Origin of the sequence: Pseudomonas sp. CFBP 13710 (assembly GCF_014842235.1) — a bacterium.
In the GTDB taxonomy this organism is placed as follows: Bacteria; Pseudomonadota; Gammaproteobacteria; order Pseudomonadales; family Pseudomonadaceae; genus Aquipseudomonas; species Aquipseudomonas baltica.
In genome coordinates this window covers 1-55,471 of sequence record NZ_JACYVJ010000015.1, presented here as the reverse complement: position 1 = coordinate 55,471, position 55,471 = coordinate 1, and the positions used below count along the sequence as shown (strand labels likewise).

Here is a 55,471-nt window from a genome sequence, read left to right as displayed (position 1 = left end):
CTGCAACGGTTGCTGAACGCCCTTGAAGTTTCTTGATGATCAGGAAGTGCGTGCCATGCCTGCTCCATTTTCTTTGCGCTCTGCAAAGCGTTTATCTGTGTCCCGTTCTATGTGGCCTGTATTGTCGATAGGCGTACTGGTATCCAGCCCGCTGTCCTTGGCACAGGCTGAAGCCGGCGAGCCCGGAAGCTCGACGCTCACCTTGGGCGCCGTAAGCGTTCAAGGCTCCGCCAGTGGCCCTTTGGCTACCCGCAGCGTACTCAGCTCGGTGGATATTTTGGGCGCGGAAATCCTCGAAAAGATGCCAGTCAATTACAGTTGGGAGCTGTTCCGCCGCGCTCCGGGGGTAATGCTGACTGAGTTCAACCAAGGCACCACGTCAGGCAAAATCTCCTTCCGAGGCTTCAACGGCGAAGGTGAAGTGAACGCAGTAAAATTGCTGATTGATGGCATCCCAAGCAACAGCAATGACGGCAATATGCCGTACATGGACATGATTTTCCCCATGGAGTTGGACAGCATTGAGGTGGTGCGCGGCACCAGCGATGCGCGCTATGGCCTGAACAATATTGCCGGCAACGTGAACATGCTGACTCGCACGGGGGGCGACTACAACAAGGCGCGGCTGCGCTATGGCAGCTTCAATACCCACGAGGCCCAACTTGCCAATGGCATTGAGGGCAGCAACTGGACGCAAAACTATTTCTTCGCCTATCAAAAATCTGATGGCTACAGAGATCACGCTGAAGCAGATAAGTTTTCGATGTCGGGCAAATGGTTCTATACGCCGGACGATGACAGTTACCGTATTGGACTGATCGCTCGTCACTACGAAACCGAGGCTCAGGAGCCAGGCTATCTGAGTGAAGATGATGCACGTCATCACCCGGAAATGACCAACAGCTTCAACGCGACGGACAAGGGTACTCGTCGTATGAATCAGGTCAGTCTGCATTTCGATACAGACTTGGCTGATACGCTTGCTTGGTCAGCGAAGACCTACGTCAACACCTTCGATGACAGGCGCTGGACACAATACTGGAGCACCAGCGCACAACAGGAACGCGACGCTTATGAGACGCAATATGGCGCCCTCACCTCCCTGACCTGGCGACCGGAAGTCAAATGGCTATACGACTTCGCGTTGGAAGGTGGCGCGGACGTACAGCAGCAGCAAAACAAAAGTGAGCGATATCGCACCAGAGACCGTAAGCGTCTAGCTACAACCCGCGACCAGCAGTTCGACTTCGACACCTACGGCGCTTATGCCCAAGCAGAGATAAAACCTTTCGAATCTCTGAAGATCGTACCCGCCTACCGGGTCGACAAGATCCAGGGCGATTTCACTAATGAAACGACCGGCACAAATTTCGACATCAACGACTACGGACTGATCAAGCAGCCGAAGATTAGCGTTGTCTATTCTCCGTGGGAAGTTGCCAGCTTCTACGCGAACTGGGGGCGTACCTTCCAGGTGGGCAGCGGGGCGGCGGCTTACAAGATTCCGCCCAGAGATACTGACCTAGCACCTTCGATCAACGAGGGATGGGAAACAGGCATCAAATTCACGCCGGTTGACTGGGTGGATGGACGCGTCGCCTATTGGCAGCAAAAGGCCTCTGGGGAAGTCAGTCGCCGGCTGAACGACCCGAGCGGCGAATCCGATAATGTCGGTGAAACACGTCGCTGGGGTTACGACTTACAGATGAACCTGTATCCGAATGAACGCACCAATATCTGGATGGGTTACTCCTGGCAGTATTCGAAAATACTCCAGCCAAGTGCCACGTTGCCTAACAGCAAAGGTCAGGAAATCGACCACATCCCGCATCACTTGTACAACGCTGGCATCAGCTATGACGCGACACCTGCATTACAGCTGACCGCGTGGATGAACGGTCAGACTAATTATTATCTGGAGCGGGAAAATACGAAGGGGACTTACGGCGGTTACGTGCTAATGAACCTTGGCGCAACCTACAAGGTGACTCAATCAGTGAGTGTTGACTTGCAGCTGAAGAATCTCACGAATCGATACTATGAATATGTCTGGTACGACCCGGATGGCGCGCAGGCATCCCTGCATTCGCCAGGTGATGGTCGTGCACTTTATACTGGAGTGACTGTGGAGTTCTAATAGGTAGTCGGCTGAGGCCTACTGGGCCTCAGCCGCCAATGTTTTAACGTGCCCTGCTTTCCATACCTGTTCATCGAAAGAGGAAATAACCTGATAAAACCCCAGCACCATTGGAAATTAGATCAATAAAATTCCACACTCGAATTTAATTATACGGGATCGCAAAGCAAGGAGGGCTATCAAATCTTGCAGGTGACTCGACACGAAATGAGCATGCATAGCATTTTGATCATGCCATAAACACTCTACTACCCAGCCATCTGATTCGGAACCTTTTTTTAACTCGCATGTTGCATTACCCACAGAATCGCTTTCTAACAATTCAAGAACGTGAGATATCCTGTTCTGAAAATCATCATCCATCTTAATCTCGAATCCCATAGCTGTTCTCATAAGACTCGGCATAAATTAAACCTCCCAGCTGAAAAGAATTTATAAATTTAGGTAAACTGCTAAATTAAATATAGACAAACCGAAATATTACTAAAACCTCAGTTACCATCGATCCAACCTGCATAACTCTCAAGAGGCTAAAATAAACGAAAATTGGTAAAAAAAATGCCAAAACGTTGCCGATTCCTGCCAAGATTCACAAATCCGCATAGTAGTCTCTAGACGAGGGTCGATCGCAGATGCCTGCCAAATGTATTCAGTTCGTTACCTATCCTGAAGTCAGCCTGCTTGACTTAGCCGGCCCTTTAGACGTTTTCATTGCTGCCAACCATTTTGCGCAAGCTGATCATGCACCATATTCATTATCCATTCTGTCGTTAGATCCAACTACGGAGATATTTCCTAGTTTCTCGTTCAGCGCCGAAGTCTTGGGCATAGATACACCAGCACCGCACACGCTGATCGTGCCGGGCGGGCCTGGAATTCACAACTTTTGTGAACATCCAGATTTCTTTAGAAGTTTTGTAGGGCATTGTGAAAAAGCATCTCGCTTAGTTTCAGTTTGCACAGGGGTCTTTGCACTGGCGACTGCCGGAAGATTAGACGGACGAAATGTCACAACACACTGGTCGGCCTACGATAGGCTGGAAATTGAATTCCCATCTATCAAGGTGAAGCGCGGGCCTATATTTATTAACGATGGAGATATATGGACATCTGCTGGCGTCACCTCAGGAATCGATTTAGCTCTTGCAATTATCGAGGCAGACCTGGGGTATGCTACTGCACTAGAGGTTGCACGACATCTGGTTGTCTTTCTGAAGCGTTCCGGCGATCAGAATCAGTTCAGTTCAACACTAACCCTACAGTCAAAGAGCAGCGATTTCTCCGACCTTCACGCATGGATCAACACTAATATTAGTGGCGATCTATCGGTATCTTCACTAGCAAACTTCATGAATATGAGTGAGCGAACATTTGCTCGAAAATATCGTGAGGACAGTGGGTTTACACCTAGCAAAATGGTCGAAAAAATCCGCTTGGAAGCCGTTTGTCATATGCTGCTAACGTCACGTACGCCACTCAAAACAATTGCCCGAAAATGCGGCCTATCTAATGAAGCGACCTTGATACGTAGTTTTATGAAAACCTATGCTGTGACGCCTGGCGAGTATCGCGAACGCTTTAGGTCTGGCGAGGAAGCACAAGAATGAGTGCTCAGAGCGTTTGCACCTACGAATGACTTTGAGCTTGTAACCCTGCTTGAGATCTAAGTAGAAAAAGTTTCTCAACCCTATCTTTTGTTTTACGCATCAGGCTGATAAGTGTCGATAAGTCACGTTCATTGATTGGATCGAACTGATCTCAAGGCCTGGCTATCAGGTTTATATCGCACCCTCTGCACCCAATGGCAAACCGCTTCAGGTGCAAGGCTTCATCAAAGCTTTTGAAAAGGCCGCACGTTTCAACGGTGAAGCGTTGCACCAGCTTCAGGAGTACGAAATACCGTTGGTGGGCCTCGATCACGCGATGACGTTGGTGTATCGCCAGGAGTATGCGAAGACACTTGGCAGCCACAAGGTTCCTACCGTACTCCTGCCGCAGGAGTGGCTCGCCAATACGCTTCCACAGTCGCAAATTGTGAAAGATGCCGAACCCTATCATTTCCTTCCCCACTGCACTGAAAAGACAAATGAGCCAAACAGCATCGTTCTTTGGCAGCGAGTCTATGAGCGCATGGGACTGAAGATGAGCGTTCAAGCCAGCGGATGCTGTGGCATGTCCGGCACCTATGGGCATGAGGCAAAGAACGCTGGCACTTCTGGCGTAATTTACAAACAGTCATGAAGACCGCTTGTGAAAAAGCTTAACGCTTGAGGCCGGTAATTGGCTGACGGATATTCTTGCCGAAGCCAAGTTAAGCGACAGGACGCAGTAACCATCTTGCATCCGCTGCAGGCGCTGCTCGCAGTGGTCAGAGATGATACTGCCTGACCACTCGAGATCTCTATTTCATGCAGGAGAGTGAGCCGACTCTTTGGCGATGAGCGTACTGCCGCTCGTCTTGCGGCCTGGGTTCATTTTGTGAGAAAACGCCCGTCGGTATTCAGACGGCGATGTCCCGAGATGAACAGCGAATTGTTGCCTCAGCGACAAAGGCGTTCCGAAACCTGCCTCGCCGGCAATACATTCGATCGGCAAATCGGTGGTTTCCAATAGCTCTTGTGCTCTGACGACGCGCTCTGCGTTCAACCATTTCGAGACGGTACTGCCAGTGGTGTCTCTGAATCGCCGGGTAAATGTACGCCTGCTCATTTTCGCCTTGTCCGCCAGCACGTCGAGCGTCAGATCTTTGGCCAGATTCTTCCGGGCCCACCCTAGTACATCAGATAAGTGCGTCTCGCTGGATAGCTGCGGCACCGGGTGCTCCACGTATTGCGCTTGGCCTCCCTGCCTGTGCGGCGGGGTCACCAGCATCTTCGCGGTGCGATTCGCGATATCAGCGCCAAGTCGCTGGCGTACCAGATGAAGGCAGCAATCGATTGCCGCCACAGTACCCGCCGAGGTCATGATGTTGCCATCACTGACATAGAGCACTTCGGGCCTGAAACGAACTTCAGGAAAACGGCGTGCGAACTCGTCGCGGGCTGCCCAGTGAGTGGTGGCTTCTTTACCGTCAAGCAGTCCCGCAGCCCCGAGCACAAACGCGCCCAGGCATAAGCCCACGATGAGTTTTTCCTGAGTGTTCGCGAGCTGCAAGGCTTTCACAAGTTCTGCAGACGCAGCGACCGATTGATCGCCCCACGCCGGAATGACAATCACGTCGGATACCTCCATCAGCTCCAGACCGTGACTGACCTTTAGGCCGATGCCTTGGTCGCTGCTGACCATACCTGGCGACTCTGTGAAGTAGCTGACCTCGTATTGAGGTTCGCCAGGAGCGGATTGAGCCGTCCCCAGCACCATTCCGGGCACGGAGAGATGGAACAGGCTCACGCCTTCGAAAGCCAGAACAGCAACCCTGATGGATTTCATCGGTAAGCCTCACATTCGTGAACACCGCTGATTACATGGCCCGATTATATCGAAATATGTCATTCAGGCCACTGGTACCCTGTATACCGTTGCATGAGAATGGGGTCATAACCTATTCAAAGGACTAAGCCCATGAATCTCAAAACACTTCCCATCGCCCTGAGCATTGCTTGCGCTGCGGCCACTCCGTTGGCATTCGCAGGTTCCGACGCTCACAGAACTCCCGATGCAGCTCATAAAGTCGGTTTGCAGCAAATCCGTAATGCAACGGTGAAAATCTCTTATGGCGACACAACTTTTATGATCGATCCGATGCTGTCCAAGAAAGGTACTTACCCAGGATTTGACAATACTTACCGCAGCAACCTGCGTAATCCCCTCGTCGATCTGACAGAGTCGCCCGAAGAAGTGATTTCTGGCGTAGACGCTGTCATCGTCACGCATACGCATCTCGATCACTGGGATGATGCCGCTCAAAAAGCGTTACCCAAAGACATCCCTCTGTTTGCACAGCATGAAGACGATGCGAAATTGATTCGCTCCCAAGGTTTCAAGAATGTGCGCGTGCTGACTGACGAAGCTGAATTCGGCGGCGTCAAAATCACCAAGACCGGTGGGCAGCACGGTACCGACGAGATGTATGCCGTTCCAGCTCTCGCGAAGCCTCTGGGCGAAGCAATGGGCGTAGTTTTTCAGGCGCCGGGCTACAAGACCTTCTACCTCGCCGGCGACACAATCTGGCGAAAAGAGGTTGATCAGACCATTGAGAAATATCATCCCGAAGTCATCGTACTGAATGCCGGGAAAGCAATGATGACCGGCTATAAGGGATCGATCATCATGGGCGAGGAAGACGTTTTACGCGCCTCAAAGGCTGCGAAGGACGCGAAAATTGTCGCAGTGCACATGGACGCAATTAACCACATGTCCCTGACTCGTGAAGAGCTACGCACATACGTCAAAAAGCAAGGTATCGAGAGCCGGGTCGATATTCCGGAAGATGGCGCTTCGCTGGAATTCTGACTCAAACCTTTTAGGTTCGGAATAAGGCAGGTGCTCAACCTGCCGATCTGAGCCTTCACTACCCAATCCCTATACTCGGATAATTTGACCGGAGAACGTTCATGAAACGTGGCCTTATAGTAGTCGATCTGCAAAACGAATACCTGCCCACCGGCAACCTGCCACTGATCGGCATTGAAGCGGCTGTCGCAAACGCTGTTCGAGTGATCAGCTACGCGCGCCGAACAGATGTTGCTGTTTTTCACATTCGGCACGAGTCCGGTGATGAAGACGCTCCGATTTTCGTCAAGGGCTCTAGCGGCGCAGGCATTCAACTTGCTGTTGCCCCTGTAGGTCACGAGCCTGTGATTGTAAAAAAACACATCAACGCCTTCCGTGAAACTGATCTTAAGCAGCAGCTGGAAGCTGCGGATATCCAGGAAATCGTGGTCATCGGTGCCATGAGCCATATGTGCATCGACGCGGTAGTGCGGGCGGCGGCAGACATGGGCTATCCCGTTACCGTTCTGCACGATGCCTGCGCTACCTTGGATCTCACATTCAACGGTGTAAACGTTCCCGCCGTCCAGGTGCATGCAACGATGATGGCAACTTTGGAGTTCGGCTACGCTACCGTCAAATCGGTGGACGAGTACCTGACGGCTTGACTGCGTGGCTACACGATTAAGCGGGGCCCTTGGGGCTCCTGTTTTCATCAACGCATCCATACTCAATTTCCAGGGCCCTTACTTGAGCGCTAGGCGTCCAGACCGATTTGTTTAAGCAATCCGGCCGTCTCATCTTCTAGGTATCGCGCCAGAGCTATCCTGCATGCCCTGCAATTTTGGGAAGATCAACTACACCCTTGAGAAATTGGGACTCACCGATCCTAGAGATAGGGAACCCGTTAGCCGCACTTGGGATGGGCTTGAGAGATTGCTCACCTATTCAACCGCGATTCAGTAGTGCTTTGGCCAACTCTTTGTTCGACCGACGTATTCCGGATTCGCACGGCCCTAGGACGCTGAGATGAGTGACAACCCTTAGATATTGCTCAACCCCAGGCGGGGCTAGATTGCGTGAAGCATTGCCCCTGTATCAAACTCCTAGATAATTTTCTGGGAGCTACCTAATGACAACCGCTAGCCACAATTTCACTACCCGACTTCTGATTGATGCTGGCGTCAGTACGGGCATGCGGGTATTGGATGTCGGATGCGGGACAGGTGACCTCGCTTTTCTGGCCGCAGGCCTAGTCGGCCCCTGTGGTGAAGTAATCGGAATAGACCAGGATGACAGACCTTTAAAGGTGGCCCAAAGCCGCGCGGGCGCGTATCAGCGACGGACACCAACTTTCATACAAGGCGAACTCCTTGCCCTTCCAAAATCACTAGGCTTTTTCGATGCCATCGTAGGACGACGGGTGTTGATGTACCAGGCTAACGCGATTGCGGTCATAGCCGCATTGAGTGCTCATCTTGCTCCCGGGGGAGTAATGGTTTTTCAGGAGCACGATACCACTATGGTTCCAGCGAGCTTGGATTCATTCGTCCTTCACAAGCGGGTTCAAGGCTGGATACGGGAAATGATCGCTCGTGAAGGAGCTGACCTGCATATCGGCTTTAACCTCCATAACATATTTACGAAAGCAGGGCTGGGAGTCGGCGGTCTTCGTGCTGAATGTATCGTTCAGACCCCAGACGTGTCCTACGAATTAGGGTGACATCGTCCAGGCCTGCTTGCCACGCATTCTCGATCTCGGAGTAGCATCTTCAGACGAGATTGGCATGAGCACGTTGCACCAGCGGTTGGACAAAGAGCGAACCCAGTCGGAGGGTATCTACATCGGTGATGTGATGTTCGGCGCTTGGGGTCGCATGCTTACCCAATGAAACGTCAGCGACTTGAGGTCAAGCCCGTGCTTGTAGCCTACTAAGCGAGCCAAGCATTCAAAGGCTTACGAGCCACGGGGCCGGCCGCAAAACGTGTTGTTTCACAGTGATCATGGCAACCAATACGGGAGCAGAGCTTTCCGCCAGAGGCGTGGCGATATCGCTCCAAACAAAGCATGAGCCGGCGTGGTAACTGCCACGACAATTCACCGATGGAGCGGCTATTACGTAGCTCGAGAACTGAATGGATACCGACTGTGAGCTACATGAGCGCTGCGCTGGCAAATCAGGATATCGGTCGGTATCTGATGCAGCAGTACAACTGACGGCGACCACACCAGTTCAATCAAGGGTCAGCGCCTGCGGTCGCTGAGGAAAAACTTAACGAAGTGTCCGGGATCAGTTGACCACTACACGATGCCGGTCAGTAAATTAAGGTGCCGGTAGCGATACCCAGTCATAGGGGCGTTACCGGCAATTTTCCAACTGGCCCTACGGCTCACAGGCCCTCGCCTCTTAGCGCTTTAGAATGGAGCGGCTGCAACTGTTCCAAGGCGTACAGTGAAGCGGCGATCTGCACCTCGAGTCGATCACCTTCAAAATGACGAGTGTCAGTAAAACTAGCATAGCGATCTTTCATCGCGAACAACCATGCAAAGCATATTGTCCCCGGCGCAATCCCCTCTATAGAATCGGGGCCAGCAACCCCAGTAGTGGCTATCGCCACGGTAGCGGGCCCACCCTTTAGCGCACCGTATGCCATTTCGCCCGCAACCTGCTCGCTCGTGAGGCCGTATTGATTGATCGTGTCGGCTTCGACGTGCAGGATCCGCTGTTTGGCTTCAGGAGAATAAACGACGTACCCGCTCTCCAGAAGCTGACCAGCGCCGGGCACGGAGGCCACTAAGGATATCATTTGGCCAGCTGTACAGGACTCTGCCGTGGACAGCAGCAACGAGTTCTGCCTGATGTATTCAGTGATCCTAACCAGCTCACTTTGATAATCGTCCATGAATCGCTCCACGGTATTAGCCTTTGGACTTTTTAGGGTCGGCGCTACGAGGATACGTGCGCTCCTCTTGGATGGTGCCATCTTCTTTATGGATCTTCAGCGAAGCGGTCTTTCCAGCAAGAAAATCAGTAGCTAATTTGACGATCTCTGCCTTCGTTTTCGCCGTCTTCGAAGCTCGAGTAGCGCCTTGTTTCTTCAGCTGCCAGCCGTCGGTGCTAGTGGTGACGTGGTAGTTTTCCATACCAATTCCCTCTGCGAATAGGACTCGTGTGTATCTGACAGTGAGCTCCTGAGTACCGACAAGTTCAGAATGGTTACTGCAGCGACCTACTCCGACGAATGCATTGGCGCAGAAGGAATTTTTCAATGCGACGGAAATCAGTTAGCCTACTCACGCTTTCAGGGGCGCTCCACATGAATAGCCATCTCTATATTATCGACTACATCATCCATGGCCAGCCCAGGAGCTTCGTGGTTCGCGCCGATAAGATGGATACTGTTGCCGCATGGCACTGGGCAAGCTGCGATGCCGGTTTTGGGTACATCCCGAAGAGTTCTCGCGACAAAACTAGAAAGACATCGAGGCCTGAGGCCGAGCGCCTTGGAATATCAGAAATGAAATGGCGCAGCGCGGAGCCCTCCGTTGCCTGAATCAGCTTAACTGATGCTAAAACGGCGAATTAGGCAATTCGGATAAAAGGCCGCGAATTGCTTGATCCAGAATGGCGCAGCAGATTGGCTAAACCTCTCGTCAACTGAACCACCAGGCTCAACATCCCGATTGAGGCGATCCGTACTATCGGCACAACGTAAATTTGATTACTACCGTGCAGATCTTGCCGTAGTGAGCCATAATCTATTTACTCTTAATCATCTCAGGAAATACGAATGTCTAAACTCGCTGAATTCCGCCGTCTCGAACGTCATCTTGCCGAACAACTCGCTGCACTGGAAGCCATGAAAGGCGACAAGGGGCTTGAGCAAGAAATCGAATTTGAGAGCAAATTGCGCGCTTTGCTGGGTGAATATAACAAAAGCCTAGGGGACATCATTGCGATCCTGGATCCCCAGAATGACTCCAAATCTACCCGTACTGCGCCTGCCCCGGCCAAGGCGAGCCGGAAAGCTCGTGCATTGAAGGTCTATAAAAACCCGCATAATGGCGAGGTGGTCGAAACCAAGGGCGGCAATCACAAGACCCTAAAAGAATGGAAGGCAGAGCACGGCTCGGACACAGTCGAGTCCTGGTTGTCCTGATCGCATCTTCTAGGCGCGTAGGCGTTGTCAGTGCACCTACGGGCTCAGCCCAGCTTCCGAATGCGGGTTGAGAACTCGGTGACCTGCTCGGAAGATAAGCATTCGAGGCTCCCGAAGTGTTGAAGGTGCTGAACCATGATCTCGCGGCTTCCCGGTTGGCCGCTGACAATACGTCTGCAGGTCTTCTCCAAAATCAACCTGGCGAGCTCTGGATTGTCGATTTTTGACGCGTCAAAAGCTAAGGCAACCGCGCTCGCCAGCTCTCCCAGATCCGGATTTGCTCTGTGCAAGGCGCGTAGGGCGTTTAGTTGCCTAGCTGTGATCGGTAGCGACATGAACCCTCCTGGATCAACGTGTAACGAGCACGCTTGCCGCGTCTTTTAGACATTCTCTACGGGCCTTACACATGAGCCAGTAAGGTTAGTTGATAGGTTTTCCGCGCGTCAACTTGATCGCGTCGCAATCCGCTTATCGAGGGCCTACTCAATGCCGTGTCTTACACGCGACCGTATCAACTGGTGCCCCTTGAATGCGCTTGGATGGCTATGACATACATTCACACATAGCCGTGACCGATAAACAGCGCCCATACCGCAAGGTTGTTGGAGCATACAGCACCTGCGTTACGATTTGAGATACTTCGCGGTAGGGTTGTAGCGTACACCTGCATCAGTCGTACCGATCCGCCATACAGTAGACGGTAGATCGCCGTTTGGAAGTGGCCGGGAACTTGCGCAGGCCGGTGCTCCTCTCCTGTAGGTGATCCCTCAGGAGTGATGAACCATGGAAAACTCAATTTTCTGGACGGCGTCCGCTGTGATCGTCTTGCTGTTAGACGTCTGGGTACTGACAAGCGTGTGGCGAAGCACCAAAAGCTCTGGTACGAAGCTAGGCTGGACGGTGTTGATCTTCATATTGCCGGTTGTTGGACTCGCTATCTGGGGCATCGCGGGGCCAAGAGGTGTTGCTATCCCCCCAACATCTGATAGCCATAGCAAAGGCTGAAGCCAATCATATCAAACCGGTAGAAATCGTTCATTGGAGATAACCATGTCAGACTCAAATTCGTATGATATAGCGGATGGCACCCAGTTCCCGCCTGAAAATACTGATCCTCTTAGCCCTGGCCGTACTGACTTGAATCCGAGTGATGAAGAAGGCATTGATGAGCTGCCTAACAACGAAGTTGATGCGCCAAGTGATGAGTCAACTAATCCCTACGAGAAGGGCGTACCTGATATCGATCCCGACAACGCTGAAATGGATGACCAACCAAACCCCCGATAACTTGATCAGCTCATTGAATGTCGTGCGATGGTCTGAATTCTAGACCATACTGGAAATGGATCGTTAGCCGAGCGGCAAGGAATGTCCCTAACCAGGGGCATTCCGCCGATTTACAAAGGTCTCGTGCTCAAGCTGTTACTCTAGAGCCTGCATTAACACAGTGGTGACGCTCAAAACTTGTAGTGGAGTGTCTGCTTGATGCTGGTTTCGGGGCTCCAGAGCGACTTGATTTTTGGGTAGGCGCTATCTCGCCTCAGCTTGCAAGGAATGGATCATTGAAGCGAATCATTACTGGTGATACCCTCAAAGATGTACATCATGAAGACCCATCTAAAATATTCGTGACGGTACGCGACCGACTGGATTTCTACCGGAACGAAATTCAATGTGAAACAACTGTTCTGTCTGACCGCAGCAATGCTTACCTAGGCGCGCAATCGTTTTTGGTCGTTGTCTACGCGTCAACTATGGCGAACCTGAATTCAGAGTGGGGCAAATTCTTCACCCTGGTGCTACCCGTTCTCTTAGCCTTGTTTGGAGTATTTCTTTCGATTCAGGCTTGGCCAGGACTGAAATCGTCTTACGACGTTATCGACCATTGGTACGCCAAGCAAACATTCATGTTGCGCAACGAACCGCTAGCAAGTCTTGACCGCGATGATGCTCCTCTCTTTCACTATAGAGAGACAATGCAAAACGGAAACAATAAAGCTCTTGCATTTTCAATGCGTACGCCATGGATATTCGGTAGTTTGTGGGTCTTACTAGGCAGTTTTACTCTTTATGTACACGTTGGAAGTCAGTAATCGCAAATCTGAATTACCTTGCAGTTATGCTAATGAGCGAACATAACTAAACGTGCTGCCCAGTTGGGTACTCAGCGCCACCCTAGGACTATTTTGAGTCCGCCCTAAGCCGTTCATAGGTCAAGCGCATGTCAGAAGCCCAACCGTCCACCACTGGCTTGACGTCTTCAAGCTTGAGTTGTGTTTGATCATTTTCTAACGGTTTACCTCTGCCTTTGCGTACCACCTCTGCCAGCACTTGGTTGCTATCGGTATCCAGAAAAGCCGCCTCCTTTGCGATTTCCACTGTCTGGTCGCGACCGCCCGCAGCGGTGTTTACTGCTGCGGCGACTAAAGCGATAGGGATTACCTCATAGGCTTGAGGCCTTCCAGGCGTGTCGAAACTGGTGTCTGATCACTACAGAGCCGCAGCAGACATGTTCGTGAAATGGGCGTTGAGCGATTCAAGACACTGCAACGTTGAAGTTGCCGAATGGTTCCCTTCCCCTGAGGCGAGAAGTCGGCTGCTTGAGGTACCGTATTTTTCGCAAGCCCAAGCTTTTGGAACTGAACAGGATGCAAAAAGTGGAAGCTTGGCTAAGCTAGCAATAGGTGATGACGTCAGGTTGGTCAGGAAAACAGCCGTTGTAATGCGTGCCAAATGAGAGCAATGGATATGCGCAAGAAGTCCCAGTCATGGTTTGTCCCGCTCCTGATTCTTTTTGCCGTCCTATGGGCAATGGGGAAGAAAGACACTCCTCCTGCCCCGTTACAGCCAAGCGCCCTGAGCACACCGAGTACGCTAGGGTCGATTTCGCCGACCCCGTCCTCAGCGCCGGCCCTTGTCTCTTCGACTGAGCACTTTGTGAGCGCTGATAATCTCAATGTCAGGGATCAACCAGGCGGAAAGGTCATCTCCAAACTGAAGCGCGGGGAAAAAGTTCAGGTCTTCGAGACGAGGAATGAATGGGCACGCATCAGCATTGATGGTCAGTCTTCGAAATGGCTTTCAGCAAAAAGCCTGTGCAGCGGATCGGGCTGTTACGTCGTTTCGAAACCCAAACCAGTGGCTCAGCCAGCACAGCCTGCTCGCCAACAAAGCGCTGGGTACGGGTCGTCTTGTCCTTGCTCATCGGGCAACGTGTGCATCGGGCCTCGCGGAGGTCGTTACTGCATTACCACCGGCGGTAACAAACGATACGGCGTCTGATCTGAATGTGGATGCGTTTGATCGTATAGCCGGTGATCTGCCCTCTACCGTCAGGACTGTCCGCAACAATTACACCGCGCAGTAGTCCAAAGCGGCACATATGCCAGCGTTCAGAGGATGCACTGATGAAGGTGTTCATAAGCTCCGTTGTAAGAGGATTCGAGCAGTTCAGAGTCGCAGCCAAAGACGCCGTGGAAACACTAGACATGAAACCGGTCATGAGCGAGCACTTCGGAGCGCGAACCTACTCGTCGGAGCACGCTTGCCTAACAGAGGTCGACCAGTGTGACGTATACATCCTCATCTTAGGCGCTAATTACGGCTATGAACCCCAGCCGGGTATCTCGGTTACGCAGCAAGAATTCCGCCAGGCAGTGAATAAGCGAAAACCGGTTCTGGTCTTCATCCAGCAGACTGACTTTGACGCGAAGCAGGCCGTGTTCGTCAACGAGGTATCTGACTACAAACAAGGTTTTTTCAGAGCCTCATTCTCAGATCCCCAAGAGCTGTTGAAAGCTATCGTCCAAGGCCTAAGCAGGATGGAGAAATCCAAAACTCACTTCCCGAGAAAGCATTTCACGAGCGCATCACAGAGGCATCAAGCTTTCGCTCCTACGGCGGGCACTCATACGCGCCGCAGCTTGAGTTTGCTTTTTTGCCCCAACCTTTAGAGCAACATGCTGTGCATGGAGCTGCCTCACGCCGCGATGAAATTTTCCAAAGCTTTCATAACCTAGGCTTGGCGAAATTCAAGCAAGGCTACGAAGAGTGGGACGACAGATCGTTCACAGGTTTGAAATCTGGAGATACGTCCTGGCGCGTTTTCGACGACGGGCTCGTCCTCTTGGAAACTGATGCAAGCATGCCAGTGGAGGGGCGTACTCCGGGTCTCTATTTCGTGTCACCGACCAACCTGTCAAAGCTGATTGTGTCGTGCTTCGAGGTAGCCGCGTTCTGCAGTGGTTGGTATCGAATTAGGTTGAAGAATTTAGATATGGCGAAGATAGAAGAGCCGCCAGCAACGGCGCCTAGCAGCTACTCCATGCCTATGCGCCGTGAAAAGGTAGTTAGTGAGTCGCGACTTTTCATCCCTGCTACACGACCCATGGTGGAGCTATGGACACAGGAGAGCATCGTGAGAATGGCCAGAAGCTTGGCTTATTGATAAATGCCCCATGAGGGAAGAAACCCGCCCACCTCGTACCTCGGCCACCATGATCCAAGGTAGTTCGGTCAATCGTCAGCGTGCCACAGACGCCCAACGGTGCTTCTGGGTAATCCCAACTGCCTGCAGATCTCTGCCTGAGAAAGACCTTCTGCCTTGAGTTTGCGTACTGCCTCGAGCCTTTCTGCGGCTGCGATTCTCTGTGATGTGGTGAGCTTTTGCGGCTCGGCAGGCAGAGGTTCATCGAGAATTCCTAGCCGCATGAGTTCTATCATCGCTTCATTCAAGACGGAGCGTGCTGTCTTTCCCTCATCGGCTGCGGCCACCAGTGTGAGCAGCGCTAGAGGCTTTAGGCCCAGCGCCTGAGCCAGATCAGCACTCAGATCGATAGTCGGTGTCGCCGTCGCAGCCTCTAAGCGGCTTATGTAAGCTTGGTCAGCTTGATGCTGAAGGTCTGCTTGCAATAAGCCATTTCGAATCCTCAGCCACTGTAGCGTCGCCGCATAAGCCTTCCGCAGGGACATCCAACCTACCTCTCCCAAAAAAGAGACGGTATGACGCGTTTGCTAGATCCCACACAAATGCATATAATCATATCGATGGGATTTCTGGCTTGTTGCCCGGTATTTTGCGTGTTCGCAGAGCCTGGATTTTTGGGTTCGCACCATGAGGATCATCAATTTATGGGTAATTCTTCGGAGCATGAGTTGCTCCGCGAGGGTGAGATATCGTCCTTTGGAACGGAGCTGCCTCAAACCGAAATAGAGGCATTGGTGGCGGATCAATTCGGCCGGAAGCCGTACTGTTTGGTTGAGGACTGGCTGATCTTTCATGTGGACGAGCCTCCTGAATCGCTCGACAGGGTGCGTGCCATAGGCCTGCAGCCAATGTTCCTTTATTCCCATTGCGTCGCCTACGACAACCAAGGGCGGTTTCCTCCTGGCGGGTGGGTGCGGTCGACCTTGTGCAAATCGTTCGACGGCGCTTGCCTGTTCGAGACGCGCAACACGGTTTACGTGCTGATGGGTAAGGGACGGGAGATGACTGCTTCATTGAAGACAATATTCGACTTACGTTAATCGCGGGGGCTAGACGTGCCTGCTTCACACGAGAGACACGATGTTCCGGATTCACATGCAAGACCAGGCTGGCCCTGTTGGGATGTTTGGAGAAAGCCGGCGCACTTTCACGCGGTGTCATGATCTCTCGCAACGCATTGGTATCACGTCAGTATCAAGCGCTGGCATGAGGGGCGATTCCGGGCTTATGAGGAGATGGTCAGCGATGAGCCTCGACTCGTAGAGTTGTTGATAGCCCAGGATGACAGCCTAGCGGTAGAAGACGTTCAGGTCGTCACACCAGCCTGGATGAATAAAGGATCGAGTTGGAAAATGGAAAAACTGACATCTCTGCCGATGGGCTTCAACCAGGTTGAGGTGCCGATCTGCGTGCTCGAGGTCGAAGGCGGTCAGGTGTACGTGAATACGCATCAGCATGACCTTGATATTAGCTCCCTGACCGAGGTGAAGGAGTTCTACCGGCGCAGTGCTGCGACCACTGATTTGGCTTCAACAGCGGAGGCTATGTAGCCATGGCCGAGATCAACACTGTTGCGGTCGACTTGCACGTTAAACGCTACTCGGACTTTGACCTGCTTCGCCTCGCCAGAGCAGCGAGACAGGATTACGACGGGCTGGTTACTGCGTTTCTGGTGGGTGTCCACATTCATGCCTGCAGCGCCGTCGGTGTTGTCTTCAGTCACATTTCCCCAGGGCCATACCAACGATTTGCGGATGGTCGTCTGATTCGAACATCGGATATTCAATCTGCGACGAAGCAAGGCAGGTTTTGGGTAATCAACACAGTCAACTCGAAGTACGTTATTGCGACGTTCAGGCGTGATGTGGGACGGCGTAGCCTGCATGAGTTCATCCGTATAGCCGAAGACAGGTATTTGCCAACGCCTGATCGCCTTCAGTAGCCCTTCGTTGTCCCCCGTCTCGGGCCGGCTGTCGTAAACCAAGTCCCGCTTTAGCGGGTCTTGGCCCTAGCGGGCTTCCATCCTCACGCCTGCGGCCATCCCCGGCCTGCGCGCTCAGCTTGCGGTTTGATCGCAAATCACTTGGCCGGGCCTCTACCCCTACATTGAACCTCGAACAGTATAAAGATGCCGCCAGAAGTCCTGCCCGAGATCGACATTGGAGAGTTTTGTCAGCGCTATCCGCAGCTGTTTTCTGATCCTAGCGTCGATGTGATTTACTGCGGGCAATCCGAATAAAACCTGGTGGCACCCTGCTGATCCTACCCAGCAACGGCGCAGGCGATGACTGCTCCCGCTTCGCCAACAAAATGAGCTGTTTATCCACAGGTCGTAATGCAAAGCTTGGCTATTAGTCAGATCACCACCAAACCGCTATCGATTGAACAAGATTTGGATTTGTGCAGAAGACTGGGCTGCGGGCTAGAAATTGCAGAGAGCAAGCTGTCGACTGACTACAGTAAGGCGAAAGACCAGCTTGCGCACATTAAAGAATCAGGCATCCGTATCACCTCCATACAACCAAGAAAAGTCCCTGCTTCAGGCTGCATTGCTTCGGCGGCCGTCGACACATTCTTCTACATCACTGATCTCTGCACCACCCACCGCACGCATGCGAGATTCCGAATGTTATCGAATCATGCTACGTCAGTATCTACAGTGACTGATTAATCGCCACCCTTCATTCGCCTCGCGATCAGATATACCCCTAGGCCAATTAAAGCCGTAGACGCACCAATGTATCCAGTACTCGTCCACCCCAAACCAGCAGTGATAGCCATGCCGCCAAACCATGGCCCTAGTGCGTTCGCCAGATTGAACGCTGCGTGGTTCGATGCCGCTGCCAGGCTAGGCGCCTCATGGGCGATGTCCATCAACCGAATCTGCAGCGGAGCAGCCAATGCCAGCATAGTACCTACCAGGCCTATACCAATCGCCACACCCCACAGCGAACCTGCAGCAAAGGGAAAAAACAACAACACTGCTATCGACCACACCAGCAACACTCCTACCGCACGAAATTGCAAGCGATCGAAAAGCTTGCCGCCGACGATGTTCCCAATAATACCGCCTACACCAAATGCCGCCAGGCCGAGCGGAATCCACTCCGGTGATGCATGCGTTACCTCAAGCATCGTCGGGGCCAAATAGCTAAACACGCAGAACATGCCCGCAAACCCAATGGACGCAATGGCAAGGGCCATCCATACCTGAGGATGCTTGAAAGCGCGCATTTCCTTGATTGGATCGCTACGCAATTCATCACGACGGTTAGGCACAAAGCGCCACACTAGGGCAAGAGAGGTGATCGCGATCAGCCCCACAAGCGCGAATGCAGAGCGCCAACCGAAAAATTGCCCTAACAGCGTCGCAATAGGGTTACCTAACAGCATCGCTAAGGTAAGCCCCATCATCACTCGTGCCACGGCGGCGGCTCGCTTGTTTGCAGGCACCATGCTTGATGCTACTACTGCGGCAATACCGAAAAAGGCGCCGTGAGGAAGACCGCTAATGAAACGAAACACCATCAGGGTCTCGTAGCTCGACGTGAACGCAGTCGCTAGATTGCCTATGGCATACAGGGCCATCAGCAGGATCAAGAGGTGTTTGCGCAGCAACTTGGCTCCGAGGATGGCCAGTAGCGGGGCACCTACCATAACGCCCAAGGCGTAGGCACTGATGGCATGCCCAACCTGCGGCTCACTTAAGTGAAGGTTGGTTGCGATGTCAGGCATCAGTCCCATGATGGCGAACTCACCTGTTCCAATGGCAAAGCAGCCAACCGCCATGGCTGCTTCCGTTTTGGAAGCGGAGCGGGAGGGTAGGACAATATCGGGGGCTAGCGGAATGGACATGAACGTCGCCTGTTCTAAAGGTGGTAAAGGAAAGAATGGGTAGCACTGACGCACCAAGGTCTCAGACACGTTCCCACCAGATTAACCTTGCAATCAACCAGCCAGATAGGCCAGCCGATGCTCACCAATGCCTGTGCACTGGGTCATGGCAGATAACGAGTTGATCTGATGATGAGCACGAACTCGCAGGCCGAGTAATCGCAGGTATGCGACACCGAAATTCCGGCCTCTACCCTGACGAATAACCCCAAAATCAACGAGGAGCGGGTGCCGGGAAGGCCGGCCGCATTAGCGAGGGATGTTCGTAAGCATATGGAATGTACTGACGCAAAGGGGAAACAATGCGTTGCATAAACTGAACAATGAGATTGGTACTATATGCTTACTCCATGAGAATCCAGATATGCGAAATCGTCCACTTTTGATATTAATGTTGATGCTCAGTGCTCTTGACCTTGCCAGTACCGGTGCATTTTATTTTTCACTTTCAGAAATAAAATCATTCTACGGAGTTAGCGAGCTCGAGCTCAACATGTTGATATTTCCGCCTACTATTATAGCGATCATACTTATTTCGCAAAACTGTCGCTTTATAGACTCGTTAGGTAGAAGGAAATTCCTGAGGTTTTTTCTAAGCGTCTACGTCTTAGGATGTGCGATTGGATTGGTCGGAGAAAATTTCATGTGGCTTCTTACCGCGCGCTGCATCATGGCGATAGGGGCAGCCGCTTTTGTAACCACTGCTCGAAGTCTTACATTCGAATTACATTCGTCAGACGAGAGAATGAGAGGGGTCAACTACTACGCTAGCGGTTTGGCCTTGGGGATGGCCTTGGGCCCCTTCATCGCCTCAAGCGTACCGTTTGGCCGTCTCATGCAGGCAGGCTTTGTAGTTTTCGGTCTTACAGCGTTAGCTTGTTTAGTCATAAATGAATTAACCATTGAACCTTCAAATGATTTCCACGCCCCTGCTCAGAGCCAGTATCAGAGCCAGCGCTCAATGGCAGCAATGCTGAGTCCGATAGTAATGCTCCTGATAATGCTAACATTCGCGCCATCCTTATACCGTGAAATGGGTACAGCGACGACATTAGTCTTAATTGGAGCAACTTGGTCGATCTACACTGGAGGAATTATATTATCAAGTTCAAAAACTCATAAATTCAGTATCTATAGTTTTTGGCGGAAAAGCAGGGCATTCCGGTTAGGAATTACTGCATTTAGTCTCTGCTTTCTGGTTATAGGATTCAACAGTTTCTATATATTCAATATCCTCAAAGATAGCAGTCAAATTACATGGGGTACGCTAGGCTCAGCCTATTCGACAGGATTTCTTTCGAGCCTGATCGCTTGGTTGGTCATGTATCACCTTCTTCCTAGAACGCAGGGCTCAAAGCCCTTCTGGATGACAGGAGTTGCTCTTTTTGGGCTGTATCTGGTTATCTTGGTTTGTATCACGAATGGTTACGGCGGAGTTAAGGCCTTTGCGCTCGGTGCTGCGGTGCTAGGCGTTGCTAGCATGTTCGTGCTGGCGTCGACGTCCATGCTGACTTTCCGAGATCTCCAGCAAAATCGCCATGAGTTCGGGCATGCGTTGCAGATTAAAAACGTGCTGAGCCAATTTTTCACGCTGATTGGTGTAATCGCAAGCCAGATCGTATTCTTGCACTGACAACCTGAATTATCGCGGCTGAAGATATCGAGGCAATGGACGATGAACCTGAACGATCTGTACTACTTTTTTTTAGTCGTCAAGCATGGCGGATTTTCAGCAGCCGAACGGTCTTCAGGGTTGACAAAATCTGCACTGAGCAGAAGGATTACCCAACTGGAAGAAAGACTACAAGTTCGATTAATCAATCGAAACACTCGAAACTTCTCACCTACCCCTGCTGGGCTGACGCTTTACGAGCGTACCCAGTTGCTTGTGCAAGAGGGTGAAGCTGCGTATGCATGCATGGCTACCCTCACCGATCATCCATCCGGACAGCTTCGGGTGCTGGCTCCAACTTTATTGGCGCAACTTAACCTCGCAATATTGCTACCTGGCTTCCTGAAAGCTTACCCAGAAATAAAAATCGTTGTGGAAGCTAGCGATCAAAGCCTGGAAATAATCGAAAACGGTTTTGATGTCGCATTTAGAAACAACAAGGACATTGATCCAAGCTCGGGGCTCATCGCAAGAACCATAGCTGAAATTGAGCTCATAGTGGTATGCAGTTCTGACAGCCCTGATATTGGAGAATTAAAAGCCCCATCAGATCTCAAAAAACGCCGCCTAACCAGTTCAGTGCTTGACCGCCTTGAAGGTGCAGTTGAATGGACTTTTATTAAAGACGGCGAAAGTCGAACAATCAAATTTCAACCATCACTGTTTTGCCTAAATCCAGCAGTACAACTGGAGGCGATCAAAAATGGAAGTCTTATCGGCCTGATCCCCAGCGTTCTTGCCGAAGCTGATATAAAAAACGGAAGCGTGTTGCGGATTCTACATGAGTGGCAAACGGAGACTTATAAAATTTACGCAGTTTACCCATCTCGTAAAAATATGAATCCCGCCCTGCGCGCCTTCCTAGATTATATGTACCTACATCTCCCAAGGCAGATCGCCGGAATTTAATTCGAGGAACAATTATGTCAAGCGTTCGCCAATTGGCCGAAGATCTATTAAATAGCAAAATTGAAATTGTTGATCTGTCACACACATTAAAGTCTGAGTTCCCGACCCTTACACTTCCTCCGCAATTTGGTCAGACATGGGCGTTCAAAAAAGAGGAAATTTCGCGCTACGATGAGCGCGGGCCAGGTTGGTACTGGAATAACTTTTCCTGCGGCGAACACACCGGAACTCATTTTGATGCGCCTATCCACTGGTACACAGGGGCCGATGCTCCAGAAAACTCAGTTGACCGTATTGACCCAAAGCGATTTATGGCTCCGGCTGTGGTAGTAGATGCTTCTCACGAAGTGACTAAGAACCATGACTGGATTCTCGAGCCCGAATTCATACTTGAATGGGAAAACGCACACGGTAGGATCACCTCTGGATCATGGTTCCTTTTTAGAACGGGCTGGTCGGAGAAAATCGATAACCCTCTCGAATTCGCGAACTTAATCGACGGCTCGCCGCACACCCCTGGCCCTAGCCAGCGCACGGTGGAATGGTTGATCGAAGAGCGTAATATCGTCGGCTTCGGCGTCGAGACCATTAACATCGACGCAGGGCAATCCGGTAGCTGGGAAGTCCCATACCCTTGCCACAACCGGATGCTAGGCGACGGTCGATTCGGTCTGCAATGCCTGAACAATCTGGAGAAGCTGCCACCAACGGGGGCTGTCATCGTCTCGGCACCCTTAAAAATCGAGGATGGCTCAGGTAGCCCGCTACGTGTATTGGCCATCTTCGACCGATAGTGAGTCTAATCCCCAACGCCTCATTCTAGGCGTTGGGGGCGGCCCTTACTCGTAGTAAAAACGTAGCCCGACTTGAAGAACGCTCTGTTCTCTCGCATCGGAAACACCATAAGCGCCAGAGATGTACGCATTCTGCCCAGTGCCCCCGGTGACCTGATAGACACCCGATACATAGCCCAGTAAATATCGATTCAGGTTATAGAAATAGGTAATACCCATCTGGTTCGCGCTTGAATCCCCAAGTTTGGCATTACCATCCATGTAAGCGTAGTTCGCGTATACGCCTGATTTATCATCGAATGGAACCAATAGGCCAAGCAGATAAGAATCAATCCCTGCGTCGCTATAGGTGTTGTTTGTCTTGGTGTATAACCCATCTAAAACAACATTTCCGAACTCATAAGCAAAACCGGCGCCGTAGTTCTCGATACCGTCTTTTCCGTCATTAATAGATTTATGCTCGGCGTTGGCGTAAGCCGCTGTCAATCTTAAAGGCCCTTTAGAATACGCAGCACTGTAACTTGTCGTGCGGCCGAAATTGTTGGAGCTATCTTTGTCGCCCTCTGCATACATGGCGCCTAACACCACACCATTGAAACTAGGGGTTTTATATTTTATAGCGTTACCCGTTGGGAAGCCGCCTGCAATCCGGTTGTAGTCGATAGAACCGAAAGGTAGCCCTAAATTGAAAGGCCCGGCGTGAACTTGAAAAAGAGAAACATAACCCAGGTTTTTACCCCAGCGCTCTGCGGAAAGCGTTTCAAACATAAAATCCCACTGCTTACCGACAAAGACATCCCCATAAGGTGTCTTTACCCCACCATACGCCTGCCTACTGAAAATGCCATGACCGGTGATACGCAAGTCCTGCAGCGAGTAGCCGGACTCAAGTTTGAAAACTCCCTTATAGCCATCGGCGATGCTGCCCTCCCCCTTGAGTCCGAAGAAATTCGGCGAAAGCCGTCCCTCCTGATAATGGTACTCCTGCTCTCCTCCAATGTTATTATGGGTATTCCAACCCACGTCAGTCAGTATATATGGCTTAAGGAAATCCTCAGCACCAGCAATTACCGGTAAGCAAAGGAGGGAAGCCAAAGCAATAGCGCTCTTCATCATCAGCCTCTTTGTATTTATGAGTTACGGCAGATTTGAGTAGGTGTTTCGAAAAGGTGGTCTATGCCACCGTTTGCCGTTCCAATTCTGTGAGCGCTTCGTACTCGACGACTATCCAAAACAGATAAATTTTTTATCCGCTTCGTGGCCTAAGTTTGCAGTTCAGTTGAGAACTGTACGACTTTCATTAAGCTCATCCGCCGACAGCAACCAAAATAAACAGAGCAATATGGACGAAACGCGTTTTGCATATACATTTTACGCAAAGAATATCCACCTAGTGCAATAATTTTTGTTTAGAACCTCGCCCTGCTTGTAAAGTTTAACCGATCAATAGTCAATTGCGAACAAACATCAAAAGCAGCGAGCCTGATCATGAGAGCATTCAACGGCGTACCGCAGCTGGATATTGATATCTTTAGGAACGACGAGTCGGGCGCTCACGCTTGGATGACGAGTATTTGCGGCCCACATGATTTGAACGTCGCCCGACCTGGCCACGTTGACTTTCGACATGTGGGACGCGTGCTCAATACAGCTACCATTGGCTACATAGAGTATGGGACGGATGCCCAGATCGACGTGTATGAACTATCAAACTTCGATAATTTTTGCATCAGCCTGCCGATTGTAGGCTCACAGGAATTGATACTCCAAGGAAAAAGCATTCTCTCTGATCAAAATACCGGATGTATCATCGCTCCATTTCAGGCTCAGCGTCTTTCAATGGACAAGCCTTGCAAAAAAATCCAGCTTACCCTTCCATCAGCGCTCTTACACGAAAAGCTTGAACATCTCCTAAGACGCCGAGTAGCCAGCCGCCTTGAATTCTCACCCTCAATTGATGCGGCGAGCGGAGCATCGGGAAACTGGTGGGGACTTATCAAGTACTACCTTGACGAAAGCCCACTTGGTTTGAGTGCATTTGGAAAAATGCATCTAGCTGCTGAAATCGAGTCAATTATTGTAAAGAGCCTCTTATTCAGTCAGCCCAGCAACTACACCGACGAACTCACAGAGACAAGTGAAAAAACAATACCTCCACATATAAAAAAGGCGAGATGCTTCATAGAGCTTAATGCAAAGTACGAGCTCTCACTAGAGGACATAGAAACAGCTGCGGGAGTCTCACGCTACAAGCTATTGAATGACTTCAGGAAGTGCCTAAACACATCGCCCATGGCCTATTTGAAAAAATACAGACTTATGAAAATAAGGGAGGCACTACTTAGTGATCGATGTTCCACAAACGTTTCGACAGTCGCAATGAACTGGGGCTGCTCGCACCTCGGAAGATTTTCAACGGAGTACCGAGCCCTATTTGGAGAAAGCCCGAGCGTAACCTCACGCCGCTTCGACTCTAAAGCACATGAATAAAACATAATCAAGCGGTACCTTTTCGCAAGAACTGGATAGATCTTGCTCCTTATCTGGATTGGATTTTAGAGCATCCTGAGCGAACTTGTAGTTTCCGACAGGGCGTCAGTAACAGCTATTGATGAACACCGTTTGCCAACAATAACCGGAGAGCATATGGCCACCTTCAGCAAGTCAACAGACGATCACTCATTAGAGTCTGTGCCTCACAGTGAACGCCAGAACTGGCTTCAGTTAACCTGGAATACCACCGGAATCGTCACGACTCTCATCCAAATATTTCTCGGTGCACTGGTGACATTTGTTGCCGGCATCTGGATTGGTATAATTGCAGGCCTAGTAGTAACCGTGGTAGGCGCACTCTTGGGGTGGGGAGTTGGACATGTTGCCTACAAGACAGGGCTTGCCAGCTCTATGCTATCGCGTCAACACGGTTTTGGCCGAAAAGGTTCTGCATTGGTAGCGCTTACGTTCGGCTTTATGATAATTGGGTTCATCGCGCTTGAAAACGCCTTGCTTTACAAAGGTTTATTATTCTGGCTTGGCCTTGAAGATACCTTACTGCTGCAGGTAGCAGTTTATGGCGGGATGTCGGTTGTATGGATCCTACTTACAGCCTTTGGTTTCCAAGTGGTAGCTCGGTTTTCGTCCATCACGCTGGTTGCATTTCTAGCGCTACTGGTCTACATGATGTTCGACGTAATCCATTCGTCAGGTCAGAGCTGGGAAACAGTGTTGTCCTTCGGGGCGCAATTTCCTCCTGAGGCCTTGGCAGCTATGGGTGCGGACACCGATATGGGCAAATTCGTCTTCTGCATTAATGTGCTGATCGGCTCAGCAGGTGCTTTGGCACTTATTGATGGCGACCTGGGTCGATATGCAAAGTCCAGCAAGGACATTTTGGTCGCGGCCATTTTTGGCAACGTGTTCATGGACATCGTGATGCTCATTTTTGGAGCGGTCATTATGTATGCCGGTACAGAACGACTGGTAGAATACTATGTGGCCCGAGGCATGAACCACGAGACGGCATTGCAGGCGGTACTTCAAAGCCCGGACAGCGTTGCCGCTGCGTTTGTCATTTTTGCTGGTAGCCTTGGTGCGGTCATGCTTTTTCTTGCCCAGGGTAAAGCTCAGGTGCTCAACACGTACAGCGCTTCGTTGTCTCTTACAGGATTGGCAGACGTAGCGTTCGGATGGCGCCCTGGTCGCATCTTATTTGTCATCCTAGCCAATGTGCTGGCGTGCGTTATGTTGGCGGGATCTATCCTGGAGTGGGTCAACAGTTTCATCACCATCCTAGGAGTACTCACAACCTGTTTCGCCGGCATCATCATAGCGGACTATCTTATCGTGGCCCGCCTCGGATCGAATCGTTCAACACCCGAAGTAAACTGGGCTGGTGTAGTAACGGTTGGCATTGGCTTCGTACTGGCTCACTACGTACTCAAAGCATGGGTTCCCATTGAATTCGCTACATCATTGATAGCATCCTTCGTTCTTTATCCAACGCTTCGATTAGTTAGTCGAAAAAAATCACTTGCAGCGGCAACCTGATAATCAAACAAAGGCCAGCACGCTGGCCTTTTTTTCTTCATTCGATCACCAAAATTTCCATGTATAGGTAGTCGCTAGCCTATTTTCATCAAAGTCAGAGCCATATCGGCTTTTGATCTGGATGTTCCTCATCTCAAACCCCAACCCCTTAAGAGCTCCTCGTTGTACAACATAGCTCACTACAAAGTTTCGCTCGCTTTCCAACCCGCGTGACAAATCTTCTCCGCGATCAATTTCGGTACCTCGCATATATCGGGTCATAAATTTCAGCCCGGGAATCCCAGATTTCGTAAAATCATAATCATAGCGAGCCTGCCACGAACGCTCTTCTGCTTGGTAGAATGCAATCGTCGACCAGTTCACCAAATGAAGCTGTGGCGCATAGCCGAGAAGGGGGAAAGGATCCGACCCATCCATCTCTTGATAGGCGATGGTGAACGCATGCCCGCTCTTGCGTAAGGACGTCATCAAACCCAGCGATTTGTTGTCGTAGTCTCCATTCAATTGCTGGCCATCACCCGTATTTTTGTAATACCTGACGTCGTTCTTCAACGAGTAACCATCACCAAGGTCTGCGATGTACGTCAGCCCTAGATAGTTCTGGTTGTAGATATCCTCCAGCTGCGCGTAGAAATAGCTGACACTGAGCGCAGGGCTAAACGTGTACGTACCGCCGGCGAAATTCAAACCGTCACTGCCCCGATCAGGGGTTCCCAAAAGGTAGAGTTTTTCACGGTTAGAGGATTCTCGGGATGCGAACGTCCAGAAACGTCCAGCATTCAAGGTCAATCCATCCCACTCTTTGGACTCCACGGTCGCGCCCTGGTAGGTCGTCACGAGTTGGCGTGAATCGTCCAGATACGCGACAGGCAGCGTCGGTCGATGCTCGCCAATCTTGACCTCTGTCTTAGAGGCTCGCAGCTTAACGGCTGCGCCCGACCGCCCGTATTCTTTTGCCTGCTCTTTACGACTCCGGTCGTACGGGATGATGGAGTCCGGGCCTCTTCCTCCGCCTCCGTCGAGGCGGTAAGCAAACTGACTGGAGGTTTCCAGCGCAAACTGCACCGGCCCGGAGGTGTAGCCTGATTTGAACTGAAGGTCGAACCCTTGGCTCCAATTACCAACCCTGGACTTTGGTGCATCCGATTTTTTAAAATCACGGTCGAAATAAAAATTTCTCAACCCCAGGCTCAAGCTCGACTCTTCAAAAAAATCTGCTTGCGCCTGACAGGCGATAAGTCCAACAGAAATGCCAATCAACGGAAAACGTTTACTCGCACACATTTTTCGACCTCTGGTTCTTGTTTTTCGATACTTTGAAATCGGGATGGGAACGGAGACACCTGAAAGCCGTGGATTCATTTTCCACATTGCAAAAAACACGAATCGCGACAACTTAGAACGCTTGCACCCAGGATTTTAAAGTGCGAAGGCAGCACAGGGCAGCCCGCGCATCGCGACAAAAAGCAATAACAAAAAAAACATGCAATTTCAGGATAGTTAACGCGCTAATTGGATATCAGCATTGTTCCACGAAAGGCGACTATTGCTTGATGGTCAGGCGCGACTCGCTTTAAGCGACCTACCCAAACACAGGAGCCAAAAAATCATGAATACCGGCAAAACCACGCTCGCCACACTGGCAGAAAAACTCGCTACCGGTCAGCTAAAGATCATCGATCTCACCCATACCCTTTCGCCCGATTTTCCAGCGCTGCAACTGCCCTCTCAGTTCGGGCAAGTTCAGCCGTTTAAAATTGAGCGCATTTCGATGTATGACGAAGCGGGCCCAGCGTGGTACTGGAACAACTTCACCTGCGGCGAGCACACCGGCACGCACTTCGATGCCCCTGCGCATTGGATCTCAGGCCGTGAACACCCGGCTAATACGGTGGATCTGATCCCACCCTCCAATTTCATCGCACCTGCCGTCGTGATTGATGCGAGTCCGCAGGTTGCGGCTCATGAAGACTGGGTTCTCACCGTTGAGTTTCTTAAAAGCTGGGAAGCCGAGTACGGTCGCATCCCCAAAGGTGCCTGGGTTTTCCTACGCACGGACTGGTCGAAGCGGCTTCCTGACGCACAGGCGTACCTGAATATCCGTGAAGACGGTGCTCATACACCAGGCCCTTCGCAAGAGGCCATCGAGTGGCTGATTGATAAGCGTGATGTTCATGGCTTTGGCGTGGAAACTATCAACACCGATGCGGGCCAGTCGTATTCGTGGCCTATTCCTTATCCTTGTCATACGCTGATGCATGGGGCCAACAAATACGGCCTGCAGTGCTTGAACAATCTTGATCAGCTCCCCCCGGTTGGCGCACTCATCTTCTCTGCCCCTCTAAAGATCCAAGCTGGATCTGGCAGCCCGCTTCGCGTTCTAGCCTTGGTGGAGTAACGAGATGACCGTTCCAAACAGCTCCCAGATCCTCTTTGTGGGAAGCGGAATCAACTCCATGATAGGAGCTGCTCTGCTTGCCGTCCGTGGAAAGCAAGTGACGGTGCTGGAGCGCAATGACCGTTTAGGTGGTTGCATACGGACTGAAGAACTGTTCCCTGGCTTCACTCACGAAGTCCTCTCCTCGTGGCACTCTCTGCTCGCCGGCAGCCCAGCCTACGCAGAGTTAGAGCCCGAGCTCCGTAAGCGCGGGGTCGAGCTACTGTCCAGCAAATACTCAACTGGATGGGTTCATCCAAATGGCGAAGGGATCGCGCTGACGCGAGACTTGGACGACGCATGTGCGCGTTTGGAAAAGGTCGCTCCGGGTGATGGAATGGCGTTCAAAAAAACCGTATCTCAAGTCATGGGGGATGATGCCGGCCTTATCTTTACACTACTTGGTAAAGATCCGTATGGATTAAGCATGCTCCGCCCTCTCTTCCAAGCGTGGCGTAAACGTGGCGTGGATGGATTGTTGACCTTTGCTACCGAGTCTTTAGAAAATTTTCGTCGTTGGTCTGAACGCACGTTCACCTCCAATGAAGTACGTACCCTAATCGCACCTTGGACGCTGCACTCCGGGTTAGGCCCTGACGATGCTTGTTCCGCTCTCATCGGTAAGCTGACGTTCGCTTCGGTGGTTACTGCAGGAATGCCTGTGATCAAAGGTGGTGGCAGCCGTTTGGTTGACGCCTTGGCAAGTATCATCGAAGACAAGGGTGGTGCCGTACGAACCGATAGCGATGTGGTACAGGTGAACACCGAAGGTCAAGGTGCAAAAGAACGCGCAACCGGCGTCATGCTTTCCGACGGATCGAGGTTCCTAGCCTCAGAGGCTGTAGTTTGCAATGTGACCCCCGAAATGCTGTATGGCAAGCTCATCCAATACAGTCCTAAAGCTGTACGCGATCATGCCAATGGGTACCGCTATGGGCGTGGTTGCATGCAGATCCATTTCGCGCTGAGCGCAAAGCCTGGTTGGCTTACCGAGGAGCTGGGCGAAGTACCTCTAGTACACTTGACGGAAAGCATGGAACAGACCTGCCTGTCCGTTACTGAGGCAAACAATGGAATGCTTCCATCGAAACCCACGTTGGGTATTGGGCAGCCTGTAGTGGTTGATAAATCGCGTGCACCAGATGGTTCGTGGATTCTATGGATTCAAATGCAAGAGCTGCCCACTACTCTTAAAGGTGATGCTGCTGGCGAAATTGCTACACCCAAAGATGGCAAGTGGAACGAACAAGTGAGAGAGGCCTTCGCCGACCGCGCGCAGAAGCGTCTTGAGCAAGTAATGCCCGGGCTCTCTTCAATCATCGTAGGCAGGAAGACCTACTCCCCTGCTGACCTTGAAAGACTTAACTGCAACCTTGTTGGTGGTGACCCTTACTCAGGCATCTGTTCGCCCGATCAGTTCTTCTGGCTGCGTCCGTTTGCTGCAACCCATGGCGCAAGGAGCAACAGAACTACGATCAAAAATGTCTATCACATCGGAGCTACTACGCATCCTGGGCCTGGATTAGGAGCAGGCTCAGGCATTCTTGTGGCTGACAAGCTTTCACGTCGCTGAATACCTCCTATTTGAAATCAGGGAGGGGGCGCGAGCCATCTCCTCGACTGCTAATGGTTCAGTAACATTTTCTCGCTGCAGAAAAGCTCTTCTATGTCTCCAGTCACCGTGAGCATCAAGACATGCCCTGTAAGTTGATAAGCACGTGGTATCGTGCTTTCACCATCCACTTTCTGCATGAATTTCCTCTCCACTCGTGCGCGGCCTCTCTGCCTGCGCTAAGTTTACGCTTCACTCCAGTGAGAGAAAAACATGGCCTCCTCTACCTATAGCTATTCAGTCGCCGATGGACATGGCCTTCCTCATGATCCGCTACCGGCTATCCTCGGCCCTCGGCCGATTGGTTGGATCTCGACAGTCAATCAGCATGGCCGCGCAAACCTCGCGCCTTATAGCTTTTTTAATATCATCAATTACCGCCCACCGATCCTGATATTCTCCAGCGTCGGAAAAAAAGATAGCGTACGCAATGCGCAGGATACAGGCCATTTCGTTTACAACCTGGCCACCCGCCCGCTGGCCGAGTTGGTAAACGACAGTAGCACTGAAATCCCAGGTATTGATGAGTTCGAAGCGACCGGCTTGACCCCAGTGCCTTCGATCCATGTGGCATCGCCCCGTGTGGCTGAAAGTCCCGTTTCGCTGGAATGTGAGGTTACCTCTGTTCAGCAGCTTAGCGGTCTGAACGGTAGGTTACTGGACACTTGGATGGTAATGGGAGAGGTCGTGGGGGTTCACATCAATTCGGCATTTCTGAAGGATGGGGTTTACGATACTGCGTCTGCTCGCCCTATCCTGCGAGGTGGGGGGCCTACAGACTACTTTGAGATTTTAAAGTCTGGCCTCTTTCATATGACCAGGCCTAAGTGAAACGCCCTTGCAAAAGGGCGTTTTACATCTTCGGCTGATGACGCGCAATCAGCTCATGCAGAACTTCTTTCAGCGCGGAAATTTTCTCATCCTCGAAAGAAGCTAAGATTTCAACCTCGTGCTTTTCAGCCAGCTCAATCAATCCGGCCACAAGGCGCCGCCCCGCGCGTGTTACTCGTACCAGGGTAAAACGGCGATCATCGAGGCTGGTTGACCGATCGACATAGCCTTGCGCCTCAAGACGCAGCAGCAGTCGAGTTACGGTGGGCTGTTTGCTCACCGTCACCTGCGCCAGAGCGGAAATGGACATAGCCCCATGGCTGGCTAAGGTAGATAGCACACGCCATTCGAGTACAGAGAGCCCGTGCTCCTCCACGACGGCATGAAATTGCGTAGAAACCAGATGCCATGCCTGACCGAGGAGCGCGGGAAGGTAGTTATCGACGAAATCCTTGGTTTTGGTCATGCAAAAGATGGCCTGTAGCACAAAGTGATTCCGTTGATTCTAGCGTTTACGAATGAGCGAGGAAAACCCTGTTCGCGACATCAGTACCGCCCTGACAACAGCGAACCGAAACCAGGCACCGTCGTATCAAGGCTCAATTGCTTGAGCATCATGTAGGTGGTAGCCACAGATGACGACAGCACTGGCAAGCCCACCCGATCCTCGATCGCCTGGATCGATTGAAGCGACGGCATTTGCACGCAGGCCGACGCCACGATAGCGTCCACACCCGTAGTTTTAAGCTTCTTGGTGATCTCGATTGGCGCTCGCGAGTCCTGACGACCCACCTCCAGATTGTCTGGGATTTCCAGCGAGATGCTATCGACGACCTCGATACCCTCGCTTTCGATGTATTCAATCACAAGACGTGTCAGAGGCTTCATGTATGGAGCCAGCAACGAGATCTTCTTGGCACCGATAGCATGCAACCCATCCACCAAAGCCCCCGCACTTGTCACGACAGGCGCGGGCCCACCGTTTTCGACCGTTCGCTGATGGAGCCGACTTTCGGAAACACGATGGTAACCGTTGCCCATGCTCATGATGGCCACCAAGCATGCATACCCGAGAACATCTACGCGGGCGTCGGAAAGCTCTAGCGCGCAACGGTCGCTGTCACCATCCATCGCTGCCAACTCCTCTTTGGTTACATTCTTCATTCGCATTCGACTGGAGTGGAACGTAAACCGCTCAGAAGCCAGAGTCTCACGTACTCTGAGAATGGCCGGGATTTCCGTCTCCATGGTTGTATTCGAGGATGGGACGATCTGGCCAATGCGATAAATCCGGCTATCACTCATGAGGCATTCTCCTGGATTTGTTCGGATGCACCATTAGACGTACTGAAGACTTCGGCGGGTTCATCATCAAAGCGCACAGCCTGCTGAGGACTGCGATTCACTTTCAGATCGAAGATATCGAAGCGGTTGTAATGCCCTGCGATGTCGTGCATCTGTCGGGGTTGAATACAACGAGACAAATCAATATCGGCATAGACGATGCCCTCTTCGTCGATTAATGGTTCGCCGATAACACGCCCATCAGGGCCAAGAAAACCAGAGAACGCGCTGTTCTTGCGCGTTAGTAGCTCTCTAGCCCGAGGAAAGTCTTTCTCTAGGGCTTCGATGATCTCTTCAGAGACGGTCGAACATGATACCGCCGTGAACAACTTGCCCTCGAAGCAATGGGCTGCAGCGCGAACCTTGATAGCGTCGGCCATATCGTAGTCTGATGGAGCTACCGGTAGAGAAATGTAGCTTGCGACATGGATTAATTCTCCCTGGGCGATCAATGAAAAGCGCGCCAAGGTGTTGGTGTTTTCACCACAAGCGAGAGATCCCAGCGGGCCGACACTTGTTTCGTGAACTCGTAAGGCGGAAGCATCACCCGGAGCCCAGGTCAGCTTCTCCGCCCAAGTCGGCACCAGTTTGCGATGACGACCCAAAATCTTACCATCCTCACTGATGGTCACCAGGGTGTTGTACAGCGTGCCTATGCCATTACGGTTGCGCTCGTTCACGCCAATGACCACGTTAATCTTGTGGCGCGCCGCAGCTTGAGCAATCTTGTTGATTTCCGGGCCAGGAATTTCGATGGCCGAACGTACAAGTCGCTCAAACCAAGAGCTACCTTCGATTGGGTTACCGATCCAGCTCCAGTAGGGATATCCGGAGATGAACACCTCAGGAAAAGCAACAAGCTTAGCGCCGTTTCCTGCTGCTTCTTGGATCAGCGAAATGGTTTTCTCCACCGTCGCATCGGTATTCAAGAAGACGGGGGAAGTCTGAACAGCCGCCGCTTTAAAGCGAGGTAATTCGAGCATGAAATAGTTCCTTTTAGAGAGTCTTATGCCTGCTGCTTACCCAAACGAGGCTCGTCACCCACTGCTACTATTGGGTTCCTGAGCTCACCGATCTTCTCGACGTAGGCTTCAACAACGTCACCAGGCCACAACCACTCTTGAGGCGTACGGCCAGCCCCAACGCCTGCTGGGGTGCCGCTGGCGATGATGTCGCCTGGCTCCAGCGTGATGCCGGCGCTGATGTCAGCAATGAGGGTGGGGATGTTGAACAGCAAATGACGGGTATTGGACTCCTGTTTGATGACGCCATTGACCTTAAGGCTGAGATTCAGATTATGTGGATCTGGGAGCTCGTCAGCAGTGACGATGATTGGCCCGAAGGGAGCATAGGTATCTTGGCCTTTGGAGTAAATCCACTGCCCAGCACGACGGTTATCGCGTGCACTGATGTCGTTGATGACGCTATAGCCGAACACGTAACTCAACGCTTCGGATCCACTCACACCTTTAGCGCGCTGCCCAATGATCACCGCCAGCTCAACTTCCCAGTCCATCTGGCGAGTAATTGTTTCATTGTGCTCAATGGCATCGCCAGGGCCGATCACAGTGGTTGGTGGTTTTGAGAAAATAACTGGCTGCTTCGGAAGATCTTTGGATGTGTCCAAAGTGCGGCTTGACTCTTCTACATGCTCAACATAGTTCAGTCCGATACCAAAAATGTTTTTGCGAGGGCGCGGGATCGGCGCCAACATCTTCACATTGCTCGCTGGAACAGCGACGCCTAAAGGCCATTTGCCTTCAAAGCTCTTCAGTAAAGCGGTGGTAGCTGTGACTGCCTGCGGGCCCAGGTCGATGAAGTCAAGCATGTTGTCAGGAATGACGTTGCCCGAGTGTTTACCCAGAGCATTGAGATCGACGACAAGGCCGTCAACCATGGCCCCAAGGCGGGCAGCAGCGTTGACATTGCTACGGAAAGTTACCAAGCGCATAAGAACTCCAAATTCTTGTTTATTGTTTGCAGGGGTTTATTGGGCAGCGATGGGCTGATGACCATCGTTATCCGCAAGGGCCTCTTCGCGATAGAGCCCAAGTTTTTCCATTACGGGCAGGTCGCTGAAGCAGAACAGGCAGGTGTCATCGGTGCTTTCGTTGACGTGCTCATGCCATGCCCAGGAAGGAACACAGAAGATGTCTCGTTCTTGCCAGTCGAGGCGTTTACCGTTGATGATGGAGTAGCCCTTACCTTTGGCTACCTGATACAAAAAGCTGCCGGTATGCCGGTGTGCCTTACCAACAAAGCCTGGGCGAAGAAGCTGCATGCTCGCGCCGATGGTGGACAAAACATGCCCGCCACTAACGGGGTTGGTGTAGTGCATAAGCGCACCGTCAAAAGGGTTGTCTTCTTTGGCGGCCGCATAGCGGCGAAGCGCTTCGTAGGTAGGCTCCCACTGGTACTTAAACAGCGGGGAATAAGGCTTGTTCCAGCCAATGTCTTGGGGGCGAAGGCCAGCGGCGCCCCACAAACTCACAGAGTCATCGACAGGAAAACCCACCGCTTGCTGCAGATCAGGATGCACAGCGTAAAAGCCCGCTTCGAGGGCATTGACCAGCGGGATATCCAAGCCATCCTGCCAAATGCACGGCAGGCCATCAGACTCTACGCCGTGCTCATGCCAGGTACCATTTGGCGTCAGAACGAAGTCGTTCGCCCCGAGCGTCATTTTGTGTCCATCAACAATGGTGTATGCACCACGACCTTCCATGATGAAGCGCAGCGCAGAAGATGAGTGTGCGTGGGCAGAGGCCAGCTCGCCGGGGTGCATCACTTGCAGACCCGAGTACAACCAGCCTACCGCTGCTGAAACTTCCGTGCGCCCCGGATTATTCAAGTAAATAACGCGTCGGCCAGCTTTTTCTGGCGTGACCAGATCCACGGAACGTAGAACAACCTCCCGCAAATCCTTGTATCGCCATACAACCGGTACCGAATCGGATTTGGGCTGCCACGGCTCGATCTTGTTGGCGACAGTCCAGAGCGCGCCCACTTGCAGGTCATTAAGTTGGCGGTAGTAGGCAAGTAGCTCCGGCGTATCTTCAACGTCGGCGCGCCCAAGCTTGCTCTCGCGGTATTGATCATAGGACTTAGTCATCGTCTACTCCTCAGGACATCAATGTCTTTCAGGTCTACTTACGGGTATTGAAGCTGCGCTCGAGGGCATCCTTTCCCCAAAGATAGGCTGGGGGCCACTGGTCTGAATTCCATCCCAATCTAGCTACTTCACGAAGGAGCCAGGTCGGCTCCGCAAGGTACGGCCTGGAAATAGCGCACAAATCAGCACGACCGGAAGCGATGATCCCATTCACCTGGTCTGCATCGCTGATGGCACCTACGGCGATGGTCGGGATACCCGCCTCATTCCGCACCCTATCTGCGAATGGTGTCTGGAACATGCGCCCGTAGACTGGACGTTGATTAGCAACAACTTCACCGCTTGATACATCAATGACGTCCACACCTACTGCCTTTAAAGCGCGTGCGATATCGACGGCTTCATCAACCGTGGTACCACCTTCTGCCCAGTCGGTTGCAGAAATGCGAACTGAAAGCGGAAGATGCGCAGGCCAGGTGTTGCGAACAGCTGCGACAACCTCGAGCGGAAAGCGCATGCGATTCTCAAGCGAGCCTCCGTATTCGTCGGTACGTAGGTTGGTAAGAGGCGAAATGAAATTGGAAAGAAGGAAGCCATGCCCGGCCTGAATCTCTAACCAATCAAAACCGGCGCGCGTAGCGCGTTCCGCTGCCTGAGCAAAGGCCACTCGAATCTCGGCAAGATCAGCCTGAGTAGCAGCCTTGGGTGTCTGAGTGACGCTTTCGATATAAGGTATCGCGCTAGGAGCAATGAGAGGCCAGTTACCGTCTTTGAGAGGCTGATCAGGCTTTTCCCATCCTTTTTGGGTCGACCCTCGGCGCCCGCTGTGGCTGAGTTGAATGCCTACTTTGGACTGACTGCTATCATGCACGAAAGCTGTGATCCGTTTCCACGCGGCAACTTGGTCTTCATTCCACAACCCGGTGTCGCCCGTGCTCACCCGACCATTGGGGCTTATAGCGGTCGACTCGGCCATAACTAAGCCAGCGCCGCCAAGGGCCCGACTGCCAAGGTGCACCAGATGGAAATCACCGGCAACGCCTTCGGTAGCGCTATACAGCATGGTAGGCGAAACTACGACGCGATTTACCAACGTCAAATCGCGGATGGTGAAAGGCGTCAAAATAGGAGGACATGGCTTAACACCCTGCCCCACGTCGATACCGACGCGTTCTGCCAGCCAGGCTTCATAACCTCCTAGCCATTTCGAATCTCGCAATCGCAGGTTTTCATGCGAAATACGTTGTGAACGCGTCAGTAAGGAATAGGCGAACTGCTGAGGTTGCAACCCTTCATAGCGCGCCACGTTCTCGAACCACTCAGTGGAATTGCGAGCCGCGTTCTGGATCTTCAGAACTTCAATGCCACGCACCTCTTCGTAGTGGGCAAGGCGTTCACACAACTCACCGGGCTCCTTGAGGGTGTTACAAAGCTCAATCGCATCTTCAAGAGCAAGCTTAGTGCCGGAGCCAATGGAAAAGTGAGCGGTATGGGCTGCATCCCCCATAAGGACAACCGGAACGTCTTGGCCGTCCTGACCATATGGCTGAGTCCACTGAACCCAGCGGCTGCACATCACACGCGGGAAACGAATCCAAATCGCGGAACCACGCAGATGAGCTGCGTTAGAGATCAGCGGCTCACCCTGCAGCCACGGTGCGAAAATCTTCTCACAGTATGCGATACCTTCTTCCTGTGACATCTGGTCAATGCCAGCCGCCTGCCAAGCCTCGTCGGTTGTCTCGACAATGAATGTGCTGAGGCCATCTTCGAACTGGTAAGCATGGGCTTGGAACCATCCGTACTGAGTCTCAACGAAGATGAATGTAAAGGCATCAAAAACTTTGCGTGTACCTAACCATACAAAACGGCAGTTCCGTTGATCAATATCAGGCTTGAACGTATCCTTGTAACGGGTACGGGTTGGGCTATTAAGGCCGTCCGATGCGATCACCAGATCTGCCCCATATTTGCGGGCGATTTCTTGGTCGTCCTCTACGAACGTCTCGAACACCAATTCGACACCTACCTCCTCGCAACGCGCTTGGAGGATATTCAGGAGTTTTTTACGACCGATCCCGATGAACCCGTGACCTCCGCTACGCACCATTTCATTTTTGAAATGTATATCGATGTCGTCCCAACGGTTAAACGCGCTAGAAATGGTCTTGGCCGAGACAGGATCTGCTTCCCGAAGATTTTCCAAAGTAGCGTCAGAGAAAACTACCCCCCAACCAAAAGTGTCATAGGGGCGATTGCGCTCAATAATGACGACATGATTGTTAGGATCATGCAGCTTCATTAGCAGACCGAAATACAGGCCAGCTGGCCCACCGCCAATACATACGATTTTCACGATGCGATCCTCTTTTATTCTTGAATAGGTGATGAAACCAACGCCTGGCGTATCACGTCAGGAACTTCAATGGCTTTGTGGGTTACCAGCGAGGTAGTAACCAGAACCTGAGTGACACTGACGCGAACCTCACCATCAGGAGAAACGCATTGAAGTAGCAACGTGATGGACTTAGAACCCAGACGCAAAACCTCCAGAGTCAGGACGACTTGATCACCCATTTTACTAACGGATTTGAAGTCTGCTTCAATTCGAACCGAGGGCATTCCGAATTTTAGTTTACCAATATAACCAGCGAACCCGACTCCAGGAAGCAAGTCATCAACCCATGCTTCTAAGAGGTTATTGAACATGACGAAGTACTGGGGATAGAAAACGATACCAGCCGGATCACATTCAGCAAAACGAATCTTGTGCGACTTTTCAAACTTATTCGAAGCCATATAATTTATCCTTCAACAGTAAGCGCATGCTGCATGAGAGATTCTTTTAATTTCAATCCGTGTTCATCAGCGAGCGCTGCGTTTCTAAGCTCACGCAGCGTTGGTGCGCTAAGGACATTTTTGTGGCGATCTACAACTGCCATTAACACTTCGAAATTTTTGAGTCCACGACTGTGTGTATCGCTGTATCCCTTTACCAGGCGTTGGCATTGGACGACTTCCAACGCCACTACTGGATCAATCGCGGCGAGGTTTCTGACACGCTCTAGCCACGCTTCGATGCGGGCATCTTCCAACTCGTAGCGAAGAGTCGATCGTCGCCAGCGACGCCATTTGGCCAGTCCATGCAGCAGCAAGAATCCGCTCAAGGCACTCGTCTTCACAGTGCGGCCACTTTGAGTCATCCGTCCAACCAGACGGTTCACTATGTGCGGCTTCGCCAGCCAGCGTCCAAAACCTGCAGGTAGCGTTTCGCAGATCTCATCCAGCCTAGGGTGCATGTACTCCTGAATGTGCAGAACCTGGTCGGCCTTGCTGCGAACCTCTCCACGCACTCGGTCGAAACGGGTGCCACGGCTTTTCAAATCCGCAACACGGATCGTGTCTTCAAATGACATCCAAAGAGCTAGATGGCGAGCCAGTTCGCGAAGCATCCCGCGATCGGTACCGCCTGGTGCCTGAGCGATTCGTTCGAGGCGATCCATGTAGAGCGCGGCATAGGCTGGATCTTGGTAGTCGATTAGGCGCTTCACGCCTTCATAGGCGACCTCTGACACGTCTTCGGGCATAAGGCACACACGATCAATGATCGTGACCACATCCCGATGGAGACTGTCCGGCCTAGCCTGCTGCCAATTAGGAGCGACTTTGGTCGCAGTTGCGGCTTGGTCACTCGCACCCTCTCGTACCAAAGTAAAGCCGAGATCAAAAGCTTTGAGGCTTGGTTTGACACCTACCCCACCTAGTTCGATAGTTTCCTCAAATTGCTTACGGTTGAATGGCAGTACACCTGCACCGCTCAATGCTCCGAACAAAACCGCAGAGATAACGCTGCCCGTTTTCTCTGCCGCCTTTTCCATGTCGAAGCAAATGAACTCTCGAGCGGCACTCCGGGCCTGATCCAGAAGAGCAGGACTTGAAACACGACCATCCCCCATGGCAGATTTTTCAGCGATGGAGTAAACCCGGTGAGTGGATGTGATCAAGGTTGTACGGTCGGTAGTCACAAACCCCCTTTGTACAGCGCGACCTGCCTCCATCAGCTCTGACGCTAGAACGATATCGACGTCACCAGGGAGCGGAGCTTGCGCCAGTACAGGTACACGGCGACTTTCCACGTTCGCACCTGGAAAAAGCTCTACATAGTAGATAGTCGCCCCCGTCCGTTGAGCAACGCCAGGCACTGAAGTGGTTTGAGCGAAGTAGCCATTATGCTCGCCCAAATTAACGATCCAGTCGGCTAATACACCGCCCCCCTCACCACCCATGGCAAGAATGGCAATTTTGATTGGCTCATCAGTCATCGCGATTATCCCAGCAGTGTTTATTTTCTTTTATCAAACAAGATTGAATTGTCACTTGTGATTACCCGACCGTTGGGGAAGAAAAGCCACAGCAACGGCTGCTAACGCCGCAATCACAGCGAAAGTGATGAAGTTCCACTGAACATCCAGTCCACTTCCAGCCACATAACCACCCAATATCGGGCCGGACATGGCGCCCAATCGGGAAAAACTCAGCCCCCAACCGGTTGCAGCTGCACGGACATTAGATGGGTAGTAACTGGCAAGATGGCCAGTTAGGATCAAAGAGGCTGAGATGGTTCCAACTCCTGCTACAGCAACCAACGCATAGTTGATAAACATCGAGTGCTGCCACATAAGCGCGAAGATCGCTAAAGCACCCAGCAGATAAAAAACCGTCACCATGATTCGCACACCAAAACGATCCGCTGCTTTACCCAAGAACATTCCACCAATTGCAGAAGCGAGACTGAAAACAATTAGCAGACTTAGACTTGAGCCAAGGTCATAACCGTTGCGACGCATGATCGATGGCAGCCAAGTGTTGAGTGCATAGATCAAAAGAAGCCCGCAGAACAACGCCAACCAGAAACAAACGGTCGCTCTGAGATGACGCGCAGAGAAAACCTCAGCAAGTACCTGTCGCCATCCAGCACCGAGGTTTGAGCTTCGCTCCTGTCGCTGAGGCATCGAAACGCCAAGCTTTTTTGCCAGTTGCTCAGCTTGTTCCTGACGCCCGCGACTAACCAGGTTTTCAAGGGACTCTGGAAGCGCACGGGCCATTGGCAAGATCGCAATCAATGGAATGAGACCGAGCCCAACAACAGTTCTCCAACCGTGATCCTGTATCAGCCACATCGCCACAGATGCCGCTGTAAGTATGCCGATCGAGTATCCCGAGTACATGATTCCGTAGTTTAGGCTGCGTCGGTGCTGGGCCGAGTACTCGATAGTCAACGCTGCAGCTACAGGAATGACGCCACCTAAGCCCAACCCACCAATGAACCGGAAAGCGCCGAACCACTCTGGAGTCGGCGCCCAAGCCGCTCCGCCCATCGTGAGCGAGAAGAGCGTCACGCACATCAGCAGCATGCGTTTACGTCCGACCAGCTCGCTAAGCGTACCAATCAAGAAGGCACCAAAGAACATTCCAAGTAGCGCGTAGCTACTTAAAGCCCCCAACTCTAGCGGAGTCAGGTTCCAGGCCTTTTCTTCAGCCATAGACGGAAGAATGGCCCCCATGACGCCTACGTCGTAGCCTTCAAAAAGGATGGCGAGCCAGCACACGAATAGTACCCTTGCGGTTACCTTGGCTGGCGGATCTGCAGTCGTCGCGACGACTTCACCGCCTTTCGCGGCTGCGGTATTCATAGCGCATACCTCGCTCGACGTTTGGCTTCCCCGCGCTGAAACCAACCGATGATACCGCTAGTGATTTTCTGACCTAAACGATCCATCAAGGTAGGGTTGCTGACGATCTGAGCCCGATAGAACGATGGGCACAGCACAGCCGCATGAGCTACCTCCCCGCAGGTGCCACAACCCACACAGCTGTCCATGACCATTGCCACTGGATCTTGACGGAGCGGATCCGGGTTATCCCGGATAGAAAGTGAAGGACAACCAGACAAACGAATGCAGGAATGGTCGCCGGTACAAGTATCTGGATCGATACCGAAGCGTTCCCTGACTACACGCTTACCTTCACTCAACGCCTTACGAGTGATTTTTTTCTCGCGGCGCTGGAGGTTAAGCATGCACTCGCTTTGGGCAATGAGGACTTTTGGCCCAGGTTCAGTAGTCGTCAGCGCCTCACGAAGCGTTGCGGTCATCGCTTTAAGGTCATAGGTACGCTTGATAGTGCGCACCCACTTCACCCCGACCCCTCTAACCGCCTGCTCGATCTCATGACCCGTGCTACGGGTCGGATTATCCGCACGCGAGGAAAGCACATCCTGACCTCCGGTAGCCGAGCTGTAGTTGTTGTCGACGATAATGGTGAGGTTGTCACTCTTATTGAATACCGAGTTGGCGATTCCGCTAGTAAGACCGTTGTGCCAGAAACCGCCATCGCCCATCACCGCAATGGCGCGCTTCTTCGCAACAGCACTGCCAGGCGCTACCGTGAATGCAGCCGCAGCGGCGCCGCCCAAACCGTAACCCATGGTGGTATTGCCCAGGTTGAACGGGGGGAGAATTGAGAACAGGTGGCAGCCAATGTCAGCGCTATAGTGGTGAGGGCCAAGCTCGCGCTCGATCAGCTTGACTGCTGTGAAGATCGGACGTTCTGGACATCCTGTGCACAGCCCTGGGGGTCGGGCATGCACGGTCTCTTCCAGGGTAAGCAAATCTGCCTTTGCCGGGACGAAGGAACCAGTCATATCAGTGATAGCCAACTCCGCCAAAGGTATCCGCTCGCCTTTCCACTCGTCATTGGCAACGCTTTGCCCTTTCTCCTCCGCTCCAGTCAAAGGATCGAAGCGGATTGGCGCAGGCTGCTTCTTTACGATCTGAGCAGGGTCTTTAAGGAAACCAACGCTTGTCAGAAAGCTACGCAGCCCTTTGAGCACCGTCGCAGTGTTGTAGTCCCCAGCCAATGGCAAGACGTTTTTGCCATGGATCTCGGTATGAAGGCCACGCTGATGGAAGATCGCTGCGATGTTCTGTTCAACGAAATTGGGTTGCCCTTCCTCTACTACTAACACGGCCCGCTTATGCTGCGCGAATCGCTGCAGTTCATCGTCTACCAAAGGGTACGCAACGTTCATTACGTACAAAGGAATCTTGGAGTCGCCATAGGCATTCGCCAGCCCTAACTTCTGGAGGCTCCGTATAACGGTGTTATAGAGTCCGCCCTGCAAAGCGATACCAATATCTGCCGCGCCATCCGAGAAGAACTCGTTCAATTGCCTTTGTTTGATGAATTCAATAGCCGCAGGCCAACGCTTTTCGATCTTCTCCCGCTCATGCAGAAAGCTCGCCGGAGGTAGGACGATACGACTCAAGTCGCGAGTGGGATTTTCAAGTGCATCCTTTACAGTAAAGGCCGGTGGACGATTGTCAGAGGTAACAAACTGACCATGCAAGTGGCATGACCGAATGCGCATTTGCAGCATTACAGGAGTATTGCTCGCCTCTGAGAGTTCAAAACCATCCTTGACAGACTGAACGATGCTAGGGAGATTTGGGCGGGGATCTAATAGCCACATCTGTGACTTCATCGCAAATGCATGGCTACGCTCCTGCATGATCGAAGAGCCTTCGCCGTAATCTTCCCCAACAATAATTAACGCACCGCCCGTTACCCCACCTGAGGCGAGGTTCGCTAACGCGTCCGAAGCAACGTTGGTACCGACTGTAGCTTTGAACGTAATGGCACCACGTAGCGGGTAGTTGACCGATGCAGCGAGGGATGCTGCAGCGGTAGCCTCACTGGCACTGTTTTCGAAGCGGATACCATACTCTGCCAGGATATCCTGGGCATCTGAGAGTACGTCCATCAGATGAGAAATTGGAGAACCTTGGTAGCCACCAACGTAAGCGACTCCCGACTCTAATAGAGCCTTGGTAACTGCAAGGATGCCTTCGCCACTGAACACCTCACCAGCACCCATCCTCAGCGTTTTCACTTCTTCGACAAACGATCTTTCGGCCATCGTGCTTCCTCTCAGGTTCACCCTGTCAAGCGCGTTCTTATTAGCCGTTACTTTTCTCCCCGGAAGGGCACCTAGTCAATCCATGATTTATCATGCATTTTCACAAAAAGCATGGAGAGGATAGTTGCTGCACAGGATCGAAAAAACAACAGCAAGGTGCCCAAAAATAGCGCAGAGCGTGTGAATTCGGTGCACTGAATCTCCAGTAGATAGCTAATTTTCCTGAAACGGAATCCGGGCGGCGGCGATGCCTGCACGGGCATAAGGTGATATCACAGGATACTGAAAACCTAGGCATGGCCTATCATATGCTGAACCGCGCGGGATTTTTTCCTCCTAATGCGCGCTATACCAGGCACCTTTTTTGAATCAAAGCTGCAGGCCAGAGAGGCTCTACTCGAATGGCTCCTGAGTGAGCAACTGCAGAGGCGATATACGGTAGATTGATTTTTTCATGACCTCATGAGACTAATGGCCTACTAAGTGCATGATCAATCATACAACGCCGTCTAATTTCGAAGCGTCGGTGCTAGGGTGATCAGGGCTTCGAATAACAAAAAAAGCTGGATACCAGCCACCTCCGAGGAGGGCCTTACCGTGCAGAGTTATTTTTCTCCCCCGACTAAATCTGGCAGGAGCCTGCTACCTTTGGGCTCTGTAGAGCAGCTCCTGAGCACGCCTGATAAATTGCTATTCGCCTCTTCAAGCCTGGAAGAGGCTAGGTCGATGGTCAGCCGGGTCATGAAGCCGCATCGGATTATCCAGATGGACAGATCGGAGAAACTAGATGCGAAAATGCATCACCTTGCGCTAGGTGAGATTTCTATCAGTCGCCTGAGGTACGGCGCGAAAGTGGAGATCGACTGCGACCCCCTAGACGGATGCTTCCTTATTCAGATGCCGATGGGCGGCACGGCGAATATCACCGTTGGCAATCATGGACTCGTCGACGGTGGAGAGGTCGCAACTGTCCTGAGCCCATCGGACGCGGCCCATATGCAATGGAGCCATGACATGGATCAGCTGATCATGAAGGTTTCCCGAAACCTTCTAGAACGCACCCTGGTCGGCCACTTAGGGCACTCGTTACACGAACCATTGAGGTTCGAACATGCGTTCGCTTGGCGAAGCAGTCCTGCCTGGCGTCACCTACTTTCATATCTGATGGAGTGCGCAGTTCAAGCCCCTGACTTGGCACAGCATAAATTCGTGCTCCCACAGATCGAGCAGTTGACAACCTCGATCCTTCTGGCCACTCATCAGCACAATTACAGTAAAGCCGCTCCCGAACGCCGCCATAGCATCTTGCCTCGCCACGTGCGACGAGTGCAGGACTTCATTACCGCCCACGCGCACGAGCAAATTTCGCCCGAGCAGTTGGCTATGATCGCAGGCGTGAGCCTGCGCAGCCTTTATTCAGGCTTTAAGGAGTTTCTGGGCATCAGTCCCATGCAGTACCTGCGCAATCTTCGTATGGAAAGCGTGCGTGAGGAACTGGTGAGCGGGGAAGCAAATAACGTTGCGGGCGTAGCCCTACGCTGGGGCTTCGCCCACCTAGGGCGTTTCAGTACCGAATACAAACAAAGGTATGGAGAAACGCCCCGACAAACCCTCAGGCGAGCCTGAGCTTTCAAGGAGTAAATCATTTGATAACAAGATCTTTCACCGCCCCTCATTTTGGATTAACTGTTCCTGACTTGGCAGCAGCGATTGCATGGTACGTTGAAACCTTGGACTTTCGGCTTCTCGCAGGGCCGCTGTCCGTTAGGGAAGACGACCAGCCACTCGGCCCAGCAGCGGCGCAGATCTATGGTCACGGTTTTGGAGCCTTTCACTTCGCCCACTTGGCAACGAGTGACAACGTCGGCCTTGAACTTTTCCATTTTGAAAAGACCGAGACCGATCCTGGAACCGAACATTTTACCTATTGGCGCAAAGGCTATAACCACCTGGGATTAACCACGCCGGACATACACCAAGCCGTGGAACGCCTTGAAGCTGCAGGCGGTAAAGCAAGAACGGAGATACTCACGATCAATCCAGTGAAAAACTACAAGATCGTATACGGCGAGGATCCGTGGGGAAATACCATCGAGTTTTGCTCTCATCCGTACGTCGAGATGTGGGAAAGCGTCTAATTTAAATCTCGCCAGCAATGTAAGCGGATGCTTAGTACACAAGGATGTGGCAGGGCAGGTATAAGAAAGGTATCAGTTTGGCAATGAAACAGGCGGCACAGAACTTATTTACATAAAATCTGTTAGATCGACATATAATAAAATGCTTAGTTTTTTATAACATTTACACGAGATCTTTTTCGCACAGAAAACCTGAACACGGACTGACCAGCTCCATAGATCAGACCCAATTAAGAAATTGGTGGCCGGCTTTACTAAGTAGCGGAAAACAAGGTTCTGATGCATCGAGGAGAATAAGAAGATATATGATCATCGACTTCCAATAGTCCTCAGTAGCAGAAAAAGATAGGCCGATAGACAGCCTGAGCCTATAGAGTGTCGATCATATTGGCCCATGATCTAGCTCAGTCAGTCCCTGGTGTACTGCGAAGACTTTTCCCTTTATATCTGAAATTCCAAAACCTTGTAATCGCGAAGAGTGCATCTCCAAATAAGCTATCGCACTGGGCTCATCGCTGAACAAATAAATCCCGCCAGCCTCCTGCTGTTGCTCGTTCACTGTCCAGACTTTCCAGATTAATCCGGGCTCCTTAGCTATGGATCTTGCGATACCCTCCATTAATACATACATATCTTCACCCCATGGGCCATTATAAGGAAAATCGACTTGAAGTATGTATGACATCATTCCCCCTACTACACGAAAACTGCACGAAAAGGGCAGCCTAGCCGCCCTCAGTGCTTTAGATCAACGTCAGTTTGACATTGATATTCCCACTGGTAGCATTCGAGTAAGGGCAAACAATATGCGCCTTCTCAACTAACTCCTGAGCCATACTTTCATCCAGTTCGGGTAGCGAAATTTTTAGCTCAACCTCGATACCAAAACCGGTAGGAATTGGGCCGATACCTACAAAACCGTCGATGCGGGTGTGTGCTGACAACTTGATTTTTTGTTGACTTGCAACAAAGTTCAAAGCGCCAAGGAAGCACGCGGAATAACCCGCAGCAAAAAGCTGTTCAGGATTGCTACCGGATGCGCCATTTCCTCCTAGCTCACGGGGCATTGTGAGTGCAACATCAAGCACACGGTCGTCAGTATGGGCTCGGCCTTCACGACCACCCGTAGCTTGGGCATGCGCAACGTAGAGTATTTCTTCAACAGGCATAAATCGCTCCAGTTTTATACAAAAAAATTAAATTAACCGCCCTTGTTTTCTTGGGCACAAAAAGACAACTCAGCAGACTGCGGAAAAGCTAATTAACTCGATAAAGTTTATAAGCGTCTAGCCGCTGATAATTTTATGACCCATAAACCCACCAATCTGATAGACTAACTCTTCAGTTGTCGTGAAACTGACTGTAAGTAGCGTTGTTTTCTGATCGTTTTAATCAATACTGTAGGGAATGAACGAACGCCCCAGTGCCGACACCGGCTGAATGCCTTATTTACACGATTCCTGGCTTCAGTAGCCTCGTAATTACGCAAGAAGTTTCCATAATCCAAAGCTATTTCAGCACACGGCCCCTCATAGAAACCAGTGCAAGTTGCGTCATGACCGTCTACATAAAGTGTTTTTTGTACGGCAGAGAAAAACCTCAATACGATTTGTTCACTACCATCTTGTCCGAGCAGTAGATCTTGAACTGTCGCCACTGCTCTACAAAACGGTTCTGTATCGTAATAAAAGTCTTCCGCGTCAAGTAAAGAATAACCGAACGGTTGACCGGTCACCTTTGAAACGTGCTGCCACTCATTACGAATAAGTTTTTTGAATCCAGCATCCCACGGATCTCCGCCGCCTGCTCGCAAGCCTCCCATCGTTATTGAAAACTGGACTCCTATGAGTGCACAGAATTCCGCAGCCCCATGTACAGCCGGAGGAATTCTCCAGCACCATGAACACATAGGATCACCCACATATCGCACTGTTAATTTTCTGTGTCCAGAACCTTGGTACTGCTCTTCAGGCTCGGCTCTCACAATGCTGCATGCACCCATATCTGCATCACAATTCATCATGACTTAACTTCCGGAGACGATTCTTTACACGAATGTTTGCGGTTCTGATACGACCCAGCACTGACCAACGCAAAAGTTTAGCCTAAGAGCTCGAAACAGGCATAGTCCAGGCTCAAATTCTTCATGTGGCTAATCGTAAGCTGGCCAAAAAAGCAAGCATACTTTAACTGATTGAGGCTCGTAGAGATATATGCTAAAAGCATGATTCTTTGTTCAACATTCAGGAACAGTAGGTTTGGACAAATTATCGGCAATGACCACGTTCGCTACCGTGGTGGAAGCAGGCAGCTTTACTAAAGCAGCGCAATCACTTGGGCTACCCAAAGCAAGGGTGTCGCAACGGGTCTCAGATTTGGAGCACTTGCTCGGAGTCAGGCTGCTCCATAGAACCACTCGTTCCTTGAACCTTACAGAGGATGGAAAGGCTTATTTTCCTCGATGTCTGGCGGTTTTGCAGGAAATTGATGACTTTGAAAGCGCTCTCAACAGCAGCGCTTCAAATCCGCGCGGGCGCGTCAGAATCGAGGCGCTGGTTTCAGTCGCACGCTGGGTAATATCTCCACACCTGCATGAATTCAAAACGATGTATCCCGATCTTTCCGTAAGCCTTAGCAGCAACGACAGGATTAGTCATCTATTGGATGAAGGAATTGATGTGGCGATTCGGGGCGGGCACTTGGACGATTCAAGCCAGATCGCCCGGTACATATGCGATGTTCAGTTTGGCCTTTACGCCTCAGCCCTATACTTCGATCACCATGATAATTTAAAGCATCCGCATGCTCTGCATTCTCATCAATTGATTTCTTGGTTCGGCGGCCAGCAAAATCCATTCTCCTGGAACCTTTTCTCGCCGTCGGAGCAATATGAAGTCACTACCAGGGATGGACTGCACTTCGATGACCCAGAAGTTGCCATTGCCTCATGTATGGCAGGTGGAGGTATCTGCCCAGGCTCACCTTTCGCAGTCGAGCATTGGGTGAGATCAGGGCTACTGATTCCTGTCCTTCCAAACTGGAGCTTCGCGCCCAAGCCTATTCACCTCCTCTATCCCACCAACAAGCATCTAGCACCGCGCGTCCGCTGTTTTGTTGACTGGATGCTTGAACTGGCGAAGAGAAGTCACACGATTCGTATGACCCCACGTGAACTCGCGGACAGCTTGTCACAATAACGGATTTGAGTAGCTTTCACTCGCTATTGGAAAAATCGGAGAACAAAGCCACGATTGAGCCAAGGTATCGAACATCAATGAAATCTTATCCTGCGGTGATCCTGGTGCATTGCAATCCAAGCGCCTTAATGTGAAATCGACCATTACTGTATCAACTCTTAGGAAACCAACCAGTAGTTTAGCCCCACTCGCGTTTAAGCCCCTTCGTTTTGGCGTAGCTGCCGCTTGGCGGCAAGACTCCTGCAGTTAAAGCTCATTAGCTGTGGATCCACTAAATGGACGGAAACAAACAGTGGGGTTGCCCAGTCTTTGTCTAAGAAACAGATATTGCAGTCTTTTAGTTGATGGTTCGAATGCTGCCTACGTGGATAGCGTCATCGTCTGCATTTGATAGCGTTTAGACGCCTGGCCATTTAGTTCTTCCATCAGTACGCGGCAGGTTTCCAATGCGATTAAGGCAGCAACGCGCATAGGCAGATGATGCCGGCTGCCAGCCCCCCGATTATTAGCAAATACCGTTCAAGCCTGACAGATAGAATGGTGCCAATGCTCTGCGCTACTACCGTAATGGCGCGCTCAATCCGCTAGGCGAGCACCTGATTGATACCGATGATGATCTCTCAAATATCGTAAGGTGAATGGTTTTTCGCCCCTTGATGCTGTTCATCTTACGACTGACCAATCGGGTTATGAAGTTCAGACAAGCCGCCCACCTGGAGGAAGCGCGGGCACTGGCGAAAATTAACACGGCAAGCGTGGTTTTTTACGCTGTCTCCTTCAAGATCTGCCGGGCTACTGCAGGTCTAGAATTACGCTGAGCGCTATTGGGAGGCCGCTTTCATCGCAGTGAACAGCTGTCTACCTGCCTTGCTCGGCTCGGCGCTCTTGTCGCTCAAGAAATTGCTGACAACATCGAAAACAGCTCCTTGCACTGCCTGCGAGGTTGACATGTTGAACGCCATGCTCGGCTCGAGTGTGCCAGCCTTCTCCGCTTCGGCAAAATCTCTGGCTGAAGCCTGTGCACAACTATCGAACTGACTCATGTCCAGGCCCTTGATCACTGGGATTGAGCCTTTGTTCTGATTGAAAACGTACTGGAACGTAGGCTCCATAGCAACTTTAGCTAGGTAGTCGCGTGCCGCATTGTTACCGTCCGTATCGTTCTTATTGGACAACTTGAACATTGCCAGAGAATCGATGGTGTAGGTGTAAATACCTTGCGATCCTGGGAACGGTACGCACTGGTAATCGGTATCAGCCAGCTTGCCGGCCGCAATCCACTCACTTTTGGCCCAGTCCCCCATGATTTGCATGCCGGCATTGCCATTGATGACTTTCCCGGCTTCCAGGTTCCAGTCTTGACCAGCACCGTCGGGATCCATATATGTTTGAAGCTTACGAAGCGCCGTGAATACATCCTTCATTTTAGAGCTCGTCAGCGTCTGCTCGTCAATTTCTACAAAGGCTTTTTGAAAGCCATCGGCTCCTATAATGCTCAGCACGAGATCTTCAAATACAGTGGTGTCTTGCCAGGGTTGGCCACCGTGTGCAATCGCAATGAAGCCTGCCGCCTTGAGCTTGTCGCCCGCAGTATAGAGTTCCTCGAGGGTTGCCGGCGCCTTGTCCACGCCGGATTTTTTTAACACTTCAGGATTTATCCATAGCCAATTGATCCGATGTATGTTTACCGGTACCGCTACGTAGTTACCATCATATTTCATGATATCGGCGATCGCTTTTGGTAGGAGATTATCCCAGTCGTTCGCTTTGGCGACGTTGTCGATACTGGCTAACAGACCCAAGTTGCCCCATTCTTGAATATCCGGCCCCTTGATCTGCGCTGCGGACGGCGGATTGCCGGAAATTGTGCGTGTTTTCAGCACGGTCATAGCCGCAGCTCCGCCGCCGCCTGCCACGGCACTGTTTTGCCAAGTGAAGCCATCTTTTTCGATAATCTGTTTAAGTACATCTACCGATTTTGCTTCTCCCCCCGATGTCCAATAGTGAACGACTTCAACAGTGCCCTTGCTTTCGGCAGCCTGCACTATGATAGGGATAAGTGTGGCCAAGGAAATGGTTACGGCAAAGCGATTGGTCTTGTTCATCTTTACACCTTTTTTGTTTTTATCAGCGAGGCATGCGAAGCTTGCTGTTACAGCAACGTCTTTGCATTGAGGGTACGCCAGATTCAGCAACAACCATCACAGGCGATCAGCGAATGCCCAATCCGTTGCGACCAAGAGCGTTCAACTGATCTGGTGTGAATCGGTCTTGCCACGCAGTTTCGTAATGTTCTGGCGGAAAATCATCTGGCGATTTTCCCGCCTCAAAGGCTCTTCGTACGTCGTGAGCATATCTAAGATTCTTTGGGCACATGGGTGCTGCTGGTACATACATCACATTACCCCAGCCTTCTTGGTTTTCGACGGGTGCCACACTGTGGATGATGTCGCAGTGCCACCAAACTGAATCACCTGCCTCGACATCGGGGATCGGCGTCATTCCCTGCACCAGTAGCGGATGCCATTTTTGTGAAACTGGCAGTACCTTACCCGGTGCTACACCACACAACTCATCCTCTGGTACGTCTTTCAACAAAGGTCTCAGAAGCATATAAGCCATCGCTTTCGGAATGGGCAAGGTATGCAGCACTCCCTGACTGGCTTTCATGTCAGAGAGGGCTGTCCACCCTTGAAAAGTTCTGAAAGCCGAGCACTTTACCGTGTCTCTGTAAGCGTATTCATCCACTTCAGTGCGGTGCGCTGCGTCCCACGGATCATAGGACTTAAAATCGTTGCTATAGATTTTATCGAAAACCTTAAGGTAAGCCGGATGTAGCCATCGCTCCAAAGCGCCTGAATCAGTGTGAGGCCCCAACCCTTTAGAGGTGGTACCCGGTGGACGGCGGCGCACACGATCGGGGTAGAGAGCGTTAACGTCCGGATTGAACCACTCGTGACCCTGGGAGTGGATTTTCCATAGCCTGTTCAGAAATGATTGAGCTGCGGCCATACGCTCATCTTGGCGAAGTTGCATCTGCGAGTTCGACCAATAAATTGGGAAAATCTCCGGTCGCGAAGCGTCAAGGTTGCCAAAAAACTGATCTACAGGCCCGCGATACACCCGATCAAAATCATTCCTATCTAGATACTCAAGTAGGTTCCTATCCCAAGTCAGGACTTGCTCTCTCTGGAAGTGGTTTTTTATGACCAAGCAGCCGCGACGTTTGATTTGCGCCAATTGCTCCTGTGTCACGTTCCTATTGGCTATGGCGTCGAACTCGAGCAGAGGCAAACCCGACCCGGTCATCGCTTGCTGCTCCTTGATCGATGCGATTTCGGTTGCAATGAACTCGCTGACCTCGGCGAAAAGCGATTCGACATCGCCTATTTGCGCACGCAACGTCTTTTTCATTTTGACGATGCTGTCTTTGTAGTTTTCGGGGAGGTCTACACTTTCGAAAGATTGATACTTGGTCATAGGACACCTGAATTCTTATTTTCCCGCAAGCATCAAACCACCAAAAAGACGATTTCGGCAGTCACGTTCCCGGCGTTGGCTAATATGATTCTGGCGTTTTCTGAGCTTGCAGAACGATCAAGCTAATGACCAGCCTCTGTCGGTCACATGGCGGCATCATTTGAAATGGCGCCCATGCTGGCGCCGGAACTCTGATGGTGTCACGCCTTTTTGTACCTTGAATTGACGATTGAAGAGTGCTTGAGAGGAGTAGCCTACTTGCTCGGCGATCGTTGAAACGGGCAAGTTGCTCTGCATCAATAGCGAGCATGCATGCCCGGTACGTAATCGGACGATGTAATCCAAAGCTGTACACCGAGTGTGCTTTTTGAACATGCGATGAAATGCTGAAACGCTGACACAGGCTACGTCTGCGAGCGTCGGCAGACTAAGGGAGGTCGTGTAGCGAGCGTGAATATGATCGAGGACTCGACGGATCCGGGCATCCTCGATGATTTGACTGGATGAATCCGAAATTGCCGCTACGGAGATTTTCCTGGCATCCGTATCTTGAGACAGCTTGCTCAGGACTACTAACAGCGAAACCAAACGTTGCGAAGCGTCCTGATCCACCATCGATTCAATGATAGGACGAAGCTCACGCGAAGCCGCTTCAGTGAAATGCACCGCTGTCTGTGCAGCACTCAGTAGAGTTCGAATAGCGCCCATTTCTGGGAACAGAGCTACGAGCGACTCGGCCCATGAATCAGAAAACCAAATCACTAAAGCAATATAGGGTTTCGCCGGGTCGTAACGCTCGACTGACGACCAGCTGTGCGGAACATTAGGGCCCACCAGCACCAGGTCGCCATCCTCGTACGGCGCTACATCGTTGCTGATGTAGCGGTGCCCACGACTGTTCAATGTGAGCGTCAACTCATATTCTGGGTGATGGTGCCATTCAAATGGTATCGCGTCGGGTAAACGCCTGTTCAACATCGTCAAGGAGGCATTAGCTTCGGTCGGAACTTGTTCGAAACTGGGTCTCATGAGCGCATGCTGCCTTGCAGGGATATGAACACGCCACAATCGTACCATCGAACGCCATTAGTGGCACTGCCCTACCCATCCAAACCTCGGCATCCTCCTTGATCGCCACGGTCGGAAAAATCGTGGTGCCAACCCTCCTACCAAAAAGACAATAGGGAGTGCCTGTGATGCACGGGACAACTGCTGCGAAAGTACAGACATCGACACCCGCCCATCCCAACGTCCAACGCCTCAGTTTTCTCGTTTTCTCGCTATTCTTCATCTTTGGGAGCATTACCAGCCTGAACGATGTATTGATCCCTAAACTCAAACATCTCTTTAGCCTAAGCTATGCCGAAGCCATGCTTGTTCAGTCGTCATTTTTTCTTGCCTACTTCCTCGCCTCAATTCCAGCAGGCTTGCTGATCGCACGAATAGGTTATATGCAAGCTGCCACGGTTGGTCTACTTACCATGGCCGCAGGTTGCCTACTGTTCATTCCGGCAACTCAAATAGGATTATTTGCAACGTTTCTAGGAGCGTTATTCATTTTGGCGACCGGGGTCACCATCGTGCAGGTGGTTTCCAACCCCTTGATATTACTGCTCGGTTCTTCCAGCTCCGCACACAGCCGGGTAACGTTCGCCCACGCGTTTAACTCTCTAGGAACTACCCTAGCGCCCTACCTAGGCGCAATTTTGATTCTCGGGACGCTCAATGATTTCGATCCTTCAGTATTGAACGGCTCCGCGCTAACTTCTTTCCTCGCTGAAGAAGCTGAGGTTATCAGCAATACTTATGTGGGGATTTCACTCGTGCTATTGGTTGTCGCCGCGATCATTTGGCATCAGCGAAAACAGCTACCAGCGGAAACCAAACCTGAGCCCAGCAATCCGCTGACAGCACTTAAACTTCTCAAACGCCCGCGATTCTCCCTCGGTGCGGCGTGCTTGTTCTTTTATGTTGGCGCCGAGGTCGCTATTGGAAGCTTACTAACCAACTTCTTGATGCAAACTTCAACCTTTGGCTTCGATTCTGAAACAGCAGGCAAATACGTTGCCTATTATTGGGGTGGCGCGATGGTAGGTCGTTTTATTGGTGCGGCCCTCCTTAGAAGGTTTGCCCCGGGAAAACTGCTTACCTACGCTGCGAGTGGAGTGATCATGCTTCTGAGTCTAGCAGCCTCTGCCGAAGGTATATCTGCTGGCTGGGCAATTTTGGCAGTAGGATTATTCAACTCGGTTATGTTTCCTACTATATTCGCAATGGCCTCCGAAGGGCTGGGCGAAAAAGCGGCGCAAGGTTCAGGCCTCATATGCTGCGCTATCGTGGGTGGCGCTATTATTCCGCCCCTCACCGGTTTTGTTGCGGACTTAAACACTCTGTCATTTTCGTTGGTTGTGCCTGCAGCTTGCTACGCGGCTATCGCGTTCTACGGATGGTTTGCACGCAAACCTGAAATTTCCAGTTGACCTGAGCGGGAAATGCAGTGCCGTCACAGAAAAAAATGCTAATAGGGAATTGCGGTGCTCGTTCTTGAAGAGCCCCTAGGTGCAGGTCGTTTGATTTGCGAATGCGATGGAACCTCGATCGAAAGCGCCCCAACGTTCACGATTCGGGGATCTTTCGACCGGCATTCGACGTTTTTCGCATGCTTTCAAAGAGCTGTGTCATGCCGGTAGCCATTCATGCAGCGTATGGATAAGCGAGGTTACCAGTCTGGACATGCGTGGTGTTTGGATGAAACCTCTTCTGCTCCTGCTCAATGTACCTGCGGCGAAATGGCGCACCCTTGTAAAATGT

50 protein-coding genes and 5 pseudogenes are annotated in these 55,471 nt (G+C 51.5%); 29 read left to right on the top strand and 26 right to left on the bottom strand.

Translation table 11 applies throughout. From position 1 onward, the window contains the following. Positions 1–55 precede the first annotated feature (55 nt). The 3 genes and pseudogenes from IFT44_RS20525 to IFT44_RS20515 all read left to right on the top strand — a co-directional run. A complete protein-coding gene (locus IFT44_RS20525; protein WP_122797567.1) occupies positions 56–2,137 on the top strand; it encodes a TonB-dependent receptor in 2,082 nt (693 codons plus the stop codon). Positions 2,138–2,769: 632 nt separating this feature from the next. Next, a complete protein-coding gene (locus tag IFT44_RS20520) occupies positions 2,770–3,744 on the top strand; it encodes a GlxA family transcriptional regulator (protein WP_192056605.1) in 975 nt (324 codons plus the stop codon). A 133-nt stretch (positions 3,745–3,877) separates the two neighbouring features. Further along, positions 3,878–4,525: pseudogene (locus IFT44_RS20515) on the top strand (hypothetical protein); the annotation flags it as partial. 18 nt (positions 4,526–4,543) lie between these two features. On the opposite strand, the gene IFT44_RS20510 reads toward IFT44_RS20515, so the two are convergent. Further along, the gene (locus IFT44_RS20510) at positions 4,544–5,566 is read right to left on the bottom strand and encodes a GlxA family transcriptional regulator (RefSeq protein ID WP_122797564.1); all 1,023 of its coding nucleotides are present in this window, start codon (positions 5,564–5,566) and stop codon (positions 4,544–4,546) included. A gap of 132 nt (positions 5,567–5,698) precedes the next feature. On the opposite strand from IFT44_RS20510, the gene IFT44_RS20505 reads away from it, so the two are divergent. From IFT44_RS20505 to IFT44_RS21205, 4 genes and pseudogenes are all read left to right on the top strand, one after another. Further along, complete coding sequence (locus IFT44_RS20505) at positions 5,699–6,589, top strand: MBL fold metallo-hydrolase (RefSeq protein ID WP_192056607.1); 891 nt, start codon at positions 5,699–5,701, stop codon at positions 6,587–6,589. 101 nt (positions 6,590–6,690) lie between these two features. Beyond that, on the top strand, positions 6,691–7,236 hold the full coding sequence (locus tag IFT44_RS20500; protein WP_192056608.1) for a cysteine hydrolase family protein: 546 nt from the start codon (positions 6,691–6,693) through the stop codon (positions 7,234–7,236). Between the two features lie 464 nt (positions 7,237–7,700). Further along, positions 7,701–8,291, top strand: coding sequence for a methyltransferase domain-containing protein (locus IFT44_RS20495; RefSeq protein ID WP_244652204.1), 591 nt, complete (start codon positions 7,701–7,703; stop codon positions 8,289–8,291). 232 nt (positions 8,292–8,523) lie between these two features. Then, a pseudogene (locus tag IFT44_RS21205) lies at positions 8,524–8,867 on the top strand (integrase core domain-containing protein); the annotation flags it as partial. 92 nt (positions 8,868–8,959) lie between these two features. Here the strand turns inward: IFT44_RS21205 and IFT44_RS20490 are convergent. Further along, positions 8,960–9,472 (bottom strand): CinA family protein, encoded by a 513-nt coding sequence (locus IFT44_RS20490; protein WP_192056609.1) that lies wholly within the window; start codon positions 9,470–9,472, stop codon positions 8,960–8,962. A 16-nt stretch (positions 9,473–9,488) separates the two neighbouring features. Beyond that, the gene (locus IFT44_RS20485; RefSeq protein ID WP_192056610.1) at positions 9,489–9,713 is read right to left on the bottom strand and encodes a DUF2188 domain-containing protein; all 225 of its coding nucleotides are present in this window, start codon (positions 9,711–9,713) and stop codon (positions 9,489–9,491) included. Between the two features lie 173 nt (positions 9,714–9,886). Here IFT44_RS20485 and IFT44_RS20480 point away from each other — a divergent pair, with 173 nt between their 5' ends. After that, a complete protein-coding gene (locus tag IFT44_RS20480) occupies positions 9,887–10,123 on the top strand; it encodes a DUF6555 family protein (protein WP_192056611.1) in 237 nt (78 codons plus the stop codon). A 237-nt stretch (positions 10,124–10,360) separates the two neighbouring features. Further along, entirely contained in the window at positions 10,361–10,729 is a 369-nt protein-coding gene (locus tag IFT44_RS20475) for a histone-like nucleoid-structuring protein, MvaT/MvaU family (RefSeq protein WP_192056612.1), read from the top strand. 44 nt (positions 10,730–10,773) lie between these two features. Here the strand turns inward: IFT44_RS20475 and IFT44_RS20470 are convergent, their stop codons facing one another. Then, positions 10,774–11,064 carry a hypothetical protein gene (locus IFT44_RS20470; RefSeq protein WP_192056613.1) on the bottom strand — a complete coding sequence of 97 codons (291 nt, stop codon included), beginning with the start codon at positions 11,062–11,064 and terminating at the stop codon, positions 10,774–10,776. A gap of 448 nt (positions 11,065–11,512) precedes the next feature. Here IFT44_RS20470 and IFT44_RS20465 point away from each other — a divergent pair, with 448 nt between their 5' ends. The 3 genes from IFT44_RS20465 (at position 11,513) to IFT44_RS20455 (ending at position 12,822) form a co-directional block, all read left to right on the top strand. Further along, the gene (locus tag IFT44_RS20465) at positions 11,513–11,734 is read left to right on the top strand and encodes a PLD nuclease N-terminal domain-containing protein (protein ID WP_192056614.1); all 222 of its coding nucleotides are present in this window, start codon (positions 11,513–11,515) and stop codon (positions 11,732–11,734) included. A 45-nt stretch (positions 11,735–11,779) separates the two neighbouring features. After that, positions 11,780–12,016, top strand: a complete 237-nt coding sequence (locus tag IFT44_RS20460; protein WP_192056616.1) for a hypothetical protein — start codon at positions 11,780–11,782, stop codon at positions 12,014–12,016. Positions 12,017–12,291: 275 nt separating this feature from the next. Beyond that, entirely contained in the window at positions 12,292–12,822 is a 531-nt protein-coding gene (locus IFT44_RS20455) for a hypothetical protein (protein WP_192056617.1), read from the top strand. 88 nt (positions 12,823–12,910) lie between these two features. Here IFT44_RS20455 and IFT44_RS20450 read toward each other — a convergent pair. Further along, positions 12,911–13,212, bottom strand: a pseudogene (locus IFT44_RS20450) (DUF3313 family protein); the annotation flags it as partial. Positions 13,213–13,462: 250 nt separating this feature from the next. Here IFT44_RS20450 and IFT44_RS21195 point away from each other — a divergent pair. Further along, positions 13,463–13,759: pseudogene (locus IFT44_RS21195) on the top strand (SH3 domain-containing protein); the annotation flags it as partial. Positions 13,760–13,778: 19 nt separating this feature from the next. Here IFT44_RS21195 and IFT44_RS21190 read toward each other — a convergent pair. Then, complete coding sequence (locus IFT44_RS21190; protein ID WP_244652207.1) at positions 13,779–13,934, bottom strand: hypothetical protein; 156 nt, start codon at positions 13,932–13,934, stop codon at positions 13,779–13,781. A 202-nt stretch (positions 13,935–14,136) separates the two neighbouring features. On the opposite strand from IFT44_RS21190, the gene IFT44_RS21185 reads away from it, so the two are divergent. Beyond that, positions 14,137–14,682, top strand: a complete 546-nt coding sequence (locus IFT44_RS21185) for a DUF4062 domain-containing protein (protein ID WP_244652203.1) — start codon at positions 14,137–14,139, stop codon at positions 14,680–14,682. Between the two features lie 562 nt (positions 14,683–15,244). Here the strand turns inward: IFT44_RS21185 and IFT44_RS20435 are convergent. Then, a complete protein-coding gene (locus tag IFT44_RS20435; protein WP_192056619.1) occupies positions 15,245–15,700 on the bottom strand; it encodes a helix-turn-helix domain-containing protein in 456 nt (151 codons plus the stop codon). Between the two features lie 159 nt (positions 15,701–15,859). On the opposite strand from IFT44_RS20435, the gene IFT44_RS20430 reads away from it, so the two are divergent. The 3 genes and pseudogenes from IFT44_RS20430 to IFT44_RS20420 all read left to right on the top strand — a co-directional run bounded on the left by IFT44_RS20430 (position 15,860) and on the right by IFT44_RS20420 (position 17,157). Then, the gene (locus tag IFT44_RS20430; RefSeq protein WP_192056644.1) at positions 15,860–16,255 is read left to right on the top strand and encodes a DUF6957 family protein; all 396 of its coding nucleotides are present in this window, start codon (positions 15,860–15,862) and stop codon (positions 16,253–16,255) included. Positions 16,256–16,295: 40 nt separating this feature from the next. Then, a pseudogene (locus tag IFT44_RS20425) lies at positions 16,296–16,765 on the top strand (hypothetical protein). A gap of 2 nt (positions 16,766–16,767) precedes the next feature. After that, positions 16,768–17,157: a hypothetical protein gene (locus tag IFT44_RS20420; protein WP_192056620.1), complete on the top strand. Its 390-nt coding sequence runs from the start codon at positions 16,768–16,770 to the stop codon at positions 17,155–17,157. A 725-nt stretch (positions 17,158–17,882) separates the two neighbouring features. Here the strand turns inward: IFT44_RS20420 and IFT44_RS20415 are convergent. Next, a complete protein-coding gene (locus tag IFT44_RS20415) occupies positions 17,883–19,070 on the bottom strand; it encodes an MFS transporter (RefSeq protein WP_192056622.1) in 1,188 nt (395 codons plus the stop codon). Between the two features lie 298 nt (positions 19,071–19,368). On the opposite strand from IFT44_RS20415, the gene IFT44_RS20410 reads away from it, so the two are divergent. Genes IFT44_RS20410 through IFT44_RS20400 form a run of 3 tightly spaced genes read left to right on the top strand, consistent with a single transcriptional unit; the run spans position 19,369 to position 22,484 of the window. Next, on the top strand, positions 19,369–20,742 hold the full coding sequence (locus IFT44_RS20410) for an MFS transporter (protein WP_342214302.1): 1,374 nt from the start codon (positions 19,369–19,371) through the stop codon (positions 20,740–20,742). A gap of 42 nt (positions 20,743–20,784) precedes the next feature. Beyond that, positions 20,785–21,690: a LysR family transcriptional regulator gene (locus tag IFT44_RS20405; RefSeq protein ID WP_192056626.1), complete on the top strand. Its 906-nt coding sequence runs from the start codon at positions 20,785–20,787 to the stop codon at positions 21,688–21,690. A gap of 14 nt (positions 21,691–21,704) precedes the next feature. Further along, the gene (locus tag IFT44_RS20400; RefSeq protein ID WP_192047609.1) at positions 21,705–22,484 is read left to right on the top strand and encodes a cyclase family protein; all 780 of its coding nucleotides are present in this window, start codon (positions 21,705–21,707) and stop codon (positions 22,482–22,484) included. Positions 22,485–22,529: 45 nt separating this feature from the next. On the opposite strand, the gene IFT44_RS20395 is transcribed toward IFT44_RS20400, so the two are convergent. After that, positions 22,530–23,597 (bottom strand): porin, encoded by a 1,068-nt coding sequence (locus IFT44_RS20395; RefSeq protein WP_192056627.1) that lies wholly within the window; start codon positions 23,595–23,597, stop codon positions 22,530–22,532. Between the two features lie 375 nt (positions 23,598–23,972). Here IFT44_RS20395 and IFT44_RS20390 point away from each other — a divergent pair, with 375 nt between their 5' ends. Both IFT44_RS20390 and IFT44_RS20385 read left to right on the top strand, forming a co-directional pair. Beyond that, a complete protein-coding gene (locus IFT44_RS20390) occupies positions 23,973–24,974 on the top strand; it encodes an AraC family transcriptional regulator (protein ID WP_192056629.1) in 1,002 nt (333 codons plus the stop codon). Between the two features lie 156 nt (positions 24,975–25,130). Further along, positions 25,131–26,531, top strand: a complete 1,401-nt coding sequence (locus tag IFT44_RS20385) for a purine-cytosine permease family protein (RefSeq protein ID WP_192056631.1) — start codon at positions 25,131–25,133, stop codon at positions 26,529–26,531. A gap of 45 nt (positions 26,532–26,576) precedes the next feature. Here IFT44_RS20385 and IFT44_RS20380 read toward each other — a convergent pair whose 3' ends face one another. Then, positions 26,577–27,815, bottom strand: a complete 1,239-nt coding sequence (locus IFT44_RS20380) for an OprD family porin (protein ID WP_192047899.1) — start codon at positions 27,813–27,815, stop codon at positions 26,577–26,579. Positions 27,816–28,140: 325 nt separating this feature from the next. On the opposite strand from IFT44_RS20380, the gene IFT44_RS20375 reads away from it, so the two are divergent. From IFT44_RS20375 to IFT44_RS20365, 3 genes are all read left to right on the top strand, one after another. Further along, on the top strand, positions 28,141–28,929 hold the full coding sequence (locus tag IFT44_RS20375; RefSeq protein WP_192047605.1) for a cyclase family protein: 789 nt from the start codon (positions 28,141–28,143) through the stop codon (positions 28,927–28,929). A 4-nt stretch (positions 28,930–28,933) separates the two neighbouring features. Next, positions 28,934–30,541, top strand: a complete 1,608-nt coding sequence (locus IFT44_RS20370) for a phytoene desaturase family protein (protein ID WP_192047604.1) — start codon at positions 28,934–28,936, stop codon at positions 30,539–30,541. A 252-nt stretch (positions 30,542–30,793) separates the two neighbouring features. Then, entirely contained in the window at positions 30,794–31,411 is a 618-nt protein-coding gene (locus tag IFT44_RS20365; RefSeq protein WP_192056632.1) for a flavin reductase family protein, read from the top strand. 22 nt (positions 31,412–31,433) lie between these two features. Here IFT44_RS20365 and IFT44_RS20360 read toward each other — a convergent pair whose 3' ends face one another. The 10 genes from IFT44_RS20360 to IFT44_RS20315 form a co-directional block, all read right to left on the bottom strand. After that, a complete protein-coding gene (locus tag IFT44_RS20360; protein WP_192047602.1) occupies positions 31,434–31,877 on the bottom strand; it encodes a MarR family winged helix-turn-helix transcriptional regulator in 444 nt (147 codons plus the stop codon). 80 nt (positions 31,878–31,957) lie between these two features. Next, positions 31,958–32,716, bottom strand: a complete 759-nt coding sequence (locus tag IFT44_RS20355) for a maleate cis-trans isomerase family protein (protein WP_274603751.1) — start codon at positions 32,714–32,716, stop codon at positions 31,958–31,960. Beyond that, positions 32,713–33,738, bottom strand: coding sequence for a carbon-nitrogen hydrolase family protein (locus IFT44_RS20350; protein WP_192047601.1), 1,026 nt, complete (start codon positions 33,736–33,738; stop codon positions 32,713–32,715). Before IFT44_RS20350 ends, IFT44_RS20355 begins: the two co-directional genes overlap by 4 nt. Before the next feature lie 23 nt (positions 33,739–33,761). After that, positions 33,762–34,706, bottom strand: a complete 945-nt coding sequence (locus IFT44_RS20345; RefSeq protein WP_192047600.1) for a fumarylacetoacetate hydrolase family protein — start codon at positions 34,704–34,706, stop codon at positions 33,762–33,764. A 36-nt stretch (positions 34,707–34,742) separates the two neighbouring features. Beyond that, a complete protein-coding gene (locus IFT44_RS20340) occupies positions 34,743–35,867 on the bottom strand; it encodes a cupin domain-containing protein (RefSeq protein WP_192047599.1) in 1,125 nt (374 codons plus the stop codon). Positions 35,868–35,901: 34 nt separating this feature from the next. After that, on the bottom strand, positions 35,902–38,223 hold the full coding sequence (locus IFT44_RS20335; RefSeq protein ID WP_192056634.1) for a bifunctional salicylyl-CoA 5-hydroxylase/oxidoreductase: 2,322 nt from the start codon (positions 38,221–38,223) through the stop codon (positions 35,902–35,904). Between the two features lie 14 nt (positions 38,224–38,237). Next, positions 38,238–38,666, bottom strand: a complete 429-nt coding sequence (locus IFT44_RS20330; protein WP_192047597.1) for an acyl-CoA thioesterase — start codon at positions 38,664–38,666, stop codon at positions 38,238–38,240. Positions 38,667–38,671: 5 nt separating this feature from the next. Then, positions 38,672–40,189, bottom strand: coding sequence for an indolepyruvate oxidoreductase subunit beta family protein (locus tag IFT44_RS20325; protein WP_192047596.1), 1,518 nt, complete (start codon positions 40,187–40,189; stop codon positions 38,672–38,674). A 51-nt stretch (positions 40,190–40,240) separates the two neighbouring features. After that, the gene (locus tag IFT44_RS20320; RefSeq protein ID WP_192047595.1) at positions 40,241–41,560 is read right to left on the bottom strand and encodes an MFS transporter; all 1,320 of its coding nucleotides are present in this window, start codon (positions 41,558–41,560) and stop codon (positions 40,241–40,243) included. Continuing rightward, positions 41,557–43,845 carry a thiamine pyrophosphate-dependent enzyme gene (locus tag IFT44_RS20315; RefSeq protein WP_192047594.1) on the bottom strand — a complete coding sequence of 763 codons (2,289 nt, stop codon included), beginning with the start codon at positions 43,843–43,845 and terminating at the stop codon, positions 41,557–41,559. Before IFT44_RS20315 ends, IFT44_RS20320 begins: the two co-directional genes overlap by 4 nt. A 597-nt stretch (positions 43,846–44,442) precedes the next feature. On the opposite strand from IFT44_RS20315, the gene IFT44_RS20310 reads away from it, so the two are divergent. Both IFT44_RS20310 and IFT44_RS20305 read left to right on the top strand, forming a co-directional pair. Next, positions 44,443–45,471, top strand: a complete 1,029-nt coding sequence (locus tag IFT44_RS20310) for an AraC-like ligand-binding domain-containing protein (protein ID WP_197976574.1) — start codon at positions 44,443–44,445, stop codon at positions 45,469–45,471. Positions 45,472–45,491: 20 nt separating this feature from the next. After that, entirely contained in the window at positions 45,492–45,983 is a 492-nt protein-coding gene (locus IFT44_RS20305) for a VOC family protein (RefSeq protein ID WP_192047593.1), read from the top strand. Positions 45,984–46,365: 382 nt separating this feature from the next. Here IFT44_RS20305 and IFT44_RS20300 read toward each other — a convergent pair whose 3' ends face one another. The 3 genes from IFT44_RS20300 to IFT44_RS20290 all read right to left on the bottom strand — a co-directional run bounded on the left by IFT44_RS20300 (position 46,366) and on the right by IFT44_RS20290 (position 48,006). Continuing rightward, positions 46,366–46,668 (bottom strand): monooxygenase, encoded by a 303-nt coding sequence (locus tag IFT44_RS20300; protein ID WP_192047592.1) that lies wholly within the window; start codon positions 46,666–46,668, stop codon positions 46,366–46,368. A 58-nt stretch (positions 46,669–46,726) separates the two neighbouring features. Further along, on the bottom strand, positions 46,727–47,152 hold the full coding sequence (locus tag IFT44_RS20295; protein ID WP_192047591.1) for an organic hydroperoxide resistance protein: 426 nt from the start codon (positions 47,150–47,152) through the stop codon (positions 46,727–46,729). 164 nt (positions 47,153–47,316) lie between these two features. Next, positions 47,317–48,006 carry a DsbA family protein gene (locus IFT44_RS20290; RefSeq protein WP_199861568.1) on the bottom strand — a complete coding sequence of 230 codons (690 nt, stop codon included), beginning with the start codon at positions 48,004–48,006 and terminating at the stop codon, positions 47,317–47,319. A gap of 235 nt (positions 48,007–48,241) precedes the next feature. On the opposite strand from IFT44_RS20290, the gene IFT44_RS20285 reads away from it, so the two are divergent. Further along, positions 48,242–49,180, top strand: a complete 939-nt coding sequence (locus tag IFT44_RS20285) for a LysR family transcriptional regulator (RefSeq protein WP_197976572.1) — start codon at positions 48,242–48,244, stop codon at positions 49,178–49,180. Positions 49,181–50,001: 821 nt separating this feature from the next. On the opposite strand, the gene IFT44_RS20280 is transcribed toward IFT44_RS20285, so the two are convergent. From IFT44_RS20280 to IFT44_RS20270, 3 genes are all read right to left on the bottom strand, one after another. Next, positions 50,002–51,285 (bottom strand): ABC transporter substrate-binding protein, encoded by a 1,284-nt coding sequence (locus IFT44_RS20280; protein ID WP_192056636.1) that lies wholly within the window; start codon positions 51,283–51,285, stop codon positions 50,002–50,004. 106 nt (positions 51,286–51,391) lie between these two features. Beyond that, complete coding sequence (locus tag IFT44_RS20275; protein WP_192056638.1) at positions 51,392–52,660, bottom strand: DUF1479 domain-containing protein; 1,269 nt, start codon at positions 52,658–52,660, stop codon at positions 51,392–51,394. Positions 52,661–52,816: 156 nt separating this feature from the next. Continuing rightward, positions 52,817–53,689, bottom strand: a complete 873-nt coding sequence (locus tag IFT44_RS20270; RefSeq protein WP_192056639.1) for a helix-turn-helix domain-containing protein — start codon at positions 53,687–53,689, stop codon at positions 52,817–52,819. 167 nt (positions 53,690–53,856) lie between these two features. On the opposite strand from IFT44_RS20270, the gene IFT44_RS20265 reads away from it, so the two are divergent. Beyond that, positions 53,857–55,140, top strand: a complete 1,284-nt coding sequence (locus tag IFT44_RS20265) for a sugar MFS transporter (protein WP_192047587.1) — start codon at positions 53,857–53,859, stop codon at positions 55,138–55,140. Positions 55,141–55,471: the final 331 nt, after the last annotated feature.

Bases quoted from the DNA above. Each gene is read 5' to 3' on its own strand.
- IFT44_RS20525 (WP_122797567.1), top strand. From the start codon at position 56: ATGCCTGCTCCATTTTCTTTGCGCTCTGCAAAGCGTTTATCTGTGTCC.
- IFT44_RS20520 (WP_192056605.1), top strand. From the start codon at position 2,770: ATGCCTGCCAAATGTATTCAGTTCGTTACCTATCCTGAAGTCAGCCTG.
- IFT44_RS20510 (WP_122797564.1), bottom strand. From the start codon at position 5,566: ATGAAATCCATCAGGGTTGCTGTTCTGGCTTTCGAAGGCGTGAGCCTG.
- IFT44_RS20505 (WP_192056607.1), top strand. From the start codon at position 5,699: ATGAATCTCAAAACACTTCCCATCGCCCTGAGCATTGCTTGCGCTGCG.
- IFT44_RS20500 (WP_192056608.1), top strand. From the start codon at position 6,691: ATGAAACGTGGCCTTATAGTAGTCGATCTGCAAAACGAATACCTGCCC.
- IFT44_RS20495 (WP_244652204.1), top strand. From the start codon at position 7,701: ATGACAACCGCTAGCCACAATTTCACTACCCGACTTCTGATTGATGCT.
- IFT44_RS20490 (WP_192056609.1), bottom strand. From the start codon at position 9,472: ATGGACGATTATCAAAGTGAGCTGGTTAGGATCACTGAATACATCAGG.
- IFT44_RS20485 (WP_192056610.1), bottom strand. From the start codon at position 9,713: ATGGAAAACTACCACGTCACCACTAGCACCGACGGCTGGCAGCTGAAG.
- IFT44_RS20480 (WP_192056611.1), top strand. From the start codon at position 9,887: ATGAATAGCCATCTCTATATTATCGACTACATCATCCATGGCCAGCCC.
- IFT44_RS20475 (WP_192056612.1), top strand. From the start codon at position 10,361: ATGTCTAAACTCGCTGAATTCCGCCGTCTCGAACGTCATCTTGCCGAA.
- IFT44_RS20470 (WP_192056613.1), bottom strand. From the start codon at position 11,064: ATGTCGCTACCGATCACAGCTAGGCAACTAAACGCCCTACGCGCCTTG.
- IFT44_RS20465 (WP_192056614.1), top strand. From the start codon at position 11,513: ATGGAAAACTCAATTTTCTGGACGGCGTCCGCTGTGATCGTCTTGCTG.
- IFT44_RS20460 (WP_192056616.1), top strand. From the start codon at position 11,780: ATGTCAGACTCAAATTCGTATGATATAGCGGATGGCACCCAGTTCCCG.
- IFT44_RS21190 (WP_244652207.1), bottom strand. From the start codon at position 13,934: ATGAGCAAGGACAAGACGACCCGTACCCAGCGCTTTGTTGGCGAGCAG.
- IFT44_RS21185 (WP_244652203.1), top strand. From the start codon at position 14,137: ATGAAGGTGTTCATAAGCTCCGTTGTAAGAGGATTCGAGCAGTTCAGA.
- IFT44_RS20435 (WP_192056619.1), bottom strand. From the start codon at position 15,700: ATGTCCCTGCGGAAGGCTTATGCGGCGACGCTACAGTGGCTGAGGATT.
- IFT44_RS20430 (WP_192056644.1), top strand. From the start codon at position 15,860: ATGGGTAATTCTTCGGAGCATGAGTTGCTCCGCGAGGGTGAGATATCG.
- IFT44_RS20420 (WP_192056620.1), top strand. From the start codon at position 16,768: ATGGCCGAGATCAACACTGTTGCGGTCGACTTGCACGTTAAACGCTAC.
- IFT44_RS20415 (WP_192056622.1), bottom strand. From the start codon at position 19,070: ATGTCCATTCCGCTAGCCCCCGATATTGTCCTACCCTCCCGCTCCGCT.
- IFT44_RS20410 (WP_342214302.1), top strand. From the start codon at position 19,369: ATGTTCGTAAGCATATGGAATGTACTGACGCAAAGGGGAAACAATGCG.
- IFT44_RS20405 (WP_192056626.1), top strand. From the start codon at position 20,785: ATGAACCTGAACGATCTGTACTACTTTTTTTTAGTCGTCAAGCATGGC.
- IFT44_RS20400 (WP_192047609.1), top strand. From the start codon at position 21,705: ATGTCAAGCGTTCGCCAATTGGCCGAAGATCTATTAAATAGCAAAATT.
- IFT44_RS20395 (WP_192056627.1), bottom strand. From the start codon at position 23,597: ATGAAGAGCGCTATTGCTTTGGCTTCCCTCCTTTGCTTACCGGTAATT.
- IFT44_RS20390 (WP_192056629.1), top strand. From the start codon at position 23,973: ATGAGAGCATTCAACGGCGTACCGCAGCTGGATATTGATATCTTTAGG.
- IFT44_RS20385 (WP_192056631.1), top strand. From the start codon at position 25,131: ATGGCCACCTTCAGCAAGTCAACAGACGATCACTCATTAGAGTCTGTG.
- IFT44_RS20380 (WP_192047899.1), bottom strand. From the start codon at position 27,815: ATGTGTGCGAGTAAACGTTTTCCGTTGATTGGCATTTCTGTTGGACTT.
- IFT44_RS20375 (WP_192047605.1), top strand. From the start codon at position 28,141: ATGAATACCGGCAAAACCACGCTCGCCACACTGGCAGAAAAACTCGCT.
- IFT44_RS20370 (WP_192047604.1), top strand. From the start codon at position 28,934: ATGACCGTTCCAAACAGCTCCCAGATCCTCTTTGTGGGAAGCGGAATC.
- IFT44_RS20365 (WP_192056632.1), top strand. From the start codon at position 30,794: ATGGCCTCCTCTACCTATAGCTATTCAGTCGCCGATGGACATGGCCTT.
- IFT44_RS20360 (WP_192047602.1), bottom strand. From the start codon at position 31,877: ATGACCAAAACCAAGGATTTCGTCGATAACTACCTTCCCGCGCTCCTC.
- IFT44_RS20355 (WP_274603751.1), bottom strand. From the start codon at position 32,716: ATGAGTGATAGCCGGATTTATCGCATTGGCCAGATCGTCCCATCCTCG.
- IFT44_RS20350 (WP_192047601.1), bottom strand. From the start codon at position 33,738: ATGCTCGAATTACCTCGCTTTAAAGCGGCGGCTGTTCAGACTTCCCCC.
- IFT44_RS20345 (WP_192047600.1), bottom strand. From the start codon at position 34,706: ATGCGCTTGGTAACTTTCCGTAGCAATGTCAACGCTGCTGCCCGCCTT.
- IFT44_RS20340 (WP_192047599.1), bottom strand. From the start codon at position 35,867: ATGACTAAGTCCTATGATCAATACCGCGAGAGCAAGCTTGGGCGCGCC.
- IFT44_RS20330 (WP_192047597.1), bottom strand. From the start codon at position 38,666: ATGGCTTCGAATAAGTTTGAAAAGTCGCACAAGATTCGTTTTGCTGAA.
- IFT44_RS20325 (WP_192047596.1), bottom strand. From the start codon at position 40,189: ATGACTGATGAGCCAATCAAAATTGCCATTCTTGCCATGGGTGGTGAG.
- IFT44_RS20320 (WP_192047595.1), bottom strand. From the start codon at position 41,560: ATGAATACCGCAGCCGCGAAAGGCGGTGAAGTCGTCGCGACGACTGCA.
- IFT44_RS20315 (WP_192047594.1), bottom strand. From the start codon at position 43,845: ATGGCCGAAAGATCGTTTGTCGAAGAAGTGAAAACGCTGAGGATGGGT.
- IFT44_RS20300 (WP_192047592.1), bottom strand. From the start codon at position 46,668: ATGTCATACATACTTCAAGTCGATTTTCCTTATAATGGCCCATGGGGT.
- IFT44_RS20295 (WP_192047591.1), bottom strand. From the start codon at position 47,152: ATGCCTGTTGAAGAAATACTCTACGTTGCGCATGCCCAAGCTACGGGT.
- IFT44_RS20290 (WP_199861568.1), bottom strand. From the start codon at position 48,006: ATGATGAATTGTGATGCAGATATGGGTGCATGCAGCATTGTGAGAGCC.
- IFT44_RS20280 (WP_192056636.1), bottom strand. From the start codon at position 51,285: ATGAACAAGACCAATCGCTTTGCCGTAACCATTTCCTTGGCCACACTT.
- IFT44_RS20275 (WP_192056638.1), bottom strand. From the start codon at position 52,660: ATGACCAAGTATCAATCTTTCGAAAGTGTAGACCTCCCCGAAAACTAC.
- IFT44_RS20270 (WP_192056639.1), bottom strand. From the start codon at position 53,689: ATGAGACCCAGTTTCGAACAAGTTCCGACCGAAGCTAATGCCTCCTTG.
- IFT44_RS20265 (WP_192047587.1), top strand. From the start codon at position 53,857: ATGCACGGGACAACTGCTGCGAAAGTACAGACATCGACACCCGCCCAT.